This is a genomic window from Streptomyces sp. NPDC107500 (assembly GCF_055582785.1).
Genome location: NZ_JBVJPF010000006.1, coordinates 555695 through 610169 on the forward strand (window position 1 = coordinate 555695; position 54475 = coordinate 610169).

General features: G+C 72.6%; 58 protein-coding genes (2 of these 58 cut by a window edge). 30 read left to right on the forward strand and 28 right to left on the reverse strand.

Features of this window, described 5'->3' with window-relative positions; all coding sequences use genetic code 11:
• Positions 1-231, reverse strand: partial view of a helix-turn-helix domain-containing protein gene (locus ACZ67M_RS26185; protein ID WP_361355643.1) — the 5' end (the start) only. Its footprint begins 342 nt before the window's first position; the window shows 231 of its 573 coding nt (coding positions 1-231); its start codon is at positions 229-231; its stop codon lies off the left edge, out of view.
• 142 nt (positions 232-373) lie between these two features.
• On the opposite strand from ACZ67M_RS26185, the gene ACZ67M_RS26190 reads away from it, so the two are divergent.
• Positions 374-1231 carry an EamA family transporter gene (locus ACZ67M_RS26190; RefSeq protein ID WP_469852990.1) on the forward strand — a complete coding sequence of 286 codons (858 nt, stop codon included), beginning with the start codon at positions 374-376 and terminating at the stop codon, positions 1229-1231.
• A 29-nt stretch (positions 1232-1260) separates the two neighbouring features.
• Here ACZ67M_RS26190 and ACZ67M_RS26195 read toward each other — a convergent pair whose 3' ends face one another.
• A complete protein-coding gene (locus tag ACZ67M_RS26195; RefSeq protein WP_360889311.1) occupies positions 1261-2067 on the reverse strand; it encodes an acyltransferase in 807 nt (268 codons plus the stop codon).
• Positions 2068-2174: 107 nt separating this feature from the next.
• Between ACZ67M_RS26195 and ACZ67M_RS26200 the strand changes: the two genes are divergently transcribed.
• A complete protein-coding gene (locus ACZ67M_RS26200; protein WP_122620974.1) occupies positions 2175-2711 on the forward strand; it encodes a gamma carbonic anhydrase family protein in 537 nt (178 codons plus the stop codon).
• 62 nt (positions 2712-2773) lie between these two features.
• Here ACZ67M_RS26200 and ACZ67M_RS26205 read toward each other — a convergent pair whose 3' ends face one another.
• Both ACZ67M_RS26205 and ACZ67M_RS26210 read right to left on the reverse strand, forming a co-directional pair.
• On the reverse strand, positions 2774-3397 hold the full coding sequence (locus ACZ67M_RS26205; RefSeq protein ID WP_361355639.1) for a DedA family protein: 624 nt from the start codon (positions 3395-3397) through the stop codon (positions 2774-2776).
• Positions 3398-3479: 82 nt separating this feature from the next.
• Positions 3480-3917 carry a DUF4442 domain-containing protein gene (locus ACZ67M_RS26210; protein WP_361356396.1) on the reverse strand — a complete coding sequence of 146 codons (438 nt, stop codon included), beginning with the start codon at positions 3915-3917 and terminating at the stop codon, positions 3480-3482.
• A 166-nt stretch (positions 3918-4083) separates the two neighbouring features.
• Between ACZ67M_RS26210 and ACZ67M_RS26215 the strand changes: the two genes are divergently transcribed.
• Entirely contained in the window at positions 4084-5103 is a 1020-nt protein-coding gene (locus ACZ67M_RS26215) for a DUF8017 domain-containing protein (protein WP_122620977.1), read from the forward strand.
• A 7-nt stretch (positions 5104-5110) separates the two neighbouring features.
• Here ACZ67M_RS26215 and ACZ67M_RS26220 read toward each other — a convergent pair whose 3' ends face one another.
• Together ACZ67M_RS26220 and tuf are read right to left on the reverse strand one after the other, a co-directional pair.
• Positions 5111-5956 carry a spermidine synthase gene (locus ACZ67M_RS26220; protein WP_361355637.1) on the reverse strand — a complete coding sequence of 282 codons (846 nt, stop codon included), beginning with the start codon at positions 5954-5956 and terminating at the stop codon, positions 5111-5113.
• 19 nt (positions 5957-5975) lie between these two features.
• The gene (gene tuf, locus ACZ67M_RS26225) at positions 5976-7157 is read right to left on the reverse strand and encodes an elongation factor Tu (protein WP_469852992.1); all 1182 of its coding nucleotides are present in this window, start codon (positions 7155-7157) and stop codon (positions 5976-5978) included.
• A gap of 386 nt (positions 7158-7543) precedes the next feature.
• Here tuf and ACZ67M_RS26230 point away from each other — a divergent pair, with 386 nt between their 5' ends.
• Positions 7544-8332 carry a TVP38/TMEM64 family protein gene (locus tag ACZ67M_RS26230; RefSeq protein WP_352153468.1) on the forward strand — a complete coding sequence of 263 codons (789 nt, stop codon included), beginning with the start codon at positions 7544-7546 and terminating at the stop codon, positions 8330-8332.
• A 7-nt stretch (positions 8333-8339) separates the two neighbouring features.
• Here the strand turns inward: ACZ67M_RS26230 and ACZ67M_RS26235 are convergent, their stop codons facing one another.
• Positions 8340-9509, reverse strand: coding sequence for a thiolase family protein (locus ACZ67M_RS26235; RefSeq protein ID WP_392238066.1), 1170 nt, complete (start codon positions 9507-9509; stop codon positions 8340-8342).
• Positions 9510-9611: 102 nt separating this feature from the next.
• Between ACZ67M_RS26235 and ACZ67M_RS26240 the strand changes: the two genes are divergently transcribed.
• From ACZ67M_RS26240 to ACZ67M_RS26250, 3 genes are all read left to right on the forward strand, one after another.
• Positions 9612-10085, forward strand: a complete 474-nt coding sequence (locus tag ACZ67M_RS26240) for a winged helix-turn-helix transcriptional regulator (protein ID WP_361355632.1) — start codon at positions 9612-9614, stop codon at positions 10083-10085.
• A gap of 140 nt (positions 10086-10225) precedes the next feature.
• A complete protein-coding gene (locus ACZ67M_RS26245; RefSeq protein WP_125493726.1) occupies positions 10226-11101 on the forward strand; it encodes an undecaprenyl-diphosphate phosphatase in 876 nt (291 codons plus the stop codon).
• A 63-nt stretch (positions 11102-11164) separates the two neighbouring features.
• Positions 11165-11344, forward strand: coding sequence for a hypothetical protein (locus ACZ67M_RS26250; protein ID WP_079163440.1), 180 nt, complete (start codon positions 11165-11167; stop codon positions 11342-11344).
• A gap of 30 nt (positions 11345-11374) precedes the next feature.
• Here the strand turns inward: ACZ67M_RS26250 and ACZ67M_RS26255 are convergent, their stop codons facing one another.
• Positions 11375-12115, reverse strand: coding sequence for an SDR family oxidoreductase (locus tag ACZ67M_RS26255; protein ID WP_469852995.1), 741 nt, complete (start codon positions 12113-12115; stop codon positions 11375-11377).
• Positions 12116-12267: 152 nt separating this feature from the next.
• Here ACZ67M_RS26255 and lnt point away from each other — a divergent pair, with 152 nt between their 5' ends.
• Positions 12268-13842, forward strand: a complete 1575-nt coding sequence (gene lnt / locus ACZ67M_RS26260) for an apolipoprotein N-acyltransferase (protein WP_469852997.1) — start codon at positions 12268-12270, stop codon at positions 13840-13842.
• Here lnt and ACZ67M_RS26265 read toward each other — a convergent pair.
• Both ACZ67M_RS26265 and ACZ67M_RS26270 read right to left on the reverse strand, forming a co-directional pair.
• Complete coding sequence (locus ACZ67M_RS26265; protein WP_469852999.1) at positions 13766-14671, reverse strand: Gfo/Idh/MocA family protein; 906 nt, start codon at positions 14669-14671, stop codon at positions 13766-13768. The two genes, lnt and ACZ67M_RS26265, sit on opposite strands and share 77 nt — an antisense overlap.
• A 13-nt stretch (positions 14672-14684) precedes the next feature.
• Positions 14685-15866, reverse strand: a complete 1182-nt coding sequence (locus tag ACZ67M_RS26270; RefSeq protein WP_469853000.1) for an FAD-dependent monooxygenase — start codon at positions 15864-15866, stop codon at positions 14685-14687.
• 91 nt (positions 15867-15957) lie between these two features.
• Here ACZ67M_RS26270 and ACZ67M_RS26275 point away from each other — a divergent pair, with 91 nt between their 5' ends.
• From ACZ67M_RS26275 to ACZ67M_RS26285, 3 genes are all read left to right on the forward strand, one after another.
• Complete coding sequence (locus tag ACZ67M_RS26275; protein ID WP_392102782.1) at positions 15958-16584, forward strand: TetR/AcrR family transcriptional regulator; 627 nt, start codon at positions 15958-15960, stop codon at positions 16582-16584.
• Positions 16585-16627: 43 nt separating this feature from the next.
• Positions 16628-17140, forward strand: a complete 513-nt coding sequence (locus ACZ67M_RS26280; protein WP_365640615.1) for a DinB family protein — start codon at positions 16628-16630, stop codon at positions 17138-17140.
• Positions 17141-17243: 103 nt separating this feature from the next.
• A complete protein-coding gene (locus ACZ67M_RS26285; protein WP_469853002.1) occupies positions 17244-17753 on the forward strand; it encodes a hypothetical protein in 510 nt (169 codons plus the stop codon).
• Positions 17754-17782: 29 nt separating this feature from the next.
• On the opposite strand, the gene ACZ67M_RS26290 is transcribed toward ACZ67M_RS26285, so the two are convergent.
• From ACZ67M_RS26290 to fabG, 5 genes are all read right to left on the reverse strand, one after another.
• Entirely contained in the window at positions 17783-18325 is a 543-nt protein-coding gene (locus ACZ67M_RS26290) for a hypothetical protein (protein WP_469853058.1), read from the reverse strand.
• A 122-nt stretch (positions 18326-18447) separates the two neighbouring features.
• Complete coding sequence (gene ung, locus ACZ67M_RS26295) at positions 18448-19131, reverse strand: uracil-DNA glycosylase (RefSeq protein ID WP_361355619.1); 684 nt, start codon at positions 19129-19131, stop codon at positions 18448-18450.
• A gap of 74 nt (positions 19132-19205) precedes the next feature.
• Entirely contained in the window at positions 19206-20792 is a 1587-nt protein-coding gene (locus ACZ67M_RS26300) for an ABC transporter substrate-binding protein (protein ID WP_469853004.1), read from the reverse strand.
• 209 nt (positions 20793-21001) lie between these two features.
• Positions 21002-21763, reverse strand: coding sequence for an SDR family oxidoreductase (locus ACZ67M_RS26305; protein ID WP_392018497.1), 762 nt, complete (start codon positions 21761-21763; stop codon positions 21002-21004).
• 42 nt (positions 21764-21805) lie between these two features.
• Positions 21806-22567: a 3-oxoacyl-ACP reductase FabG gene (fabG, locus tag ACZ67M_RS26310; RefSeq protein ID WP_125494976.1), complete on the reverse strand. Its 762-nt coding sequence runs from the start codon at positions 22565-22567 to the stop codon at positions 21806-21808.
• A 264-nt stretch (positions 22568-22831) separates the two neighbouring features.
• Between fabG and ACZ67M_RS26315 the strand changes: the two genes are divergently transcribed.
• The gene (locus ACZ67M_RS26315; RefSeq protein ID WP_469853005.1) at positions 22832-23527 is read left to right on the forward strand and encodes a hypothetical protein; all 696 of its coding nucleotides are present in this window, start codon (positions 22832-22834) and stop codon (positions 23525-23527) included.
• A gap of 40 nt (positions 23528-23567) precedes the next feature.
• Here the strand turns inward: ACZ67M_RS26315 and ACZ67M_RS26320 are convergent, their stop codons facing one another.
• The 3 genes from ACZ67M_RS26320 to ACZ67M_RS26330 form a co-directional block, all read right to left on the reverse strand.
• Entirely contained in the window at positions 23568-23951 is a 384-nt protein-coding gene (locus tag ACZ67M_RS26320; protein WP_352153454.1) for a DUF3037 domain-containing protein, read from the reverse strand.
• Positions 23948-24703 (reverse strand): HipA family kinase, encoded by a 756-nt coding sequence (locus ACZ67M_RS26325; protein ID WP_392102774.1) that lies wholly within the window; start codon positions 24701-24703, stop codon positions 23948-23950. Before ACZ67M_RS26325 ends, ACZ67M_RS26320 begins: the two co-directional genes overlap by 4 nt.
• 67 nt (positions 24704-24770) lie before the next feature.
• A complete protein-coding gene (locus tag ACZ67M_RS26330) occupies positions 24771-25424 on the reverse strand; it encodes a GntR family transcriptional regulator (RefSeq protein ID WP_385795461.1) in 654 nt (217 codons plus the stop codon).
• Positions 25425-25711: 287 nt separating this feature from the next.
• Between ACZ67M_RS26330 and ACZ67M_RS26335 the strand changes: the two genes are divergently transcribed.
• From ACZ67M_RS26335 to ACZ67M_RS26375, 9 genes are all read left to right on the forward strand, one after another.
• Positions 25712-26800: a substrate-binding domain-containing protein gene (locus tag ACZ67M_RS26335; protein ID WP_392238078.1), complete on the forward strand. Its 1089-nt coding sequence runs from the start codon at positions 25712-25714 to the stop codon at positions 26798-26800.
• 36 nt (positions 26801-26836) lie between these two features.
• The gene (locus ACZ67M_RS26340) at positions 26837-27925 is read left to right on the forward strand and encodes a mandelate racemase/muconate lactonizing enzyme family protein (protein ID WP_469853007.1); all 1089 of its coding nucleotides are present in this window, start codon (positions 26837-26839) and stop codon (positions 27923-27925) included.
• Positions 27922-28998 carry an ABC transporter permease gene (locus ACZ67M_RS26345; protein WP_469853008.1) on the forward strand — a complete coding sequence of 359 codons (1077 nt, stop codon included), beginning with the start codon at positions 27922-27924 and terminating at the stop codon, positions 28996-28998. The genes ACZ67M_RS26340 and ACZ67M_RS26345 overlap by 4 nt, the downstream gene beginning before the upstream one ends.
• Positions 28995-30071: an ABC transporter permease gene (locus tag ACZ67M_RS26350; protein ID WP_469853010.1), complete on the forward strand. Its 1077-nt coding sequence runs from the start codon at positions 28995-28997 to the stop codon at positions 30069-30071. Before ACZ67M_RS26345 ends, ACZ67M_RS26350 begins: the two co-directional genes overlap by 4 nt.
• Positions 30068-31651 (forward strand): sugar ABC transporter ATP-binding protein, encoded by a 1584-nt coding sequence (locus ACZ67M_RS26355; protein ID WP_469853011.1) that lies wholly within the window; start codon positions 30068-30070, stop codon positions 31649-31651. The genes ACZ67M_RS26350 and ACZ67M_RS26355 overlap by 4 nt, the downstream gene beginning before the upstream one ends.
• A 322-nt stretch (positions 31652-31973) precedes the next feature.
• The gene (locus ACZ67M_RS26360) at positions 31974-33332 is read left to right on the forward strand and encodes an enolase C-terminal domain-like protein (protein WP_361355601.1); all 1359 of its coding nucleotides are present in this window, start codon (positions 31974-31976) and stop codon (positions 33330-33332) included.
• On the forward strand, positions 33329-34084 hold the full coding sequence (locus ACZ67M_RS26365) for an SDR family NAD(P)-dependent oxidoreductase (protein WP_392238086.1): 756 nt from the start codon (positions 33329-33331) through the stop codon (positions 34082-34084). Before ACZ67M_RS26360 ends, ACZ67M_RS26365 begins: the two co-directional genes overlap by 4 nt.
• Positions 34081-35085 (forward strand): aldo/keto reductase, encoded by a 1005-nt coding sequence (locus ACZ67M_RS26370; RefSeq protein ID WP_392018517.1) that lies wholly within the window; start codon positions 34081-34083, stop codon positions 35083-35085. The genes ACZ67M_RS26365 and ACZ67M_RS26370 overlap by 4 nt, the downstream gene beginning before the upstream one ends.
• Positions 35082-35942, forward strand: coding sequence for an amidohydrolase family protein (locus tag ACZ67M_RS26375; protein ID WP_469853014.1), 861 nt, complete (start codon positions 35082-35084; stop codon positions 35940-35942). The genes ACZ67M_RS26370 and ACZ67M_RS26375 overlap by 4 nt, the downstream gene beginning before the upstream one ends.
• A gap of 60 nt (positions 35943-36002) precedes the next feature.
• On the opposite strand, the gene ACZ67M_RS26380 is transcribed toward ACZ67M_RS26375, so the two are convergent.
• Positions 36003-36692: a GntR family transcriptional regulator gene (locus ACZ67M_RS26380; RefSeq protein WP_361355594.1), complete on the reverse strand. Its 690-nt coding sequence runs from the start codon at positions 36690-36692 to the stop codon at positions 36003-36005.
• A gap of 166 nt (positions 36693-36858) precedes the next feature.
• On the opposite strand from ACZ67M_RS26380, the gene ACZ67M_RS26385 reads away from it, so the two are divergent.
• The 3 genes from ACZ67M_RS26385 to ACZ67M_RS26395 all read left to right on the forward strand — a co-directional run bounded on the left by ACZ67M_RS26385 (position 36859) and on the right by ACZ67M_RS26395 (position 40285).
• On the forward strand, positions 36859-39177 hold the full coding sequence (locus tag ACZ67M_RS26385) for a glycoside hydrolase family 95 protein (RefSeq protein WP_469853016.1): 2319 nt from the start codon (positions 36859-36861) through the stop codon (positions 39175-39177).
• Between the two features lie 167 nt (positions 39178-39344).
• Positions 39345-39821: a Rieske (2Fe-2S) protein gene (locus tag ACZ67M_RS26390; RefSeq protein WP_469853018.1), complete on the forward strand. Its 477-nt coding sequence runs from the start codon at positions 39345-39347 to the stop codon at positions 39819-39821.
• A complete protein-coding gene (locus ACZ67M_RS26395) occupies positions 39818-40285 on the forward strand; it encodes a pyridoxamine 5'-phosphate oxidase family protein (RefSeq protein ID WP_122621005.1) in 468 nt (155 codons plus the stop codon). The genes ACZ67M_RS26390 and ACZ67M_RS26395 overlap by 4 nt, the downstream gene beginning before the upstream one ends.
• Before the next feature lie 5 nt (positions 40286-40290).
• Here the strand turns inward: ACZ67M_RS26395 and ACZ67M_RS26400 are convergent, their stop codons facing one another.
• Complete coding sequence (locus ACZ67M_RS26400) at positions 40291-41202, reverse strand: LysR family transcriptional regulator (protein ID WP_450729604.1); 912 nt, start codon at positions 41200-41202, stop codon at positions 40291-40293.
• A 75-nt stretch (positions 41203-41277) separates the two neighbouring features.
• Between ACZ67M_RS26400 and ACZ67M_RS26405 the strand changes: the two genes are divergently transcribed.
• Entirely contained in the window at positions 41278-42273 is a 996-nt protein-coding gene (locus ACZ67M_RS26405; RefSeq protein ID WP_469853020.1) for a DMT family transporter, read from the forward strand.
• On the opposite strand, the gene ACZ67M_RS26410 is transcribed toward ACZ67M_RS26405, so the two are convergent.
• Entirely contained in the window at positions 42264-43601 is a 1338-nt protein-coding gene (locus tag ACZ67M_RS26410) for an aminotransferase class I/II-fold pyridoxal phosphate-dependent enzyme (protein WP_469853021.1), read from the reverse strand. The two genes, ACZ67M_RS26405 and ACZ67M_RS26410, sit on opposite strands and share 10 nt — an antisense overlap.
• A 35-nt stretch (positions 43602-43636) precedes the next feature.
• Between ACZ67M_RS26410 and ACZ67M_RS26415 the strand changes: the two genes are divergently transcribed.
• Positions 43637-44323, forward strand: a complete 687-nt coding sequence (locus ACZ67M_RS26415) for a pyridoxamine 5'-phosphate oxidase family protein (RefSeq protein WP_392018529.1) — start codon at positions 43637-43639, stop codon at positions 44321-44323.
• 13 nt (positions 44324-44336) lie between these two features.
• Here the strand turns inward: ACZ67M_RS26415 and ACZ67M_RS26420 are convergent, their stop codons facing one another.
• From ACZ67M_RS26420 to ACZ67M_RS26435, 4 genes are all read right to left on the reverse strand, one after another.
• Positions 44337-45281 (reverse strand): DMT family transporter, encoded by a 945-nt coding sequence (locus ACZ67M_RS26420; RefSeq protein WP_467323639.1) that lies wholly within the window; start codon positions 45279-45281, stop codon positions 44337-44339.
• 188 nt (positions 45282-45469) lie between these two features.
• Positions 45470-46474 (reverse strand): EamA family transporter, encoded by a 1005-nt coding sequence (locus ACZ67M_RS26425; RefSeq protein WP_361355578.1) that lies wholly within the window; start codon positions 46472-46474, stop codon positions 45470-45472.
• A 140-nt stretch (positions 46475-46614) separates the two neighbouring features.
• Positions 46615-47154 carry a Clp protease N-terminal domain-containing protein gene (locus ACZ67M_RS26430; RefSeq protein WP_392018533.1) on the reverse strand — a complete coding sequence of 180 codons (540 nt, stop codon included), beginning with the start codon at positions 47152-47154 and terminating at the stop codon, positions 46615-46617.
• A 178-nt stretch (positions 47155-47332) separates the two neighbouring features.
• Entirely contained in the window at positions 47333-47980 is a 648-nt protein-coding gene (locus ACZ67M_RS26435; RefSeq protein WP_361355575.1) for a PadR family transcriptional regulator, read from the reverse strand.
• A gap of 214 nt (positions 47981-48194) precedes the next feature.
• On the opposite strand from ACZ67M_RS26435, the gene ACZ67M_RS26440 reads away from it, so the two are divergent.
• The gene (locus ACZ67M_RS26440) at positions 48195-49004 is read left to right on the forward strand and encodes a PhzF family phenazine biosynthesis protein (protein ID WP_385795503.1); all 810 of its coding nucleotides are present in this window, start codon (positions 48195-48197) and stop codon (positions 49002-49004) included.
• A 111-nt stretch (positions 49005-49115) separates the two neighbouring features.
• Here ACZ67M_RS26440 and ACZ67M_RS26445 read toward each other — a convergent pair whose 3' ends face one another.
• Positions 49116-49943: a CPBP family intramembrane glutamic endopeptidase gene (locus ACZ67M_RS26445; RefSeq protein ID WP_469853024.1), complete on the reverse strand. Its 828-nt coding sequence runs from the start codon at positions 49941-49943 to the stop codon at positions 49116-49118.
• A 98-nt stretch (positions 49944-50041) separates the two neighbouring features.
• Positions 50042-51559: a glutamate-cysteine ligase family protein gene (locus tag ACZ67M_RS26450; protein ID WP_385795506.1), complete on the reverse strand. Its 1518-nt coding sequence runs from the start codon at positions 51557-51559 to the stop codon at positions 50042-50044.
• A gap of 551 nt (positions 51560-52110) precedes the next feature.
• Between ACZ67M_RS26450 and ACZ67M_RS26455 the strand changes: the two genes are divergently transcribed.
• From ACZ67M_RS26455 to ACZ67M_RS26465, 3 genes are all read left to right on the forward strand, one after another.
• Complete coding sequence (locus tag ACZ67M_RS26455; protein ID WP_392102750.1) at positions 52111-52695, forward strand: hypothetical protein; 585 nt, start codon at positions 52111-52113, stop codon at positions 52693-52695.
• A gap of 272 nt (positions 52696-52967) precedes the next feature.
• On the forward strand, positions 52968-53171 hold the full coding sequence (locus tag ACZ67M_RS26460) for a DUF5999 family protein (protein ID WP_122621018.1): 204 nt from the start codon (positions 52968-52970) through the stop codon (positions 53169-53171).
• Between the two features lie 239 nt (positions 53172-53410).
• Positions 53411-53830, forward strand: coding sequence for a TOBE domain-containing protein (locus ACZ67M_RS26465; protein WP_361355566.1), 420 nt, complete (start codon positions 53411-53413; stop codon positions 53828-53830).
• Between the two features lie 80 nt (positions 53831-53910).
• Here ACZ67M_RS26465 and gcvP read toward each other — a convergent pair whose 3' ends face one another.
• A protein-coding gene (gene gcvP, locus ACZ67M_RS26470) for an aminomethyl-transferring glycine dehydrogenase (RefSeq protein ID WP_392238106.1) crosses the window boundary here: on the reverse strand, positions 53911-54475 show its 3' portion. The gene runs 2321 nt beyond the window's last position; 565 of the gene's 2886 nt are visible here — the last part of the coding sequence; its start codon lies off the right edge, out of view; it ends in the stop codon at positions 53911-53913.

The window sequence follows — 54475 nt, forward strand, 5'->3', positions numbered from 1 at the left end:
CTTGGGGCCCTGCTCCCAGTCCAGCAGTGTGGTGATGCTGATGCCGAGCGCGTCGCCGATCTTGACGACGGTGCCCAGGCTGGGGTTGGTGCGGGCCTGCTCGATCTGGATGAGCATGCCGCGGCTGACGCCCGCGCGGCCGGCCAGTGCCTCCAGGGTGAAGCCGCGCTCGGTGCGCCAGCGCTTGACGTTGCGCGCCAGGGACTGGGTCAGCAGGTCGAGGTCCGCCACGTTCCGTCCCTTGCCTTCATGAGTTCGTGCACCGTATCGCGCACCGTTTCGTGCATTATTTTGGATGACGCAGTGCAGTCCAGTGAACTATGGTCTGCTGCACCCGAAGGTTCACCGAACTGTACTGCGAGGCGACCGGATCATGACAGCGCTGTTCGCCCTGGCCACCAGCTTTCTGTGGGGCATGGCCGACTTCGGCGGCGGGGTACTGACCCGGCGCACGCCCGCGCTCACGGTGGTCGTCGTCTCCCAGTCGGTCGCGGTCGTCGTCCTCGGCACGATCGTGGCCGCGACCTGCGCCTGGAGCGAGGCGTCCGCGCACCTCTGGTTCGCGGTCGCCGCCGGTCTGGTCGGTCCGGTGGCGATGCTCGCCTTCTACAAGGCGCTCGCGCTCGGCCCGATGGGCGTCGTCTCGCCCCTGGGCTCGCTCGGTGTGGCCGTCCCGGTGGGCGTGGGCCTCGCCCTCGGCGAGCGCCCCGGGCTGCCCCAGTTCGCCGGGATCCTGGTCGCCGTCGCCGGCGTGGTGCTCGCCGGCGGTCCGCAGCTGCGCGGCGCGCCGGTCCAGCGGCGGACGGTCGCCCTCACCCTCGTCGCGGCCTTCGGGTTCGGCGCCGTGATGGCCCTGATCGCGGAGGCGTCGACCACGCTCACCGGCCTCTTCCTCGCCCTGTTCGTCCAGCGCGTCACCAACGTCGCCGCCGGCGGAGCGGCCCTGTGGTTGTCCGTCCGGCGCGGCGCTCCCGCACTGCCGCCGGAGGGCTTCCCGTGGGGTTCGCTGCCCGCGCTGGGCTTCGTGGGGCTCGCCGACGTCGCGGCCAACGGCACGTACTCGATCGCCGCCCAGCACGGCCCGGTGACGGTGGCGGCGGTACTGGCCTCCCTGTACCCGGTGGTGACCGCGCTGGCCGCGCGCGGGTTCCTCAGCGAACGGCTGCGCGCCGTGCAGGCGGCGGGCGCGGGCCTCGCCCTGGTGGGCACCCTGCTGCTGGCCACGGGCTGACCCGGCCGCCGCACGGTCGCGGCCGGCGCTCAGCTCTCGGCGGCCGGTTCCGCGAGCCTGCCCGTCGCCTCGGGCCGGTCGTCGTCCAACTCCGCCAGCCTGGCCAGCGCCTCGCCGTCCAGCCCCGACAACTCCCGCAGCTGTCCCGGCGTGACCCCGTCGGGGATCGGCACCGGGGCCGGGGTCCGCAGCGGCGGCTGCCAGCCCTCTGCGGGGGTCCAGCGCCGTACGACCTTGGCGGGCGCGCCCGCCACCACGGCGTGGTCGGGGACGGTGCCCCGCACCACGGCGCCGGCGGCCACGACCACGTTCCGCCCGATCCGCGCGCCGGGCAGGATCACCGCGCCGGTGCCGATCCAGCAGCCGGGGCCGATCTCGACCGGGTCCATCCGGGGCCACTGCTTGCCGATGGGCTGGTGCGGATCGTCGTAGGAGTGGTTGGTGGAGGTGACGTAGACGTACGGGCCGAAGTAGCAGTCGCTGCCGATGGTGACGGTGGTGTCGGCGATGACGTGACTGCCGCGCCCGAGGACGACCCCGTCGCCGATGCGCAGGATCGGCTCGGGACCGAGGTCGAGGTCGGGCATGAGCCCGGCGGTCAGCGTGACCTGCTCGCCGATGATGCAGTGGGCGCCGACGTGGATCCAGGGTTCGCCGAAGACCGTGCCGAGCGGGAAGGCGAGCCGGGTGCCCGTGCCCAGCGCGCCGAAGCGGAAGCGCCCGGGGTGTGCGGCGGTGACGGAGCCGGTGCGCTGCACCCAGGCCCAGCCCGCGTGGACGGCCCGCTGCGCCAGGCGGCTCCGCCAGGAAGAGAACGTGTTCTTGCGCTTGGGCACCCGCTCACGGTAGTCGGCGGGCGGTGCGGGCATGAGCGCGGAGTGCTGTGATCTTCACCCCACCGGGTGGCGTACGGTGCCGTACATCACCCGAACAGGAGGCGGAGATGACGCAGAAGGCGCTGATCACGGGCATCGCCGGCAAGGAGCCCAAGGTGGACGCGGGGGCCTTCGTGGCACCGACGTCCTCGGTCATCGGGGACGTGACCCTGCACGCCGGGGCGAGCGTCTGGTACGGCGCGGTGCTGCGCGGCGACGTCGAGCGGATCTCGGTCGGCGCGGACAGCAACGTCCAGGACAACTGCACGCTGCACGCCGACCCCGGTTTCCCCGTCACGGTCGGCGAGCGGGTCTCCATCGGGCACAACGCCGTGGTGCACGGCGCGACCGTCGAGGACGACTGCCTGATCGGCATGGGTGCCACGGTCCTCAACGGCGCGGTGATCGGCGCGGGTTCGCTGGTCGCGGCGCAGGCGCTGGTGCCGCAGGGGATGCGGGTGCCGCCGGGCTCGCTGGTCGCGGGGGTGCCGGCGAAGGTCAGGCGGGAGCTGACGGAGGAGGAGCGGGCCGGGGTGACGCTGAACGGCACGATGTACGCGGCGCTGGCCGGGGAGCATCGGGGGGCGTTGGGGGAAGTTCTGTAGGAGGCCGGGTGCGGGTGGTTCGTGGCTGGTCGCGCAGTTCCCCGCGCCCCTGCCGGGGCGCTTCACTCCCCGGCAGGAAGCGGCTGGGCCTTGGCTGCCTTGCGCTTGACGATCAGCATCGAGGCGACGCCGATGACGACCGCCAGCACCAGGCCCAGCCACGAGAAGCGCTTGAGCCAGGACTCCGCGACGATTCCGACGTAGTAGATGACGGCGGTGGTGCCGCCCGCCCAGACGATGCCGCCGAGGACGTTGGCGATCAGGAACTTCCAGTACGGCATCCGCAGCACACCGGCCAGCGGTCCCGCGAAGATGCGCAGCAGGGCGACGAAGCGGCCGAAGAACACGGCCCACATGCCCCACTTCTGGAAGGACCGCTCGGCGGTGGCGATGTGGCCCTCGCTGAAGTGCTTGGGGAACTTGCGGCCCAGCCAGGCCAGCAGGGGCCGGCCGCCCCTGCGGCCGATGGCGTATCCGATGGAGTCGCCGATCACCGCACCCGCGCTGGCACAGGCGCCGAGGACCAGCGGGTCGATACCCCCGTGCTGCGACGACAGCAGGGCCGCCGACACCAGGATGATCTCGCCGGGCAACGGGATGCCCAGGCTCTCCAGACCGATGACCAGTCCGACGACGGCGTAGACGGCCACCGCGGGCACCGTGTCGAGCCACTCCTGGACGTGCAACGCGCATCCTCCGCTTCGCGTACCTGTTCCCGGGTGCGCCTCGGCGAAGGCGCACCCGGGAAGCCTACCGGTTCGCGGGAGGTCAGCTGTTGGGACGCAGGGTCCATATGACGGTCATCTCACCGGTCACCGCGCCGTCCTCGCGCCGGATGGCGACGCTGACCGGGAACTCGGGGCGGCTCCCGGCGTCCAGCTCGGCGACGACGTCGGCGGCGGGGCGGCCGAGCGTCGCGGTGGCGGTGACCGGGCCGAGCGCGATCTTCTTGAAGGCGATCTCGGCGGTGACCGGCAGCGGCACGGCCCGGGAGAGCTGGTCGCCGAAGGCGGCCAGCACGATCGCGCCGCTGGCCGACTCGCCCAGGGTGAACATGGCCCCGGCGTGCGGTCCGCCCACGTGGTTGCGGTACTCGCTCTGGTCCGGGAGGGCCAGGACGGCCTTCTCCGGAGTGGTCTCCAGGTACTCGAGGTTCAGGGTCCTGACCATCGGCACCGTGGCGGCGAGCAACTCGCCGATCGACATCTGATCTGCGCTCATGGAGGCAGGTTACCCATGAGTAGCATCGAAGGGCCAGACCCGGCCCGGGCGGCCTGCGCGCGACCCGTCACGAGGGCTCCTCACTTCTGGTACGTCCCTGACAAGGCCCAGTGACCCAATCGTGTCCTGGGCGGCATTAGGGTGACTGCTCATGTGGCCAGGACAGCAGCCGCCCGGGGGCGAGCAGAACCCGCAGAACAATCCGTACCAGCAGCCGGGGTACCAACAGCCGAATCCCTACCAGCAGCCGGGATACCAGCAGCAGCCCGGCCAGTACGGGCAGCAGCAGTGGGGGGCGCCGCAGCCCGCAGGGGCACCGCAGCCCGCTCCGGGCGGTGGTGGTGGCGGGAACCGGACGAAGCTGGTCGCGATCGTCGCGGCCCTCGCCGTGGTGGTGGCCGCCGGTGTCACCGGGTTCCTGGTACTCGGCGGCGACAAGGACGACCAGGCGGACGACGGCAAGGACAAGAAGCCGTCAGCGAGCGCGTCCGCCGACAAGTCCGAGACCCCGTCCACGGATCCGAGCGCGTCCGGCTCCGACGACAACCCGCGCGGCGGCGAGGAGGCGCAGGCCACCGTCGACGGCTGGAAGGTCGTCGCCAACCCGCGCTTCGGCACCATGTTCGACGTGCCCGCGGACTGGGAGATCGACAGCAAGGACACCAGCGTCGGCTTCGAGTGGGAGGAGAAGGGCAAGACCGACCGCACGACGGTCACCGCCCCCGCCTACCTGAAGTCCGAGTGGTGCACCACGGACGAGAACAAGGACGGCCGCAAGGAGAGCACCGCCCTCGCGACCACCGGCACCCGTGGTGAGAGCGGCGCCAAGGACACCGACCAGGCGGCCGAGACGCGGGTGCCGTGGTGGATCTTCGGCGGTTACACCCAGCCGGACAAGAAGAGCGTGAAGTACGGCAAGCCGAAGGCGTACACCACCACGTCCGGCATCAAGGGCAGCGTCATCACCGCGTACTCGCAGGGCACGCCCCAGAAGGGCAAGTGCGACACCGAGGGCAAGGCGATCACCTTCGCGTTCCAGAACAGCGCGGGCGATTTCGTCACCTGGAACCTGTACGGCGCCAAGGGCGTCGACGAGGAGGTCCCGGAGGCGACCATCCAGAAGATCCTCAGCACCGTGCGGCTCACCGAGGAACCTCCGACCGAGTCGTAGGCGCCGCTCAGCCGATGCCGAACGCCCCGGCGGGAGGCTCGGGCGACGGTACGGCGTCCGCGTCCCGCACCGGCCGCGCGCCGCCGATGAAGTCCCGCAGGGCCGCCCCGTGTTCGACCCTGGCCGGGAAGGCGTCGGCGGCGGTGCGCCGGGCCAGCGCCGGGATGTCCAGGGGCCGGCCCGCGGCGACGAGGACCGCGTTGCCGAACCGGCGCCCGCGCAGCACCCCCGGTTCGGCGATCAGCGCCAGTTCCCCGAAGAGCGTGGCGAAGCCGGCCAACTGGCCGCGCAGGAAGCCGAACGGCGCACCGTCGGCGAGGTTGGCCACGTACACGCCGTCGGCGCGCAGGACCCGTGCCGCCTCGCGGGCGTACTCGACGGAGGTCAGCCGCGCCGGCACGCGTGAGCCCCCGAAGACGTCGGCGACCAGCACGTCGGCCGAGTCGGCGGGGGCGGCGGCGAGCCAGGCGCGGGCGTCGGCGCCGTGCGCGGTGATGTCCGCGCCGTCCGGCAGCGGCAGGTGCTCGGCGACCAGGTCCAGCAGCCCGCGGTCCACCTCCACGACGTCCTGCCGCGACCCGGGCCGGGTCGCGGCCAGGTACCGCGGCAGGGTGAACGCCCCGCCGCCGAGATGCAGCACGTCCAGCGCGCGGCCCGGCTCGGCGACGGTGTCCAGGACGTGGCCGAGCCGGCGCGTGTACTCGAACTCCAGGTGCGCCGGCTCGTCCAGGTCGACGTAGGACTGCGGTGCCCCGTCCACGGTGAGCAGCCATGCCCGCCGCCGGTCGACGTCGGGCATGAGCTTGGCGGTGCCGTGGCCGGTGACGCGGCTGACGGGTACGGCTTCGTTCACTCCCCCATTGTGCGGGAGTTCATTCCACCGCCGTCACCGTCCCCGCCCCGACGGTCCGCCCGCCCTCGCGGATGGCGAAGCCGAGCCCCGTCTCCAGCGGCACGTCCCGCCCCAGCTCCACCGTCATCGTGACGGTGTCACCGGGCCGGGCGACGGCAACGTCGCCGAGGTCCACGTCGCCGACCACGTCCGCGGTCCGGATGTAGAACTGCGGCCGGTATCCCGTGGCGACCGGCGTGGAACGCCCGCCCTCCCGCGCCGACAGCACGTACACCCGCGCGGAGAAGCGCCGCGCGGGCACGACGCTGCCGGGCGCGGCGACCACGTGCCCCCGGCGCACGGCGTCGCGGCCGACACCGCGCAGCAGCAGCGCGACGTTGTCCCCGGCCTGGGCCTCCTCCATCGGCTTGCCGAAGGTCTCCAGACCGGTGACCACCGTCTCGACGGACGCCCCGAGCACCTCGACCCGGTCGCCGACGCGGATCGTGCCGCGCTCGACCGCGCCGGTGACGACCGTGCCGCGGCCGGTGATGGTGAGCACGTTCTCCACCGACAGCAGGAACGGCGCGTCCAAGTACCGCTCCGGCATGGGCACGTAGGTGTCCACGGCGTCGAGCAGCGCCTCGACGGACGCCGTCCACCGGGGGTCGCCCTCCAGTGCCCTCAGCCCCGAGACCCGTACGACGGGCACTGAGTCACCGCCGTAGCCGTGCGCGGTGAGCAGCTCGCGGACCTCCAGTTCGACGAGGTCGGTCAGCACCGCGTCCTCGCCGTCTCCGACGGCGTCGGCCTTGTTGAGCGCGACCACGATGTGGTCGACGCCCACCTGCCGGGCGAGCAGGACGTGTTCGGCGGTCTGCGGCATGATCCCGTCCAGCGCGGACACGACGAGGATCGCCCCGTCGAGCTGGGCGGCGCCGGTGACCATGTTCTTGACGTAGTCGGCGTGGCCGGGCATGTCGACGTGCGCGTAGTGCCGGGTGTCGGTCTCGTACTCGACGTGCGCGATGTTGATGGTGATGCCGCGCGCCGCCTCCTCCGGGGCCCGGTCGATGCGGTCGAACGACACGAACGTGCCGGCGCCGCGCTCGGCGAGGACCTTGGTGATGGCGGCGGTCAGGGTGGTCTTGCCGTGGTCGACATGGCCCATCGTGCCGATGTTCAGATGCGGTTTGGTGCGGACGTACGCCGTCTTGGACATGGCGGTACCTCGAAGCCTCGTGGCGGTGGTGGGGACCCCGGTGTCCGGCCGACCCTCCCCCTGGGGGGTCCGCCGGAGTGTCCGGGGAGGGTCAGCTTCGGGCGCCGTCGGCGGCGGCCGGGAAGAAGTGGACGGCAGCCTTCGGCGCATCCGCGACGGCGGATGCTGCGAGGTGGAAGGCGTACCGGAACATGAGGCAGATCTTCGCCGACGCCCTGTTCCACGTCGAATGGTTTTCGCGAGTGGTGCGAGAGAGCGACGGTGCGTCCGGTGGCCCGGTGAACAGGGCGGAACCGGCAGGGCGCGGGGCGGGGGTTCACTCGGCTGTGACGCCCGTGAGACGCTCCATACGGCGATCACACACATTTGTCGGTTAGTGTCACCGGATGCTCGATGCCACCACCCGCTCTGGGGGCACCGCCACGGTCACTCCCCGGACCGCCGCAACGGAACTCGCCGTCGCCACCGCCGGCGGGCCGGTCCCACCGGCCGCACCGACCGGCTTCGCCGCCCGCGTGACCAGAGTCCTGCTCTCCCCGTGGTCCCGGCTCTCCCTGCTCGTCGCCCTGCTGGCCTCGGCCGCGACCACGGTTCTGCTCTTCCAGCCCCAGCAGTTGCTCACCGACGGCTGGCCGCCACAGCTCGGCGGAGCCGCGGCGGCCGTCGCCTACGCGGTGGCCTACGGGCTGTGCACCGTCGCCTTCGTGCCGCGTCCGCTGCTGAACCTGGCCGCGGGTGCGCTGTTCGGCTCGCAGCTCGGCCTCGCCTCCGCGCTGGCGGGGACGGTGCTCGGCGCCGGGATCGCCTTCTGCCTGGGCCGGGTGCTGGGCCAGGAGGCGCTGCGTCCACTGCTGCGGGGCAAGTGGCTGAAGGCCGCGGACGGGCAGCTCAGCCGGCACGGCTTCCGCTCGATGCTGGCCGCCCGGCTGTTCCCCGGGGTGCCGTTCGCCGCGGCCAACTACTGCGCGGCGGTGTCCCGCATGGGCCTGCTCCCCTTCCTCCTGGCGACGGGACTGGGGTCCATCCCCAACACCGCCGCCTACGTGGTCGCCGGGGCCCGCGCCTCGACGCCGACTTCTCCGGCCTTCCTGATCGCGCTGGCCTGCATCGCCCTGCCGGGGCTCGCGGGCGCGGCGGTGGCCTGGCGCAAGCGGCACCGGCTGCGCGGGCACTGACGGCGCGTTACACGGCCTCCAGGATCATGGCGTTGGCGAGGCCGCCCGCCTCGCACATGGTCTGGAGTCCGTAGCGCGCTCCGCGCTCCCTGAGGGCGTGGACGAGGGTGGTGGTCAGGCGGGTGCCGCTGGCACCGAGGGGGTGGCCCAGCGCGATGGCCCCGCCGTGCACGTTGACCTTGCCGAGGTCGGCTCCGGTCTCCTGCTGCCAGGCCAGCACCACGCTCGCGAACGCCTCGTTGACCTCGAACAGGTCGATGTCCCCCAGGGAGAGCGACGCCCGGCGCAGCACCTTCTCGGTGGCGGGGATCACGCCCGTCAGCATCAGCAGCGGGTCGGAGCCGGTGACGGCGAAGCTGTGCAGGCGGGCGAGCGGGCGCAGGCCGAGGCGGGCCGCGGTCTCGGCCGAGGTGATCAGCACGGCCGAGGCGCCGTCGTTGACCGGGCTGGCGTTGCCCGCGGTGATGTTCCACTCGATCTGCGGGAAGCGCTCGGCGAAGGCCGGGTCGCGGTAGGCGGGCCGGAGACCGGCGAGGACCTCCACGCTGGACGCGGGGCGTACGCACTCGTCGCGCGAGACCCCGTCCAGGGGCGCGATCTCGGCGTCGAAACGCCCTGACTCCCAGGCCGCGGCGGCCTTCCGGTGCGAGGAGACGGCGAAGGCGTCCATCCGCTCGCGGGAGAGCGACCATTTGGCGGCGATCAGTTCGGCGCTGATGCCCTGCGGGACGAGTCCGTCCGGGTAGCGGGCCGCGACGCCTGGGCCGAAGGGGTCGGCGCCGGCCGGCACGTTCGACCACATCGGGACGCGGCTCATCGACTCGACCCCGCAGGCGACGACCAGGTCGTACGCCCCGGCCATGACGCCCTGCGCGGCGAAGTGGACGGCCTGCTGGGAGGAGCCGCACTGCCGGTCCACGGTGGTCGCGGGCACGGACTCGGGGAAGCCCGCGGACAGCAGGGCGTAGCGGGTGGTGTTCATGGCCTGCTCGCCGACCTGGTCGACGGTGCCGCCGATGACGTCGTCGATCAGCGCCGGGTCGACGCCGGACCGCTCGACGAGGGTGCGCAGCGTGTGCGCGAGGAGTTCCACGGGGTGGACGTGGGCGAGGGCGCCGTTCGGCCTGCCCTTGCCCATCGGGGTGCGTACGGCTTCGACGACGACTGCTTCACGCATGCTGCGGGCCTCCGGCTGCCGGCGACTACCAGTGAGTAGGAATTCTGGACTCACCATAGCCCTGCGAGTTTGAAAAACAAACCCTCCCCTATGCTGGGCGCCATGGCCGCCGCCCCCAAGAACCCGCGCCCCTGCTCGATCGCCGACACCCTGGCGCTCGTCGGGGAGAAGTACTCCCTGCTCGTCCTGCGCGAGGTCTGCCTCGGCAACGGCCGCTTCGACCAGCTGGTCCGCAACACCGGCGCCCCGCGCGACATCCTCGCCACCCGGCTCCGGCGGCTCCTGGACGCGGGCATCCTGACCAAGCAGCCGTACAGCGAGCGCCCGCAGCGTTTCGAGTACCGGCCGACCCGGGCGGGACTGGAGCTGGAACCGGTACTGATGACCCTCATGGCCTGGGGCGACCGCCACCTGCGCGCCGACGACGACCGCCCCATGGTGATCGAGCACATCTGCGGCAGCGAGCTGGTCCCGCGGATCACCTGCCGCGCCTGCGGCGACACCGTCCGGCACGAGGACCTGACCGCCCATCCACAGGCCGACGGCTGGACCGTGACGGGCCCGACGGCCGCCTAGGAGACCTTTGACCCCTGTGGGCCGGACTTCACTTTGGGACGCTACGCTGCCCCTCGGCACAGCCGGTCCCGATCATCCGACTTCGGGGTCCGGCGCGCCCATCGCCCTTTTCTCGCTCAGCACTTGGACTCAGTAACTTCATGTCTTGGTTCGAATCACTCATCCTCGGACTCGTCCAGGGGCTGACCGAGTTCCTCCCCGTGTCCTCCAGCGCGCACCTGCGCCTGACGGCGGCGTTCTCCGGCTGGCACGACCCGGGCGCCGCCTTCACGGCGATCACGCAGATCGGCACCGAGGCCGCGGTCCTCATCTACTTCCGCAAGGACATCGGGCGCATCATCTCGGCGTGGACACGGTCGCTGACCGACAAGTCGATGCGCCGCGACCCCGACGCGCGCATGGGCTGGCTGGTGATCGTCGGCTCGATCCCGATCGGCGTACTCGGCCTGACCCTGAAGGACCAGATCGAGGGGCCCTTCCGCGACCTGCGGATCACCGCGACGATGCTGATCGTCGTCGGTGTGATCATCGGCATCGCGGACCGGATGGCCGCGCGGGACGAGAAGGGCGGCCGGCACCGCGCTCCCCGCGCGCGCAAGGAGCTGGAGAACCTGACCGTCCGGGACGGCCTGATCTACGGCGTCTGCCAGGCGGCGGCCCTCATCCCGGGCGTCTCCCGCTCCGGGGCCACGATCAGCGGCGGCCTCTTCATGGGCTACCGGCGCGAGGCGGCGGCCCGGTACTCGTTCCTGCTCGCGATCCCGGCGGTGCTCGCCTCCGGGCTCTTCGAGCTGACGGACGCGATGGAGAGCGACCACGTCTCCTGGGGACCGACGCTGTTCGCGACGGTCATCGCCTTCGGCACCGGATACGCGGTGATCGCCTGGTTCATGAAGTTCATCTCCACGAAGAGCTTCATGCCGTTCGTCTGGTACCGCATCGCGCTCGGCATCGTCATCATCGCCCTGGTCAGCACCGGTGCGCTCAGCCCCCACGCCGCGGAGTCCGCGGGCTGAGCGCGACCGCTCCTGTAGCCGTCCGGTAGCGCACCGTCAGCGCTTGGGCCTACGCTGGTCCGCATGTCCCCCGATTACGCGACCCCTGGTTCCGTGCGCTCGGCCGCGGAACTGAACGAGAAGATCCGTGCGCTGTGGCGCCGCGCGGGCGGGACCCTGTCGGCGCAGGAGCGCGTGGAGTACGAGTTGCTGGTGGTCGAGTGGGCGACCGCGATCCGCGGCGAGGTCATCGAGGCCGCCTGACCCGGAGCCCCCCCCGGCACCCGCCCGCTGTCAGCGCCCGCCGGCCACCCGGAGCACCGTCCCCGTCGTGTACGAGGCGTCGGGCGACATCAGCCAGGAGATCGCCGCCGCGATCTCCTCCGCCCGTCCGGCACGGCCCATCGGCACCGCCGCCCCCATCCGCCGCGCCCGGTCCGGCGCGCCCGCCGCCGCGTGCATCTCGGTGTCGATGACGCCGGGCGCGACCGCGTTGACCCGGACACCGTCCGGCCCCAGTTCCTTGGCCAGCCCCAGCGTCAGCGTGTCGACGCCCGCCTTGGCCGCCGCGTAGTGGACGTACTCCCCCGGGCTGCCGAGCGTCGCGGCGCCCGACGAGACGTTGACGATCACACCGGTCCCCCGCGCCGTCATGAGCCGCGCGGCGCGCCGGGCGCACAGCAGCACGCCGAGCAGGTTGACGTCCAGGACCCGGCGCAGGTCGGCGGTGTCGCTGTCGGCGAGGCACCCCAGCGGACCGGTCACGGCCGCGTTGTTCACCAGGCCCGTCACCGGCCCGAGCCGCTCCTCCGCCACGTCGAAGAGGCGCTCGACGTCGGCCTCGACCGAGGTGTCCGCGCGTACCGCCACCGCGCGTCCGCCCGCCTCGCGCACGCCCGCGACGACGGCCTCGGCGGCCGCCGAGTCCCGCGCGTAGCCGACGGCAAGGTCGTGTCCGTCCGCCGCGAGGCGCAGACAGGTCGCCGCGCCGATGCCACGGCTGCCGCCGGTGACCACGGTGATGGGTCGGTTCATGAGCACCTCCGATTTGATCGATCATCGATCACTCTAGGACGTGGAGAACGCGTTGCACATGCCTTGCGCACCATCGGCATCCGGTGTGATCAACTGAAATTCGCCCTCGTCGCGGGCGCACACTGTAGGCATCGGGGGGTAGGGAGCCGCCCATGAAGACGCTCGACCGCCGGCTCGCCTCCCCGTGGTGGCGCTCGGCCGCCGCCGTGCTCGCCGGAGCGCTGCCCGTACTCGCGTTCCCGGGCCCCGCCCTGTGGTGGTGGGCCTGGTTCGCGCTGGTCCCCTGGATCCTGCTGGCCCGCACCGCGCCGACCGGGAAGCGGGCGGCGTACGACGGGTGGTGCGCCGGCTTCGGCTTCATGCTCGCCATGCACCACTGGCTGCTGCCGAACCTGCACGTGTTCACCTTCGTGATCGCGGCGCTGCTCGGCGCGCTGTGGGCACCGTGGGGCTGGCTGGTGCGGCGGCTGCTGGGCGGCGCGCCCTCGGCCGGCCGGGTCGCGGCGGCGCTCCTGGTGCTGCCGTCGGGCTGGCTGGCCGCGGAACTGGTCCGCTCCTGGCAGGGGCTCGGCGGCCCCTGGGGGATGCTCGGGTCCAGCCAGTGGGAGGTGGCCCCGGCGCTGCGGCTGGCCTCGGTCGGCGGGGTCTGGCTGCTGAGCTTCCTGGTGGTGGCGGTGAACGTCGCCGTCGCCGTGCTCGTCGCCGTCCGCCGGGCGCGGATGCCCGCGCTGGCCGGGCTGGTCGCCACCGCGGCCGCCACCTCCGCGGCCTGGGTCTGGTCGCCGCGCCCCGACACCGACGAACGGGCCGCGATCGCCGTGGTGCAGCCCGGCATCGTGGACGGCGCGAACAGCGCCGACCGGCGCTTCGACCGCGAGGAGCGGCTCACCCGCGGGCTCGCCGGCCGGGACCTCGATCTGATCGTCTGGGGCGAGAGCAGCGTCGGCTTCGACCTGGACGACCGGCCCGACCTGGCCCGCCGGCTGGCGGCGCTGTCCCGGGAGACCGGCGCGGAGATCCTGGTCAACGTGGACGCGCGGCGCTCGGACAAGCCGGGCATCTACAAGAGTTCGGTGCTGGTCGGCCCCGACGGCCCGACCGGCGACCGGTACGACAAGATGCGGCTGGTGCCCTTCGGGGAGTACGTACCGGCCCGCTCCCTGCTCGGCTGGGCCACCTCCGTCGGCGAGGCGGCCGGCGAGGACCGCAGGCGGGGCACCGAGCAGGTGGTGATGAACGTCGGGGACGGGCTGCGGATCGGCCCGATGGTGTGCTTCGAGAGCGCCTTTCCCGACATGAGCCGCCAGCTGGCCGCCGACGGCGCGGAGGTGCTGGTCGCCCAGTCGTCGACGTCGACGTTCCAGCACACCTGGGCTCCCGCGCAGCACGCCTCGCTCGCCGCGCTGCGCGCCGCGGAGACCGGCCGGCCGATGGTTCACTCGACGCTGACCGGCGTCTCCGCCGTGTACGACGCGAACGGGAAGCGGATCGGCTCCCGGCTCGGTACCGACGCGAGCACCGCGCGGGTGTACGAGCTCCCCCTCACGCACGGCACCACGCCGTACGTGCGCCTCGGCGACTGGACCGTGTACGCGGCGCTGGTCATCCTCGCGTCGTGGGGCGCCGGCGAGGGCGTACGGGCGGTGCGGCTCAGGCGGAACGCTCGTGGACCGCGCGTACCACCCGCTCACACAGATCGTGGGTCTCCAGCGCGTCCCGGGCACTGAGCACCCGCCCCGCGCGCACCGTGTCGAGGAAGGCGAGCACCGCCTGCTCGATGCCGCGCTGCCGGGCGACCGGCACCCAGTCGCCGCGCCGCCGCACGGTGGGCTGACCCTTGTGGTCGATCACCTCGGCGAGGTTGACCACCTGGCGCTTGGTGTCCTGACCGGAGACCTCCAGGATCTCCTCCGCCGAACCGCTGAGCCGGTTCATGACGCCGAGCGCCGTGAAGCCCTCCCCGGCGAGCTGGAGCACGACGTGGTGCAGGAGCCCGTCCTGGACGCGGGCACGCACGGTCACGTCGTCGACGGGTCCCGGTACCAGGAAGCGGAGCGTGTCCACGACGTGGATGAAGTCGTCGAGGATCATCGTGCGCGGTTCCTCGGGCAGCCCGGTGCGGTTCTTCTGCATGAGGATCAGCTCGCGCGGGTGCTCGGCGCACTGCGCGTACCCGGGCGCGTAACGGCGGTTGAAGCCGACGGCGAGGCTGGTCCGCCGCTCCTCGGCGAGGGCCACCAGCCGTTCGGACTCGGCGAGTTCGTAGGCGAGCGGCTTGTCGACGTAGGTCGGGACGCCGGCTTCCAGGAGCCCGGTCACGATCTCGGGGTGGACGGCGGTCGGCGCGTGCACGAAGGCGGCGTCGAGGCCCTGGGCGAGCAGTGAGTCCAGGTCGGCGTGGCGCTGGGCCTCCGGCAGGCGCAGTCCGTCGGCGACCCGGGTGAGGGTGGCGGGGGTGCGGGTCTGCAGGTGCAGTTCGGCCCCCGGCAGGGCGGAGAGCACCGGCAGGTAGGCCTTCCGCGCGATGTCGCCGAGTCCGATGCAGCCGACCTTCACGGGGTGCGCTCCTCTATCGTTCGCCGGTCCTGGTCCGCGCTGAAGCATACGGGGGCTGCGGTGGCCGCCAGTCGGCGATGCCGTCGAAGCCCCGCAGGAAGAGAGCGGGTGCCGCCTTGGACAGCGCGAGCAGCGCGACGTCACGGGCCGCGATACCGGCGCGGCTGGTCATCAGGTTGAGACGGGCGACCCGGACGGCCCGGCGGGCGACGGCACTGGCACGGGGCTGCCGGGCGGCCGTGTAGGCGGCGAGGTCCCGGCTGTGGTGGGCGAGGACGACCGCGTCCTCGATGGCCTGATTGCCGCCCTGCCCGAGATTGGGCGGCATGGCGTGCGCGGCGTCGCCGAGCAGGGCGACCCGGCCGCGGTGGTAGGCGGGCAGCGGTGCGGAGATGTGGTGCACGTCGTGGCGCAGGACATCCTCGGGGCGGGCCGCGGCGAGCACCGCGGGGATCGGGTCGTGCCAGTCGCCGTAGCGGTGCAGCAGCTCCGCCCGCTCGTCTTCCGCGTGTCCGCCGGCCGGGGCGACGGCGGCGGCGTAGGCGTAGGCCCGGCCGTCCTTGAGCGGGTGTGTGCCCCAGATGCGGCCCCGCCCCCACGTCTCGTGGGAGGCGAACTCGACGCCGGGCAGCGGAATCACGACCCGCCAGGTGGTGAAGCCGGAGTACACGGTGCCGGGGTGGTCCGGGAACAACCTGCGGCGCACCCCGGAGCGGATGCCGTCGGCGGCGACGACCAGGTCGGCCTCCCACTCGCCGCCCGCGGTGCGCACCCTGGCCGGGCGATCGTGGTCGCCGGGGTCGGCGAGCATCGCGTCGGCGGCCGTGCGGACGGCGTCCGGGGGCAGCCGCTCGGACAGGCGGTCGATGAGGGTGGCCCGGTGCAGCAGCACCAGCGGACCGCCGAACCGGGCCGCGGCGGCCTCCGCGCTGGACCGGGAGAGCCAGCGTCCGCCCGGCGTGCGCACTCCCCCGTCGCCCTGCCAGGCGGCGAGGTCGCGGACCTCGTCGCCGAGCCCGATGACGTCCAGCGCGCGCAGGGCGTTGGGCGACAGGGAGATGGCCGCGCCGACCGGCCGCAGGGAGGCGGCCCGCTCCAGGACGGTGACCCGCAGTCCGTTCTGGTGCAGGGCCACCGCCGCGGTGAGGCCACCGATGCCGCCGCCGATCACGACGGCCCGCCTTGTCCGTGCCATGGCTCTCTCCACCGCTCTCGTCACTACAGGTGTAGTAGCTCCTGTCGCCGACTGTACTACAGCCGTAGTGCGGTCGGGTAGGTTGACCTCCATGCCCCCCTCCACCCCGGCCTCCGTGCCCTCCGCGGCCCCCGCCACCCCCACCGCCGCCTCCCGCTCCGACCTGGTCGCAGACGCGGCGCTCGCCCTGCTCGCGGAGCGCGGGATGCGCGGGCTGACGCACCGCGCGGTCGACGAGACGGCCGGACTCCCGCAGGGCTCCACCTCCAACCTCGCCCGTACCCGGCAGGCCCTGCTCGAACTGGCGGTGCGGCGCCTGGCCGACCGGGAGGAACGGGTGCTGGCGCTGCACGAGATGCCGGACCCGCGCGCCGGCCTCGACCCCCTGGTGGACGCGCTGGCACTGGCGACGCACCGCGCGCTGACCCTCAACCGGGACCTGACGCTGGCCCGCTACGAACTGGCCCTGGAGGCCACCCGCCGGCCCGAGCTGCGGGCCCACTTCGACGCGGCGGGCGCCCGATTCCGGGAGCGGCTGGGCGGACTCGTCACGGAGCTGGGCTCGCCGGACCCGGAGCGCCACGTGCTCTCGCTGGTCGCCTGGGCGGACGGACTGATGTTCAGCTGCGTGGCCGGCACCTTCCACGCCGAGGTGCCCGGCCTCCGGGACGTGCGGTCGGGACTGCGGGAGATCCTGGACGGCATGCTGGGCGGCTGAAACTCCCTGGCGCACGGGGACGGCGCCGGGCGAGGATGCCGGCATGACTACCGAACGCCGCGAGCCCGACCCCGATGCCGACGAACGCACCATGCTGGAGGGCTGGGTCGAGTACCACCGCCAGACGCTCGCGTGGAAGTGCGAGGGCCTCACCGACGAACAGCTGCGCACGGCCTCCGTGAGCCCGTCGGGGCTGACCCTGATGGGACTGGTGCGGCACATGGCGGAGGTGGAGCGCAGCTGGTACCGCAGGGTGCTGGCGGCCGAGGACGCGGGCCCGATCTACTACTCGGACGCGGATCCGGACGGTGAGTTCCGGGTGACCGCGTCGGACACCTGGCAGGAGGCGCGCGCGACCTGGCAGGCCGAGATCGAGGCGGCCCGGCGCAACGCGGCCGGATTCCCCCTGGACGACATGGGCCGGGGAAAGCACGCCCGCACCGGTGAGCGCTTCAGCCTGCGCTGGATCCACACTCACATGATCGAGGAGTACGCCCGTCACAACGGGCACGCCGACCTGATCCGGGAGTGCCTGGACGGTGCCACGGGCGACTGACGTCACCCCCGACGGCCACCGGGCCTCCGTACGGGGCCTGAGATCACCCGTGCGGGGCAACCTCCGCTCGTCCGGCGCCGAGGAACGGACCCGAACCAGCAGAGTGACGCGGGTGCATCGAACGAGGACCACAGCGACGCTCCTGGTGACCTTGGCCGTCACCTCCCTGACCGGCTGTACGACGGTCCACGGCCCGGCCGCCGCCGACCCGGCCCCGGCGGGCGCCCGCTCCCAGGCGCCGCGCCCGGACGGACCGGCCGGACCCCGGGTCGTCCAGGCGCCGGCCCGGGAGGCGCTGGAGATGATCGGCCCCTCGCCGACCCCGGACCGCGCGGCCCGGGAACCGCGCGGTACGGAGCCCCCGGCCGCCGGGCCGCCCCCGCAGGAGGCGCCGGCCGCCCGGGCCCGCCCCGAGCGGCGGCCACGGCCCGCCCGGCCCGAGACACCGGCTCGGACCCAACGGCCGAGGGTGCCCGACCCCGGGGTCACCGCACTCCCACACGCGCCCTCGACCGGCCGGAACACGGACGTGTGCTCACTCGGCAAGCGGTACGGCGGCTGGCGCCCCGGCAGCCCGGAATCCCGCATCTGCGAGCAGGCGTACGGCCCCTGAGTACGACGGCGCACGGGCGCCACTCATGCCTAGGGCCGCTGCCGCGGTGGTCTCGGCCATCCGCCGGGACGCTCGGGCCCGTCCGTACCACCGCCCGCGCCGTCCAGGCGGCGCTCCAGCCGGCCGATCGCCGCGCGCACACCCTCGCCGTACCGGTCGGGGGCCAGTGACTCGGCCGCGCCCCGGGCGCGCCGCAGGTGCAGGCGGGCGGCCTCGCGGTGGCCGAGGCGGTCGTAGTCGTCCGCGAGGTTCAGGTGGAGCGAGGGGTACAGGGCGCGCGCGGCGAGCGTGCCCTCGTGGGGACCGGCGGGCGGGTCCTGGGTGATCTCCTCGGCGGCCGCCAACGCGCGAAGGTCCCAGGCCAGTTCGTCGCCCGGGTCGTCCTGGGTGTCGGCCAGGTAGTGGGCCAGCGTGCACCGGTGCAGGGGGTCGCCGTGCTCGCCGATCTCCGCCCAGAGGCCGAGGAAGCGGTCCCGGGCCTCCTCGCGGTCGCCCGCGTGATGCAGCATGACGACCTGGCCGATGCGCGTCAGCACGGCATCCGGCGCCGCCTGCTCCCGTCCCTTGGCCACCACGTCCTCCGTGCCCTCGTCGGCTGTCACGACCGACGCTAACCGCAGGCGGCCACGATCCGGCTCAGGCCGCACCGGGAGGCGCGGGCCGGGCGACGGCGGACCCGGCCCGCACCTCCGGGTCACTTCAGGTTCGGAATGGTCCAGTCGACCGGCTCGTGGCCCTGGGCCGCGACCGCCTCGTTGATCTGCGTGAACGGACGCGAGCCGAAGAACTTCTTCGCCGACAGCGGGGAGGGGTGCGCCCCCTTCACCACCCGGTGCCGGGTCTCGTCGATCAGCGGCAGCTTCTTCTGCGCGTAGTTGCCCCACAGCACGAACACCGCCGGGTCCGGCCGGTCGGCCACCGCGCGGATCACCGCGTCGGTGAAACGCTCCCAGCCGCGGGCCTTGTGCGAGTTCGCCTCACCCGCCCGGACCGTGAGCACCGCGTTGAGCAGGAGGACGCCCTGCTCCGCCCAGGGCATCAGGTATCCGTTGTCCGGGACGGGCGTGCCCAGCTCCGCGTGCATCTCCTTGTAGATGTTCCGCAGGGACGGCGGGACCTTCACCCCGGGCCGGACGGAGAAGCACAGCCCGTGGCCCTGGCCCTCGCCGTGATACGGGTCCTGCCCGAGGACCAGCACCTTGACCCGGTCGTACGGCGTGGCGTCCAGCGCGGCGAAGACCTCCTCGCGCGGCGGGTAGACGGGGCCGTTCGCCCGCTCCTCCTCGACGAACTCCGTCAGCTCCTTGAAGTAGGGCTGCTGAAGCTCGTCGCCCAGCACCTCGCGCCAGGACTCGGGCAGCATGGCGGTGTCGGTCACGTCAACTTCCTTACGCTGTGCGGTCGCTTTCCACTCCTCACGAACCTACCGGCGACCACTGACAACCGGGCCGCCTACCAACTGGTCTTCCGGGAGAGCCGCCACATCATCATGATCGTCGACGGGTCCATGGCCTGCTCCGCGCCCGAGATGTCGGCATTCGCGGCCACGTACTGCTTGCCCTGCCACAACGGCAGCAGGCGCGCGTCGTCCAGCATGATCTGCTGCGCCCGCTCGAACTCCCGCTCCACGTTGGCCCGGTCGCTCTCCCGGCGGGAGCGCGGCAGCAGCTCACCGGTGATCTCCGGCGCGGGGTAGGGCGTACCGAGCGCGTTCTGCTCACCGACGAACGGGGCGATGAAGTTCTCCGCGTCCGGGAAGTCCGGGGACCAGCCGCGACCGAACACCGGGTACTCGCCCTTCTGGTAGCCGGTGACGTACGTCTTCCAGGGGCGGCTCTTCAGGGTGACCCGGAACAGGCCCGAGGCGTCGAGCTGCCGCTTGATCTCCTTGAACTCCTTCGCCGTCTCGGAGCCGTACCGGTCGGTGGTGTACCAGAGGGTGAGCGGGACGCGCTGGGTGATGCCCGCGCCGGTGAGGATCTCGCGGGCCTTGGGGACGCTGGGGTCGCCGTAGTCGTCGAAGAAGCCCGTGGTGTGTCCGGTCAGGCCCTTGGGGACCATCGAGTACAGCGGGTCGACCGTGTCCTGGTGGATCGTGTGCGCGATCGCCGCCCGGTCGATCACCTGGGCGACGGCCCGGCGGACCTCCTTGCGGCCCGCCCACGGGTCCTCGGGGTTGAACACCAGGTAGCTGATCTCCGTGCCGCTGCCCTCGACCAGCTGGAGTTCCTCGTCCCGGCCGGCCTTGCCCTGGAGCGTGACGACGTCGTCGGCCGCGAGTCCCCGGTAGGTCACCTGGATGTCGCCGTCGCGCAGCGCCTTCACCATGCCGGCGGAGTCCTTGAAGTAGCGGATCGTCACCGCCTTGTTCTCGCGGTCGGCGAAGCCCTCGTAGTGGTCGTTGCGCACCAGTTCGGCGCGCTCGCCGTCCTCGTACGACTCCAGCGTGTACGGTCCCGAGCCCACGACCTGGCCGTCCTCGCGCAGCTCCTTCGCGGGGTAGCTGCCGGGCTCGACGATCGACATGGCGGGCGTGGCGAGCACGAACGGGAAGGTGGCGTCGGGCTTGTTGAGGTGGAAGACCACCTCGCGCTCGCTCGGCGCCTGGACGCGTTCCAGGCTGCCCAGCAGTCCGGCGGGACCGCCGTTGACGTTGATGTCCTTGATCCGGTCGATCGAGTGCTTGACGGCCCGCGCGTCGAGCCGGTCCCCGTTGGAGAAGGTCAGGCCGTCGCGCAGCTCGCAGCGGTACACCTGGTTCGTGGAGTCGGTGAAGGCGCACTCCTCGGCGGCGTCGGGCTGGGGCGCGGTCGCACCGTTGGGGTAGCTGAGCAGCGTCTGGTAGATGTTCCGGAACAGCTCCCAGGAGCCGTCCCAGGAGGCCGCCGGGTCCAGAGTGCTGGGCGCGCTCGTCGTCCCCACGACGATCGGCCCCTCGTCCTCCGAGCTGTCGGACGACAGAATGCCGCAGCCGGTGACCAGCGACGATATGGACACGATGGCCGCCACCCGACGCAGGCCTCGGTTCCGGTTGAACACGCGCACGCTCCTCGATCCGCCGTGCCAAGGGTCGGCAGACCATACCGCAGCGCCGTGCCACCTGAACCCCCTTCTGAACAGGGGTTTTGATCATTTGGCGATGACTACGTTGTCATCCTCCCGGCGGTCTCGACACGCGGACACGGGCGCCGTTTCCGTCAACGGCGCCCGTGTCCCGGGCCGGTCCTCAGTGCTGTCGACAGGCGAGATCAGGCCACGCCGGCGTTCAGGAAGATGCCTCCGTCGACGACGAGGGTCTGACCGGTGACCCAGTCGGACTGCGTCGAGGTGAGGAAGGCGGCGGCACCGCCGATGTCGGAGGGCACGCCGAGCCGGCCCAGCGGGTATCCGGCGGCCGCCTCCTCTTCCCGGCCCTCGTAGAGGGCGGCGGCGAACTTGGTCTTCACGACGGCCGGGGCGATCGCGTTGACCCGCACCTTCGGCGCGAACTCGTGCGCGAGCTGCGCGGTGAGGTTGATCAGCGCGGCCTTGCTGACGCCGTACGCGGCGATGAAGGGCGAGGGCGAGAGGCCCGCGACGGACGCGATGTTGACGATCGCGCCGCCGTTCTCCTTCTGCCAGGCGTGCCAGGTGCGCTGGGCGAAGCCGAGCGCCGAGATCACGTTGGTCTCGAAGACCTTCCGCGCGACGTTCAGGTCGAGGTCGGCGATCGGCCCGAACACCGGGTTGGTGCCTGCGTTGTTGACCAGGAAGTCGACGCGGCCGAAGGCCTCCATCGTGCGCTCGACCGCGACGGCCTGGTGGGCCTCGTCGTGCGCCTTGCCGGCGACACCGATGACCCGGTCGGCGCCGAGCTTCTCGACGGCCTCCTTGAGGGCGTCCTCGTTGCGGCCGGTGATGCAGACCCGGTCGCCGCGCGCGACGAGCGCCTCGGCGACGCCGTAACCGATACCGCGGCTGGCGCCGGTGACGAGCGCGACCTTGCCGGAGAGTACGGGGAGTTCAGTCATGTCCGTGTTCCCTAGTGTCCGTGTTCCCTGGTCTCCGTGGCCCTAGTCGAGCGGTCCGCCGGCCACGTACAGCACCTGGCCGGAGACGAAGCCGGCCGCCTCGCCGGTGAAGAAGGCGATGGCGTTGGCGATGTCGTCGGGCTCACCGACGCGGGCGACCGGGATCTGGGTGGCGGCGGCGGCCTTGAAGTCGTCGAAGCCCATGCCCACGCGGTCGGCGGTGGCCTTGGTCATCTCGGTGGCGATGAAGCCCGGGGCGACGGAGTTCGCGGTGACGCCGAACTTGCCCAGCTCCTTGGCGAGGGTCTTGGTGAAGCCCTGGAGACCGGCCTTGGCGGCGGAGTAGTTGACCTGACCGCGGTTGCCGAGCGCGGAGGAGGAGGACAGGTTGACGATGCGGCCGAAGCCGGCGTCCACCATGTGCTTCTGGCACGCCTTGGACATCAGGAAGGCGCCGCGCAGGTGCACGTTCATGACGGTGTCCCAGTCGGAGGCGCTCATCTTGAAGAGCAGGTTGTCGCGGAGTACGCCCGCGTTGTTGACGAGGATCGTCGGCGCGCCCAGCTCCCCGGCGATCCGCGCGACGGCCGCCTCGACCTGCGCCTCGTCGGAGACGTCGCAACCGACCGCGATCGCCTTGCCGCCGGCCGCGGTGATCTGCTCCACGGTGTCCTTGCAGGCGGCCTCGTCGAGGTCGATGACGGCGACGGCGCGGCCCTCGGCGGCCAGTCGTACGGCGGTCGCGGCACCGATGCCGCGCGCGGCTCCGGTGACGACGGCGACTCGCTGCTCAGTGGTGGACATTGCTGCTCTCCTCGTCCTGGGGATGCGGCCCGTGCGGAGCGTGCGCCCTTGGGTGAGCGACCGCTTAGTACCTTCCGCAGACGTGACGCTAGAAGCCCTGGCACCCGGTGTCAACGGGACACCGGGCCGGTGTGATCCATTACCCGGGCTCCCCGGTGCGTCACCATCCCCGGCCTACCCGATCGGACCAGCGCTGCGCGCCCCCGGGCCCCCGGGCCCCTAGCGTCGAAGCGCGAGCCACTCGTGGCCGGAAAGGAGACGTCCATGCGCCGTCTAACCGGTGCCGCAGGCATAGCCGTCGCGATAGCCGCGATCGTGCCGATGGCCGACACCGCACACACCCAGGAACTGGACTCCCGGAGTCCCACCCAGCAGGCGGGCCAGGCCGCCTTCGAGAGCGATCCGAACGCCCCGGACGCGTTCACCGAGGACCTGTTCGCCCCGGACCCACTCGACCAGGGAGAACCCGACGGAAGCGACTTCGGCGCGGGCTCGTTCGACCCCGGCGGCAACGACCCGGCCGGAAACGACCAGGGCGGGTTCGGCGAGGGCGGAGCGGACCAAGGCGGGTTCAACGACGGTCGGCACGACGCGGGCGGGAACGATCAGGGCGGCTTCGACCAGGGCGGGAACGGCGGCCGGGACGAGGACCGGGACGACCAGGGCCGGCAGGTGGAGCAGATCCAGCGGGTGGAGCAGAACCAGCGCGTCGAGGTGCAGATCGCCTCGCTCCCGACCACCTCCTCGACCTCGGCGCCGCTCCCGGTCGCGCCCGCACCGACCGCCGCCACGAGTCCGTCGGCCTCCCCCGCCGTCACTCCGACGCGCGGCACCCAGGGCGGCCTGGGCGGCTCCTTCAGCGGCGGGCCGAGCCGCTCGGACATCGCCATCGGGCTGGGCTGCGTGGCCAGCGCCACGCTCGCCGCCGGCTACGCGCTCAGGCGCCGCCGGCGCGCCTGACACCCGCAGCGGCTCAGGGCCGGAGCGAACCCGCGCGGCGTCACCGCACCAGCAGGTCGAGCAGCCGCTGCGCCTCGGCCGCGGGATCGGCGGTCAGGCCGGTGTGCACGGGGCCCGGCTGGACGATGGTCGAGCGGGGCGCGATCAGCCAGCGGAAACGGCGGCCCGGATCGTCCTGGGCCGCCTGGCCCGCCGCGTCCCCGCCGGTGCACACCCCTTCCACGGCGCGCAGCGCCGCACGTACACCCGGCAGGTCCACCCGCGGGTCGAGGGCCAGCAGCCTGGCTTCGTCGAGGTGCGTGCGGGCGCCGACGTAGGACTTGGCCCGGCAGTACACGAGGACGCCGGCGTTGACGCACTCCCCGCGCTCGACGCGGGGTACGACGCGCACCAGCGCGTACTCGAAGACGTGGCGGTCGCTCACCGCTCCCCCTTGACGCGTTCGTGGATCGTGGCGGCCCGGGCGAGCAGCGGCCGGGCATAGGCCCGCCGCAGGTCGTCGGGGGTCGCGAAGCCGGGCTCGTCCCGCAGCCACACGTCCGGGATCTCGGCGGTGACCTCCGCGAGGAGTTCCCCGGTGACCAGCGGCGCGAGCGCGGCGGCGGCCGAGCGGACGTCCGGCGAGAAGCGCGCGAGGGCGTGGTCGGAGGCGTCGTAGGGGCGGGCCGCGGAGGCCTCGGCACCGGGCCAGTTGTGCTGCCAGATCATGGTCGCGCCGTGGTCGATGAGCCATGTCTCGCCCCGCAGGCGCAGCAGGTTGGGGTTGCGCCAGGACCGGTCGACGTTGTTCACCAGCGCGTCGAACCAGACGATCCGGCCGGCCTCCTCGGGGCTCACCTCGAAGGCGAGCGGGTCGAAGCCGAGCGCGCCGGAGAGGAAGTCCATGCCGAGGTTGGTGCCGCCGCTCGACTTGAGCAGCTCCTGCACCTGCTGGTCGGGCTCGCCGAGCCCCAGGACGGGATCGAGGTCGACCGTCACGATGCGCGGGACGCGGAAGCCCAGCCGCCGGGCCAGCTCACCGCAGACCACCTCCGCGACCAGCGTCTTGCGTCCCTGCCCCGCGCCGGTGAACTTCAGGACGTACGTCCCGAGATCGTCGGCCTCGACGAGCCCGGGCAGCGAACCGCCCTCGCGCAGGGGTGTGATGTAGCGGGTCGCGGTGACCTCTTTCAGCATGTTCCCGGGCCGTCCGTCGGTGGATCTGCGTCGCGCATGCAGTGAGCATAGTGATCGGCGCCGGTCGTCACGCCCCGCCCTCCGCGTACCGGTCGAGGTGGCGCCGCAGGCTGGACTCCAGATGCTCGCTCATGGCCCGCGACGCCCGTTCGGGACTGCGCCGCAGCACCGCCCGCAGGATGCGGCCGTGCTCCATGACGGTGGCCGGACTGCCGCCCGAGACGGGGCTGAGCCGGAAGAGGTGCAGGTGGGTGTGGAGCCGCTCCACCGCCGCGGCGAGCATCGTCCGGCCGGACGCGACGGCCAGCGCGTCGTGGAACCGCTGGTCCAGCACCGCGAAGCGCCCGTACTCGGCGTAGCTGTGCCCCTTGTCCGGCAGCCCCCGCATCTCCTCGACCACGGCCTCGATCCGGTCCAGCGCCGCCTCGCCCATGTGCTCGGCGGCCAGCGCGGCGGCCCGCGGCTCCAGCAGCAGACGCATCTCGAAGAGTTCCTCCACCCCCTGCCGGGTGAGCAGTTCGGTGGCCCGGTATCCGGAGAGCGACCGCTTCACCACCAGTCCGTCCGACTCCAGGCGGGCGAGCGCTTCGCGCACCGGCGTCGCCGAGACTCCGAGGGACCGCGCGACGGACTCGATGCCGACCCGTGCGCCGGGCTGGATCACATGGTCCATGACCATGGCCTTGACCGCCTCGTAGACGCTGACCGCCAGCACCGACATCGCTGCGTCCTCCCCTCGGGAAGGGCCTCGGCCGATCCACGGCCTCGCCCCCCCTCTTCTCTATATGATCTGACGCGATCGACGCCGCGAGCGGCGAGTCGGCCGCTTCACCCACGTGCCATCACCCAGCCCTCACTTTCACCCTCGATCTGCACACGATCGGCATGAAATCAGGGCTCTGGGCAGCCGGACAGCCACTCGACCCGGCACGACCCTTGACGTGACCGCCGTCACTGCCCCAGCATCGCGGGCAACGAAATCCTATTTGATTCTAGTGGGGCAGCATCATGAGCCGTCGTAGAACAGCCGTGTCAGCCGCCATCGGCCTGGTCCTCCTGGCCACCACCTCGTCGGCCTGCACCATCAGGAACTCGGACGAGCCCGGCGCCGCGGGCGCCGCCTCGGCGAAGGGCGGCGGCGGGACCGCCCAGCTCGCCGACGGCTCCGGAGTGAAGGTCGCGCTGGTCCCGGGCGGCGCCCACCCCTACTTCCAGCCCTGGAAGACGGCCGGCGCCAAGGCCGGGAAGTCGCTCGGGCTGGACGACGTCACCTTCGACGAGACCGCCGAGTGGGACCAGCAGAAGCAGAACAACCTGGTGTCCACACTGGCCGCCCGCGGCTACAACGCATTCGGCGTCTTCGGTGTCTCCCCGACCGACATCAACACCACCTTCACCGATCTCAAGTCGCAGGGGACGGCCGTCGCCTCGCTCGGCTCCTGCCCGGCCGGGGACACGAACGAGGCGGACTTCTGCCTCTCCACCGACGTCGAGCTGGCCGCCTACAAGGCCGCGAAGGCCGCCATCGAGGCCATGGGCGGCAAGGGCGCCCTCGTCCACCTGACCGGCAACAACGTCGACGCCAACACCCAGTTGCGCAAGCGGGGCGTCGAGAAGGCGGTGCGGGAGACCGGTGGCGAGGTCACCGTGGTGCAGACCGTCACCGACATCGACAAGGACCTCCAGACCGCCCAGAAGGCCGTGTCCGACCTGCTGGCCGCCAAGGGCGCCGAGATCGCGGGCATCGTCTCCACCGCCTACAACCCGGCCGTCGCCGCCGCCGAGGCCGTACAGGAGTCGGGCTCCCGGGCGAAGGTCGTCGCCATCGACGACGACGCCAAGATCCTCTCCTCGATCAGGAGCGGTGCCGCCACCGCCACGGTCGTGCAGAACCCGGTCGGTCAGGCGGAGATCGGGACCTGGGCGCTCGCCCTGCTGCAAACCGGGCAGTGCTCCATGAAGCAGCCCGGCAAGGTGGTCGACTCCGGCTCCTTCGTCGTCACCAAGGACAACGTCGACGGCTACGACAGCGCACGCCGGGCCAGGACCGCCGAGCTGAAGAAGCAGTTCGCGGACGAGTTCCTCACCTGCGGCTGACCGCCCCGGCCACGGACAGAAAGGTCGCCCTCGCGCATGACCCGCATCATCAACGCCACGGCCCTGCTGGCCGACATCGACGTGGAGACCGACCGCACGGACGCCGTGCAGTCGTTCGTCAAGCAGGAGACCGTACTCGTCACCCTCACCACCGACGACGGCCTGACGGGCACCGGATACGCCTACACCATCGGCACCGGCGGCAGCTCCGTCCTGGCCCTGCTGCGCGACCACTTGCTGCCGCTGCTGGCCGGCCGGGACGCCCGCAACGTGGAGGGGCTGTGGCAGTCCCTGTTCGCCCACACCCGCGCCACGACCACCGGCGCCCTCACCTCCCTCGCGCTCGCGACGGTGGACACGGCGCTGTGGGACCTGCGCTGCAAGCGGGCCGGGGAGCCGCTGTGGCGACTGGCCGGCGGCCACCGCCAGGAGATCCCCGTCTACGACACCGAGGGCGGCTGGCTCCACCTCGGCACCGAGGAACTGGTCAAGTCCGCGCTCGCGGCCCAGGAGGCGCGGTTCGCCGGCGTGAAGATCAAGGTGGGCAAGCCGCACGTGGCCGAGGACGCGGAGCGGCTGCGTGCCGTCCGCGAGGCGGTCGGTCCGGCGCTGCACGTCATGACGGACGCGAACCAGTCCCAGTCGCTGTCGTCCGCCGTGCGACTGACCGCCGCGCTCGAACCGTACGACCCCTACTGGCTCGAGGAGCCCATGCCCGCCGACGACGTCGGCGGGCATGGGCTCCTCGCCCGCTCGACCCGGATCCCCATCGCCGTGGGTGAGTCGATGTACTCGCCGATGCAGTTCCGCGACTATCTGGAGAGCGGCGCCGCCTCCGTCGTGCAGGTCGACGTGGCGCGGGTCGGTGGCATCACACCGTGGCTGAAGGTCGCCCACCTCGCGGAGACCTTCAACGTCGAGGTGTGCCCGCACTTCCTGATGGAACTGCACGTCAGCCTGGTCGCCGCGGTGAGCAACGGCGCGTACGTCGAGTACATCCCGCAACTGCGCGCCGTCACCCGCACCGAGATGGTCCTGCGCGACGGCCACGCCGTGGCCCCGGACGAGCCCGGCATCGGCATCGACTGGGACATGGACGCGATCGAGGACCGGAGGGTCTCGTGAAGACCGCCGTCACCGCCGCCGGACGCGACACCGACCGCCCGGCCGACGGGGCCCGGCCGGCTCACCGGCTGCCGTTCTGGGTCAACCAGCGGCTGGGGCTGCTGGTGCTCGTCGTCGCGCTCGCCGCGCTCTTCGGCGTCCTGCGCCCGGCCTTCTTCGACGAGCGACTGGTGCTCTTCCCGCTCCTGAGGGACATCTCGACACTCACCGTGGTGGCGCTCGCGCAGATGGTCGTGCTGTCCGTCGGGCACATGAACCTCGCCGTCGGACGCATGGCCGCCTTCGGCGCCTTCTTCGCCGGGTTCGGCTACGACCGGCTCGGACTGCCGCTGCCGCTGGGCCTGGTGCTGTGCCTCGTGGCGGGGTGCGCCATCGGCGCGCTGACCGGCGGGATCATCGCCCGCACCGGTGTGAACTCCTTCGTCGTGACGCTGGCCATGGACTTCGCCCTGCTGGGCCTGGTGTCCCTGCTCTACTCGGCCCTCACGGACAACGCCGCGTTCACCACGCGGCCGGACGGGCTCGCCGAGCTGCGGTCGTACTCGCTCGCGGACATCTGCGCCGGCCCCGTCTGCGGCTCGGCGGCCATTCCGCAGATCGCTCAGTTCACCGTGCTGGCCCTCGTCGGCCTCGGCTTCCTCTACGCCCGCACCCGCATGGGCCGGGAGCTGCTGCTCACCGGCGCCAACCCCGCCGCGGCCGAACTGTCCGGCATCCCCACCGGCCGCCGTGTCGTCCTGGCGCACGCGCTGTCCGGCCTGCTGGCCGCCCTCGCCGGTTTCATGGCCGCCGTGGGCACGGGCACCTTCCGCGCCTCCATCGGCGACGACTTCATGCTCCCGTCGTTCCTCGGCGCGGTCCTCGGCGGCACGCTGCTCACCGGCGGCGTCGTCTCCGTGCTCGGCGCGCTGCTCGGCACCGCCCTGGTCGGTGTCATCCGCAAGGGCCTGGACCTGCTCGGGGTCGGCCTCGAAAGCCTCAACATCTACCTCGGCTGCGTCCTGCTCCTCGCCCTGTCCGCGGACCGGGTGCGCACCGTGGTGTCCTATCGCAAGGTGGTGCGCTCCACATGACGACGCTCCGCGACAAGGGAGCCCTGGCCCTTCCGGCACTGCGACGCTTCTCGCGTTCCACGACGGCGACGCTGCTGGGCGTGGTGGCCGTCGGCTGGGTGGGGCTCGGCATCGCCTCGTCCGGCTCCTTCTTCGAGGGCTCCTCACTCCGCACGTTCCTGATGTACCTGGCCACGCCGGTCCTCATCGGGCTGGCCCAGATGGTCGCCCTGTGCGTCGGGCAGCTCAACCTCGCCGTCGGCGCGCTGGGCGGGTTCAGCGCCTGCCTGATGGGCGTGCTGATGGCCGACCACGGGGTGCCCGCGGGCCTCGCCGTGCCGGCCGGCGTGCTCACCGCGACGCTGACCGGCCTGCTGACCGGGGTGTTCATCGTCGCCACCCGGATCAACGGCTTCATCGTCACCCTCGGCACGATGACCATCCTGCTCGGGGCCCAGTACCGGCTCTCCGGCACGCGCACGATCGACGGGTACTCCGGGGCACTGCGCGACCTCGGGCGCTCGGCGCCGCTGAACATCCCGCTGGTCTTCGTCGCCGCGCTGGCCGCCGCGGTGCTGCTGGCCGCGTTCATGTACCGCACGATCGCCGGGCGGCGGCTGCTGGCGGCCGGCGGCAACCCGCTCGCGGCGAGGTTGTCGGGCATCTCGTCCGACCGTCAGATCGTGGTCGCCCACACCCTGTCCGGTCTGCTCGTCGGTATCGCCGCCGCCGTGGCCACGGCATCGCTGCCCGGCGTGAACCGGAGTGTCGGCGGGGACTGGCTGCTGCCCAGCTTCGCCGCCCCGATCATCGGCGGCGTCGCGCTCACCGGCGGGTCCGTCGCGGTGCTCGGCACGGTGCTGGCCGCCTTCGTGATGCGGCTGATCGACACCGCGCGGGCCCAGTTCTCCCTCGACCCGAGCTGGGTGAACTTCCTCATCGGCCTGGTCGTGCTCGGCACCGTCGTCGGCGGCCGCCTCCACCAGACCCACCTGGAGAAGAAGGGCAGGGCACCCGGCCGTACGCCCCCGGCGCCGCCCGGCGGTGGCGCACAGCCGGCCGCCGCCCTGCCGAGTACGGGAGGCGCCCGATGAGCGGGGTACGGCCGACGGACGAGAACGCCGTCCTGCTGGAATGCGAGAACATCGTCAAGGTCTTCCCCGGGGTACGTGCCCTCGACGGCGTGGGCCTGACGCTGACCGCGGGTTCGGTGCACGCCCTGCTGGGCGAGAACGGCGCCGGCAAGTCCACGCTGATCAAGGTGATCACCGGCGTCCACCCGCCCGACGGCGGCCGCCTGCTGCGGCGCGGCGCGGAGACCCGGCCGCGCTCCCCGCTGGAGGCCACCCGCGCCGGCATCGGCGTGGTCCACCAGGAGCGCAACCTGATCCCCGGCTTCTCGGTGGCGGAGAACATCACCCTCCAGAGCCCGCCCTCGCGCCGGGGGCTGATCGACCCGGAGGCGATGACCGCTCCCGCCGAGCGCTGTCTGGCCGAGCTGGGACTGGACCTCGACCCCCGCCGTCCGGTGCGCGAACTGTCCGTGGCACAGCAGCAGTTGGTGGAGATCGCCAAGGCGCTGTACACGGAGAGCGAGGTGCTGCTGCTCGACGAACCCACCGCCTCGCTCTCCCCGCGGGAGGCGGAGCGCCTCTTCGACGTGGTGCGCCGTCTCACGGCACGCGGCACCTGTGTGCTGTTCGTCAGCCACAAGCTGGAGGAGGTCTTCGCCGTCTGCGACACCGTCACGGTCCTGCGCGACGGCCGGTCGGTACTGGAGTCGGCGCCCCTCTCCGAGTACGCGCAGGACGACGTGGTCACCCTGATGGTCGGCCGCGCCCACTCGGTGACGGACATGGCCCCCCGCACGGTGGACGCCTCCGCCCCGCCGGCGCTCTCCCTCTCCGGCCTCTCGACGGCGGCCGGCCACCGCGACATCTCCCTCGACGTCGCACCCGGAGAGATCGTCGGCCTGTACGGCCTGGTCGGCGCCGGGCGCAGCGAGCTGGTCAGGGCCGTCCTCGGCCTGGACCGGATCACGGGCGGCGAGATCAAGGTGTACGGCAGGACGGCCCGGATCGGGTCGCCCCGCGAGGCCCTCCACACGTACGGCATCGGCTACCTGACCGAGAACCGCAAGGAGGAGGGCGTCTTCCTGGAGCAGCCCGTCCACCGGAACATCACCGTGACGGTGTGGAAGAAGCTGGGGCGCTTCCTCGGCGACATCTCCTCGCGGCGGGAACGGGAGATCTCCCAGGACCTCGTCGACCGCCTCGGCATCCGGGTCTCCGGTCTGGCGCAGAACGCGGGTGAACTGTCCGGCGGCAACCAGCAGAAGGTGAGCCTGGCCAAGTGGCTCGCCGCCGACACCCGGCTGCTGGTCGTCGACGAGCCCACCGTGGGCGTGGACGTACGCACCAAGCACGCCTTCCACGAGCTGATCTGGGAGCTGGCCCGCGGCGGCCTGCCCATCCTGCTGATCAGCAGCGACCTGACGGAGATGATCACGCTCGCCGACCGGGTCGTGGTCATGACCGACCACCGCATCCGCGGCGAGGTGGCCAACGACCACGACTACGACCGCATGAGCGGGCGGATCATCCGCGTCATCCACGACCGTGCGGGCTCGGCCGTCGCCGACACCGCCGTCGCCGCGAAGAGCGGAACGCCGTGAAGCGCGTCGCCCAGGTCGTCCACGTCCGGCCCGAGAAGGTGGACGAGTACCGGGAACTGCACGGCGACGACCTGGCCTCGGACCTCGGCGCCCTGTCAGCAGCCCGTCGAGGAGGCCGCGCCCGGCGAGTGGTGGGCGTCCATGACGCAGGTCTTCCTCATGGAGTAGCGCACCCGGCCTGCCGAGCCCGACCGTACCGACCCCCCGCGGCACCGCCCGTGCCGCGACCGCGAGGAGAACACGTGAAACTGCTGAACGGTGGAACTGGAGGTCGACGGTGCCGGCCGCCGGCGTCGAACCGTCGAGGATGCGTGGGGACGCGATGACGACCGACCCCACGGCCCGCATCACGGACGTCGAGGTCGTCGACGTCCGGTTCCCCACCTCGCGTGAGCTGGACGGCTCGGACGCGATGAACCCCGACCCCGACTACTCGGCCGCCTACGTCGTCCTGCGGACCGACGCGGACGACGGCCCGCGGGGGCGTCTGGAGGGACACGCCTTCACCTTCACCATCGGACGCGGCAACGAGGTGCAGGCGGCGGCGGTCAGCGCGCTGCGCCCCCATGTCGTCGGCCGGTCCGTGGAGGCGGTGTGCGCCGATCCGGGCACGGTGAGCCGGGCCCTCAACGGTGACAGCCAACTGCGCTGGCTCGGCCCGGAGAAGGGCGTGATGCACATGGCCGTCGGCGCCGTGGTCAACGCGGTCTGGGACCTCGCGGCCAGACGGGCCGGCAAGCCGGTGTGGCGGCTCCTCGCCGACGCGGAGCCCGAGTGGCTCGCCGCCCAGGTGGACTACCGCTACATCGAGGACGCGCTCACCCGCGAGGAGGCCGTGACCCTGCTCCGCGAGGGAAAGAAGGGCGCCGCCGAACGCGAGGCCCTGCTGCTGGCGCGCGGATACCCGGCGTACACCACCTCACCCGGCTGGCTGGGCTACTCCGACGAGAAGCTGGTGCGGCTCGCCGAGCAGGCCGTCGTCGACGGTTTCCGGCAGATCAAGCTCAAGGTCGGCGCCGACCTGGCCGACGACGTCCGCAGGCTGCGCGCGGCCCGTGCGGCGGTCGGCCCGGACATCCGCATCGCCGTCGACGCCAACCAGCGCTGGAACGTGGCCGAGGCCGTCGAGTGGACCAGGGCACTGGCCGACTGCGACCCGTACTGGATCGAGGAGCCCACCAGCCCCGACGACATCCTCGGTCACGCGGCCGTGCGCCGGGGCGTCGCGCCCGTCAAGGTCGCCACCGGCGAGCATGTACAGAACCGCATCGTCTTCAAGCAGTTGCTCCAGGCCGAGGCCATCGACGTCCTCCAGATCGACGCGGCACGGGTGGGCGGCGTCAACGAGAACCTGGCCATTCTGCTCCTCGCCGCCAAGTTCCGCGTCCCGGTCTGCCCGCACGCCGGCGGGGTCGGGCTGTGCGAACTGGTCCGCCACCTCTCGATGTTCGACTTCGTCGCCCTGTCCGGCACCACCGAGGACCGGGTCATCGAGTACGTCGACCACCTGCACGAGCACTTCGACGACCCCGTGGTCATCACCGACGGCCACTACACGGCGCCCACCGCGCCCGGCTTCTCGTCCCGGATGCACCCCGAGTCCATCGCGACCTACCGCTATCCCGACGGCGTCTTCTGGGCCGCCGACCTCGCCGCACAGGAGAAGGGGAACGCCTCATGAGCGAACTGTCCGGACTCAAGGCCCTGGTGACCGGCGGCGCCTCCGGCATCGGCCGGGCCACCGCCTTCCTGCTGGCCGCCCGCGGTGCCGACGTCGCCGTCCTCGACCTCGATCCGTCGGCCGTGGACAAGCCCCTGCGGGGCTACGCCGCCGACGTGTCCGACGACGCCTCGGTACGGTCCGCCGTCGCCGCCGCGGCCCACGAACTCGGCGGCCTCGACATCCTGGTCAACAACGCCGGGACCGGCGCGACGGGCACGGTCGAGGACAACGACGACGCCCAGTGGCACCGGGTCCTGGACGTGAACGTCCTCGGCGTCGTCCGCACCACCCGGGCGGCTCTTCCCCTCCTGCGTGCCTCCGCGCACGCCGCCGTCGTCAACACCTGCTCGATCGCGGCCACGGCCGGCCTGCCGCAGCGGGCCCTGTACAGCGCCAGCAAGGGCGCGGTCCAGTCCCTCACCCTCGCCATGGCGGCGGACCACGTCCGCGAGGGCATCCGCGTGAACTGCGTGAACCCCGGCACGGCGGACACTCCCTGGGTGGGCCGTCTCCTGGACCAGGCGCCCGACCCGGAGGCCGAGCGTGCTGCGCTCAACGCCCGCCAGCCCATGGGCCGTCTGGTCACCGCCGAAGAGGTCGCCGCGGCCATCGCCTACCTGGCGAGCCCGGCCGCCGCCTGCGTGACCGGCACGGTCCTGGCCGTGGACGGCGGCATGCAGGGCCTCCGGCTGCGCCCGGAGGGACGGTGAGGGCGGCGCTCCTGGGAGCCGGCGGCGTGCCGGTCACCGCCCTCGGCCTGGGTGCCGCCGCCATCGGCGGACTCTACGAGGCCGTCGGCGAGGACGAGGCGGCGGCCACCGTGGAGGCCGCCTGGGACGCGGGCATCCGCTACTTCGACACCGCCCCGCACTACGGTCTGGGCCTCTCGGAGCGCAGGCTGGGCGCGGCCCTGCGAACGAGGCCCCGGGAGGATTTCGTCCTGTCCACCAAGGTGGGCCGGGTACTCGAACCGCACGACGGCGGCGGCGACGACCTCGCCAACGGCTTCGCGGTACCGGCGACCCACCGGCGCCGCTGGGACTTCAGCGCCGACGGCGTACGCCGCTCACTGGAGGACAGCCTCACCCGCCTCGGGCTGGACCGCGTGGACCTGGTCCTGCTCCACGACCCGGACGACCACGGTGAACAGGCCTTCCGGGAGGCGTACCCGGCGCTGGAGGAGCTGCGGTCGCAGGGGGTCGTCCGGGCGATCGGCGCGGGGATGAACCAGAGCCGGATGCTGACCCGGTTCCTGACGGACACGGACGTCGACGCGGTGCTCTGCGCCGGGCGTTACACCCTGCTGGAACAGGGCGCCCTGGAGACGCTGCTGCCGGCCGCGTCCGCCGCCGGCAAGAGCGTGATCGCCGGCGGTGTGTTCAACTCCGGGCTGCTGGCCGACCCCGCGCCCGGCGCCACGTACGACTACGCGGCGGCGCCCTCGGACCTCCTGGACCGGGCGGTACGGATGCGCGAGGTGACCGAGGCGCACGGGCTGCCGCTGCGTGCCGCCGCGCTCCGCTTCCCGTTCGGACATCCGGCGGTCGCGTCGGTCCTCGTCGGTGCGCGCTCGGCGGCCGAGGTCGTGGACGCCGTCGCACAGGTCCGCGGGCCCGCCCCCGGGGCCGTATGGGACGATCTGCGGGCTCAGGGCCTGCTGCCCGGCGGAGTGCCGGTGCCGGAGCCGGTGCTGGAGGGGAGCCCGGGGTGACCGTCATCGACGCCCACCACCATCTGTGGGACCTCGCCGTGCGCGACCAGGTGTGGCTCGACAGCCCCGGCCTCGCCCCGTTGCGGCGCTCCTTCGCCCCCGCCGACCTCGCGGCCGCGACCGGCGCCGCGGGGGTCACGGCCACGGTGCTGGTGGAGACGGTCAACGTCGCCGAGGAGACACCTGAGTTGCTGTCCCTGGCCGCGCACAGCGACCTGATCGGGGCGGTCGTGGGGTGGACCGACCTGACGGCCCCGGACGTCGCCGACTCACTCGACGCGCTGCGGTCACTGCCCGGTGGTGACTTCCTGCGCGGGATCCGCCACCAGGTCCAGGGCGAACCCGACCCCGACTGGCTGACCCGCCCGGAGGTCCTGCGCGGCCTGCGTGCCGTCGCCGGAGCCGGACTCGTCTACGACCTGGTGGTACTGCCGCACCAACTGCCCGCCGCGGCGCGGGCGGCGGCCGCGGTGCCCGGCCTCACCTTCGTCCTGGACCACCTCGGCAAGCCGCCGATCGCGTCCGGGGCGCTGGAACCCTGGGCCGGGCGGGTACGGGAGCTGGCCTCGCTGCCCAACACGGTGTGCAAACTCTCGGGCATGGTGACCGAGGCCGACTGGTCGTCGTGGACGGTCGAGGACCTCAGGCCGTACGCCGGCACGGTGATCGACGCCTTCGGCCCCCGGCGGCTGATGTTCGGCTCCGACTGGCCGGTGAGCACGCTCGCCGGGGAGTACGGCGCGGTCGTCGACGCGGCCCGCACGCTCACCGCCCGACTGGACCCGGCCGAGCGGTCCGAGGTGTGGTCCGGCACCGCTCGGCGCGTCTACGGCGTGCCCGGCGCACAGCCGGGGTGACGGGGAGGGGGCGCACCGGCGCGCCGGCCTCTCCTCGCACTCCTCGTCTCACTCCTCGTCTCACTCCTCGTCGAACCGGCTCAGCTGGCGTTCGAGGCTGCGGTCGAGGTGCTCGGCCATCGCTTCCGCGGCGTGCTCGGCCCTGCGGCGCAGGATCGCCCGCACGATGCGTTCGTGTTCGCCCAGGGTCGGATCGTCTGCTTCCTGGATGTTCTGGACGTTGCTGAGGCGGAAGATGTGCAGGTGCGTGTGGAGCCGCTCCACCGCGTCCGCGAGCAGCGGCCGGTGGGCGGCTTCCGCGACGGTGTCGTGGAAGCGCTGGTCCAGCGCGGCGAAGTCCCGGTAGGAGGCGTACGGCCCGGTGGGCCCGGGGTGGGCCTGCATGCCCTCCAGCGTGGCCTCCAGGGCGTCGAGCTGGCTCTCCTCGGCGTTGTGCGCCGCCAGGGCGGCGGCGCGCGGCTCCAGGAGCAGCCGCATCTCGAACAGCTCCCGCACCCCCTGGCGGGTGAGCAACGCGGTCGCCCGGTACCCGGACAGCGAGCGCTTGACCACGAGACCGTCGGACTCCAGCCGGGCGAGTGCCTCGCGCACCGGGGTCGGTGAGACGTCCAGCTCACGGGCCAGGGCCTCGATGCCGACGCGGGCGCCCGGAGCGATCTCGTGGTCCATGACCTTGGCCTTGATGCCCTCGTAGACACTGTCGGACAGAACCTGACGGACCGGCGGGACGGACGGGTCGTGCGCCGGCATCCGGGTCTCCTACTGGTCGGTGCGGTGGGGGCTGGGGCCGTCAGCAGTTTAACGATGTGAGGGCATCCGCCCTCCCTCAGAGGTGTTGACACCACCCGCTCCGCCCGGCTGCACTGCTGCCGTCGCGGAGTGCCGCATCCTCCCCCTCGCAAGGAGCCGCATCCCCATGTCCGATCGCTCCCGCACCCCCTCTCCCGTCGTGGTGCACACCGGTGCGGCCTCGCTGGTGCCGGAGAGCGAGGCGATCACCCTCTGGTACACGAGGCCGGGCACCGAGGAGAAGGTGATCGAGGAGGGCCTGCCCATCGGCAACGGCAGGCTCGGCGCCCTGGTCACCGGCCACCCGCCCCGGGACGTCCTGGTCCTCGCCGACGCCACCCTGTGGACCGGTCACGCCAACGCCGCGCTGCACTCCGACGGCCAGTTCCCCTACGGCACCGAGGACTTCGGCACCTTCGGGATGCTGGCCAAGGCCTACGTCGACATCCCCGCCCACACCACCGCCGCCGTCCGCGACTACCGCCGCACGCTCGACATGAGCAACGGGCTGGTGACCGCCACCTACGAGTTCGGCGGCGTCACCTACCGGCGCGAGGTGTTCTCCAGCCACCCGGACGACGTCGTCGTGGTGCGCCTGTCCCAGAGCGGCGGCGGCTCCTACACCGGCTCCCTGACGCTGGCCGGGACACGCGACGAGAAGGTGTCCGCCGACGCGGGCGCGGCCGAGGCGTCCTTCGCGGCGACGTTCACCAACTCGCTGAGGTACGCGGCCGTCGTGAAGGCGGCGGGCGAGGGCGGCACCGTCTCCGCGACCGGCGCGAGGGTGACCTTCGACGACTGCGCCGAGGTCGTGCTGGTCGTCTCGGGCGGCACCAACTACAAGGCGGACGCGTCCGTCGAGTACAAGGACGCGGACCTCGTTCCGCTCACCGTCGCCCGCGGCAAGGCCGCCCGGGCCGCGGGAGCCGGCGGCTCGGCGCTGCTCGCGGGCCATGTCGCCGACTTCCAGCGGCTCCAGAAGCGGACGACGGTGAACCTGGGCAGCTCCAGCGCCGCCCAGCGCGCCATGGAGACGCCCGTCCGGCTCGCCGCCCGCGCCGAGGCGGGCGCCGCCCCCGACCCCGAACTTGAGGCTTCCTACCTGGAGTTCGGCCGCTACCTGACCATCTGCGGCTCCCGGGACAGCCTGCCCGCCGGCCTCCAGGGCCTGTGGCTCGACAGCAACACCCCCGCGTGGATGAGCGACTACCACACCGACATCAACGTCCAGATGAACTACTGGCTGCCCGACCGGGCCGGGCTGTCCGAGTGCTTCGACGCCTTCACGGACTACTGCGTGGCACAGTTGCCGGGCTGGCGGGCCACCACGCAGGCCCTCTTCCAGGACCCCCGCAACGGCTTCCGGAACACCTCCGGCAAGGTGGCCGGCTGGACGCTCGCCATCTCCACCAACGTCTGGGGCGGCAACGGCTGGTGGTGGCACCCGGCCGGCAACGCGTGGGTGTGCAACTCGCTCTACGAGCACTACGAGTACACCCGGGACCCCGCGGACCTGGCGAAGATCTACCCGCTGCTGAGGGGCGCCTGCGAGTTCTGGGAAGCGCGACTGATCACGACGACGGTGGCTGGGCGAGAGGTCCTCGTCGACGACCACGACTGGTCACCGGAGCACGGCCCGCAGAACGCCCGCGGCATCACCTACGCGCAGGAACTGGTCCGGCAGCTGTTCGAGAACTACCGGGAGGCCGCCGCCGAGCTGGGCAGGGACGCGGCGTACGCCGCCACGGTCGACGGTCTCCGGGACAGGCTCTACCTGCCCGGGGTCAGTGCCGGCAGCGGCCGGCTGGAGGAGTGGATGGGCGAGGACGGCCTCGGCGAGACCACGCACCGCCACCTGTCCGCGCACGTGGGCCTCTTCCCCGGCGACCGCGTCGACCTCCAGGACTCCCCCGCCTCGCTCATCGACGGTGCCACCAGGCTGCTGGAGGCACGCGGCATGGACAGCTTCGGCTGGGCCACCGCGTGGCGGTCCCTGTGCTGGGCACGGCTGAAGCACGCCGACAGGGCCTACCAGTGCGTACTCACCGTCATGAAGCCGTCCGTGGACTTCGGCAACGGCACGGCGGGCAACTTCTTCGACATGTACTCGTTCGGAGACAGCTCCGTCTTCCAGATCGACGCGAACCTCGGCACGCCGGTGGCGATGATCGAGATGCTGGTCCAGTCCCGCCCCGGCCGCGTCGAGCTGCTTCCCGCCCTTCCGGACGCCTGGGCCGCCACCGGATCGGTCACCGGGATCGGCGTACGCGGCGGCTTCACGGTCGACGTGGCATGGAAAGCGGGGCAGGTCACCGCCGCGACCCTGCACGGCGCCCCGGGCCGCACCACCACCGTCGTCCTCGGCGACGGGAGCCGCCGGGTCACCATCCCCTCGTCCGGTTCCGTGACCGTGTCACCTCCGGCGCGCACCACCGACCAGCGGTGATCCCCCCGGCGGCGTTCCGGGCCGGCCGTCGACAGCGAATCGACAGCCGTGTTTTACGCCCGCCCGACCGCCGAACCGACAGCATCACCGCACGGTCTGAACAGCACGTGCCACGGGGCCGTACCTCTCGGCAGATCATCACGCATCCCCCCGAAGGGAACCCCAGCATGACCAGCGCATCGTTTCATCCCGCCGGGCCGGCCCGTCGTACCGTCGTGGCGGCGGCCGGAGCGGCGGGGCTCACCGCCGTGCTGGCGGCGTGTGGAGGCTCGGACGAGGACGCGTCGACCGACCCCACGAACGCTCCCCCGGACTCGGCGTCCGCGGATGCGGGCGGCGAGGACGCCGGTGCGGGAGCGGCTCTCGCGGCGACCGCCGACATCCCCGAGGGCGGCGGGATGGTCTTCGCCGACCAGAAGGTCGTGGTCACCCAGCCTTCCAAGGGCGAGTTCAAGGCGTTCTCCGCCACCTGCACCCACCAGGGCTGCGCCGTGAAGAGCGTGTCCGACGGGGTCATCAACTGTCCCTGTCACAACAGCAACTTCTCCATCACCGACGGCAGCGTGCAGAGCGGTCCGGCGCCCAAGCCGCTGCCCGCCGTGCAGATCACGGTCAGCGGGGACTCGATCCAGCTGGCCGGATGACCGCGACCCAGCGCCGGGGCCGGAAGATCATGATGACCCCCGGCGAACTGGAGGCGTTCCTCACCACCCAGCGCACCTGCCGGGTCGCCACGGTCTCCGCCGACGGCGCCCCGCACGTGAGCACGCTGTGGTTCGCCTGGGACGGTGCCTCGATGTGGCTGTACTCGGTCGTGCGCAGCAGGCGCTGGACGGATCTGCGGCGCGACCCGCGGGTGGCGATCGTGGTGGACACCGGTGAGGAGTACGACCAGTTGCGGGGCGCGGAGCTGTCCGGCCGGGTGGAGGTCGTGGGCGAGGTACCGCGCACCGGTGAACTCTGCGCCGAACTCGACTTCCCGGAGACGCTGTTCGCCCGCAAGAACTTCGGCCTGGAGGAGCTGCCCCACGACGGCCGGCACGCCTGGCTGCGGCTGACGCCGGAGAAGGTCGTCAGCTGGGACTTCCGCAAGCTGGCGTCGCCGTAGCGGACTCAGCCCGCCTGTCCCACCTTCGCCGCGGTCGCCCGCAGCGCGTCCACCGCCGCCCGGATCGACGGGCGGCGGTCCGCGTCCGCGCGCCACACGACGTACACGTGCCGGCGCACCCGCTGCTTCAAGGGGACGGTGACGACCTCCGCGGGCATCGGCTGGCGCCCGAGCAGGGGCGCGATGCACACGCCGAGCCCCGCGGCGACCAGACCGAGCTGGGTGTGGGTCTCGGCGGCGCGGTGTCCGACGATCGGCTCGATGCCCTTCGAGCGCAGCGTGAACATCAGCCACTCGTGGCAGAACTCACCCTCGCCCCAGGTGATCCACTCGTCCTCGGCGAACTCGGCGAGGTCAACCTCGTCCCGGCCCGCGAGCCGGTGGCCGGCCGGCATGGCCACGTCGGCGGGGTCGTCGAGGAGCGGCGCCTTGACCAGACCGTCGGGCAGCGGCATCGGCTTGTTGTACCAGTCGAGGACGACGGCCAGGTCGAGGTCGCCGCGGACCACGCCGTTGATGCCGCGTTCCGGTTCCAGCTCGCAGGAGCGCAGGCGCAGCGCGGGGTGCTCGGTGCGCAGGGCGGCGAGAGCCGTGGGGAAGAGCCCGCGGGCGGCGGTCGGGAACGCGGACAGCCGCAGCTCGCCCGCCACCTGCCCGCGCTGCGCCTCCAGGTCGGCCTGGGCCAGCTCGACCTGGGAGAGGATGCGGGCCGCGTGCTCGGCGAGCAGTCGGCCCGCGTCGGTGAGCCGCACCCCGCGCCCGTTCTTCGCCAGCAGTCGCTGTCCGGCCTCGCGCTCCAGCTTGGCCATCTGCTGGGAGACGGCGGAGGTGGTGATGTGCAGACCGGCGGCGGCGCCGCTCACCGAACCGTGCCGGGCGAGGGCGTCGAGGGTGCGCAGGCGCTCCAGGTTCAACATGTAAGCAACACTACGAGATATTGGGTGCGAAATCTCGATTGTGCTACGAGGAGGACCTGCTCCATCGTTGCTCGCATGAGCAGCAGTGGTACGTCCTCCCCCGTGGCCCGTCGCGTCCTCGACTGGCGGCTGCGCTTCGGGTTCCTCTCCCTGGTCTGGGGTTTCAGCTTCCTCTTCATGAAGGTGGGGACGGAGAGTTTCGCCCCGTTCCAGGTCACGCTGGGGCGGCTGGCCTTCGGCACGGCGGTGGTCGCGGCCGCGATGGCGGTGAAGCGGGAGCGGCTGCCGCGCGGTGCCTGGACCTGGGTGCATCTGACGGTCGCCGGGTTCCTGCTGAACGCGCTGCCGTTCTCGCTGTTCGCCTTCTCGGAACTGACGATCCCGTCGTCGCTCGCCGGCATCTGCAACGCGACCTCGCCGCTGTGGGGCATGGCCCTGTCGCTGGTCGCCCTCTCCGAGGACCGGCCGACGCGACGCCGGGTGGCAGGGCTCGGCATCGGGTTCCTGGGCGTCCTGACGGTGCTGGGCGTCTGGCAGGGCTTCGACGGACTGGACGCCACGGGCACCGCCCTGGCGCTGCTGGCCTCGCTCAGCTATCCGGTCGGCTGGATCTACGTGCGCCGCACCCTGGCCGGCTCCAGCCACTCCCACCTCTCACTGACGGGCGCCCAGCTGGGCCTCGCCACGCTGCAACTCGCCTTCGTGACACCGCTGTTCACCTCGGTCCCGACCAGTTTTCCGATCCTGCCGCTGCTGTCGGTGGCGGCCCTGGGCGTCCTCGGCACCGGGCTCGCCTTCCTGATCCAGTACGAACTGGTCGCGGAGGTCGGGCCGACGACGGCCCAGATGGTCACGTACTTCACCCCGGTCATCGCCACCGCGGCGGGCGTGGCGCTCCTCGGTGAGTCGCTGTCCTGGTCGACCCCGGTCGGCGCGGTCGTCGTCCTCGCCGGGGCGGCGCTGACCCAGTCCCGGCCCAGGGCCGCCGGATCGCCCACGGTCGCCCCGGTCCCGGACCGCGGGGACACGGGGCTCCGGGAGCGCCCTCGGACCACCGCGTCTCAGACGTAGCTCCGCGAGGCTTCCGCCCCCGGCCCCACCGCTGCCGCGACCGCCGCCGCCAGCGGGCCGATGTCCTCCTCGGACAGCGTCGACACCGTGATCCGGATGCCCGGCGGGGCGCTGACGCGGAAGCGCGCGCCGGGGGCCACGGCCCAGCCGGCGTGCAGCAGCCGGGCGACGGCACCGGTCTCGTCCGGCACCGGGATCCACACGTTCATACCGCTGCGGCCGTGCGCGGCGACCCCGTGGTCCGCGAGGGCGGCGAGCAGCGCGTCCCGGCGCCGCCCGTACACCGGTGCGACCGCGTGCGCGTCGACCGCGTCGCCCGCCCACAGCAGGGCCACGGCCCGCTGGGTGACGTGGCTGACCCAGCCGGGCCCCAGCCGCTGGCGGCCGCGGACCCGGTCGAGCGTGACGGCGTCCCCCGTGAACACGGCGAGCCGCAGGTCGGGCCCGCAGGCCTTGGCCGCCGAGCGCACGAAGGCCCAGCTGTGGGTCGTACCGGCGAGGGGCTGCGGGGGCAGGTCGACGATGCGGTGGCCGTGGTCGTCCTCGATCAGCAGGGTCTCGGGATGGTCGCTCAGCACGGACCGCAGGTCGGCCGCGCGCGCCGCGCCGACGGCCGCGCCCGTCGGGTTCTGCGCGCGGACGGTGACGACCAGCGCGCGGGCGCCGGCCGCCAGCACCCGGCGCACGTCCTCGGGCAGCGGTCCCTCGTCGTCGACGCGGACCGGGACCGTGCGCAGTCCGAGCGCGGGGACCAGGTCGAGGAGGCTGCCCCAGCCCGGGTCCTCCACGGCGACGGCGTCACCGGGTCTGAGGTGGGTCGCGAGCACCCGTTCCATGGCGTCCAGCGAGCCGGAGGTGACCACCACGGGTCCGTCGGGCACTCCGTCGGCGTCCAGTTCGGCGCGGGCGACGCGCGCGAGTTCGGCGGTGACGGCGGCGTGCCCGTACATCACCGGATCCCGGTCGCCCTGCTCGGCCGCCGCGGCGAACACCGGGCCCAGCGCGGGCAGCAGCGCCGGGTCCGGATTGCCGTCGGAGAGGTCGCGCACCCCCTCGGGCACCTCCACCCGGATGAACTCGCGGCCCGTGGTGGCGGGCTTGGCGCGCACCCGGCTGCCCCGGCGCCCGGCCGTCTCGATCACCCCGCGCTCGCGCAGGGTGCGGTAGGCGGCGGCGACGGTGTTCGGGTTCACCCCGAGCTGCTCCGCCAACTCCCGCATCGGCGGCAGCGGTTGCCCCGGCTCCAGCTCTCCCGAGCCCACCGCACGCTCGACGCTCGCGGAAATCTCCGCTGCGCCCCGTCCCGCGATCAGATACTCTCCTAGCACAAACAGCAGTATGCACTAGTGCAATGGAGATCGCCATGCAGGGGACCGCGCAGCCGCCGTCGCAGCCGACGACCACGTACCCGTCCACCGACCGCACCGTCCCCACCCGCTCCCCCGACCGGGCCTCGTACGACAGGGAACTGGTGCACGCGATACTCGACGAGGGGTACGTCTGCCATCTCGGCTTCGTCCGGGACGGCGCCCCGGTGGTCCTGCCGACCCTCTACGGGCGGGTGGGCGAGCGGCTCTACGTGCACGGCTCGACGGGCTCGCGCCCGCTGCGGATGACCGGCGCCGCGGACCCGGGCCTGCCGGTGTGCCTGACGGTGACCCACGTGGACGCGCTGGTGCTGGCCCGCTCCGCCTTCCACCACTCGATCAACTACCGGTCGGTGGTGGTGCACGGCACGGCGTACGAGGTGACGGACCCCCAGGAGCGGCGCACCGCCCTGGACGCCCTGGTCGACCACGTCGTCCCCGGCCGCTCCCGGGACTCCCGGCCCGCCAACAAGAAGGAGCTGGCCGCCACCGCCGTGATCCGCCTCGACCTGAACGAGGTCTCCGCCAAGCTCCGCACCGGCGGCGTGAACGACGAACCGGAGGACCTCGCCCTCCCCCACTGGGCGGGCCTGGTCCCGGTGCGCAAGGGGTACGACGCCCCGGTCGCCGACCCGGACCTCGACGCCGGCACCACCCTGCCCGGCTACCTGTCGGCCCTGTGATGCCGGTCCACCCCTAGGCGGGCGCGGGCCGCGTGCGTGCCGCCCTGGTCTCCGCCACCGCGAGCCCCGCCACCGAGCCGAGCATCAGCAGCGTGCCGGCCAGGGTCGCCGCCGTGAGGTGCTCCCCGAGCAGCAGGACGGCGAGCGCCGCCGCGCTGACCGGCTCCAGGAGCATGATCACGGAGACGGTGGCGGACCGGACCACGGCCGCTCCGGCGAAGTAGAGCCCGTAGGCGAGGGCGGTCGGCACGGCGGCGACGTACGCGAGCAGCAACCCGAGCCGGACCGGTTCGGCGGTGTGCGGCAGCAGCCCCTCGGCGAGGGCGAGCGGCAGCAGGCACAGGCTGGTGACGGCGAAGGCCCCCACCGACGTGCTCCCGGCGTCCGCCCCGCCGTCGCGGCCCCACCAGCGGGTGAGCAGGGTCATCACCGAGTACCCGGCGGCGGACAGCAGCGCGAGGAGTACGCCCGAGAGGCGGACGGTGGTGCCCCCTCCGCCGAGGACGAGCACCACGAGCCCGGCGAGCGCGCCGACGACGGCGGTGGCACCGCCCGGTCCGAGGTGCTCACCGAGGGCGAGGCGCGCGCCGAGCGCGATCAGCACCGGCCCGGCGCCCAGGGTGATGACGGTGGCCACGGCCAGCCCGGTGGACTGCACCGCGGCGAAGTAGGCGGTCTGGAACACCGCGAGACCGAGGCCGGTGACGAGCGCCCGCCGCGCCTTGCGGGCGAACGGCTCGGCCACGGCCGTCCTCCGTCCGCGCGGACGCAGCGGACGGACGGCGAGCAGCAGGACGAGTCCCACGGCGCAGCGCCAGAAGGACAGGGCGACGGGGCCCATGTCACTGGACCGGTAGACCAGCGAGGCGGCGGCACCGGCGGTGCCCCAGGCGACACCGGCGACGATCAGATAGAGGAGGCCACGCCCGACGGGCAGGCCGGAGACGGCATTCGACACGAGTTCTCTCCGCAGACGCGCACGAGGCGCGGACGTTCGGAGCGGCCCCGGAGCTACCGGGGGCGCGAGGACTGCGTCTGCGGGCAGCACCGTCCGGCCCGGCGACCACGCGCCGGGCTCGTCACAGGGGCCCGCCTCAGGCGGCCGGAGGCGGGAGGACGAGTGCGTCGGAGTGCATGATCCGCACCCTAGGCCGCCGTTCCCCGCCGGGACAACTCCCTTTCCTCCCCGCCGGCGGCCACCGGTTCCGCGGAGCCCTTGGCGGGCGTCGAGGACTGGGCGATGAAGGCACCGGCCAGCACCACGACACCGCCGACGATCTGCGGGGCGGAGAGGTGCTCGCCGAGCAGCACCCAGGCCAGCACGGTCGCGACGACCGCTTCGAGGCAGGCCACGACGCCGGCGACCTGCGGAGACAGCCGGCGCACGGCCACCACGCCGGTGACGTAGGCGAGGACCGTGGCGACGAACACGATCCAGGCGAGCAGCAGGGCCGCGGCGACCGGGGTGCCGTCCATGGGGGCGGTGTGGCCGAGGACGGACCAGTCCATCGACCAGGGGCGGGCCACGACGGTGAGCACAGCGGCCCCGACGAGCAGGCCGTAGGCGATCACACCGAGTGGGTCGGGGGCCTCGTCACCGGCTTCGCTGCCCTGGTCGGACAGGACGAAGTAACCGACCTGGCAGCAGGCGGCGCCGAGCGCGAGCAGCAGTCCGACGGCGTCGAAGCGCAGCCCCGACCAGACCTCCACCACACAGGCGAGACCGCCGACCGCGAGGACCACGCCGAGTGCCGCGGCCCGGGTCACCGGCCGCCGCTGCACGAACCGGACCCAGCCCAGGACCAGGGCGGGCGCGAGGTACTCGACGAGCAGGGCGACGCCCACGGGGATGCGGGAGATGGCCGCGAAGTAGCAGGCCTGCACACCGGCCACGGCCAGCAGGCCGAACCCGGCGAGCAGGCCCGGGCGGCGGCGCAGCAGGTCGCGGTGGCGCACGGCGAGCGGCAGCATCACCAGGGCGGCGCCGGCCACCCGCAGCCAGACCACGTGGAGCGGGTCGAGACCCGCCTCGATGAGCGGCTTGGCCGCGACTCCGGAACCGCCGAAGGCGACCGCGGACGCGAGCGCCAGGCCGAGCCCGGTCCCCTTGCCGCGGCTGCCGCGAGCGCTGTCAGACGTATGCACCGGCACATGATGACAGGGGTCGACATGACCGTCACCCCCAATGACACCTGTCTCACCGACTGGACGTCCGGGACGGGACGGGGGTTCGCCGGCCGGCGCCGGGCGGGCGTGGCGGCACCTGGGCCCGGGCAGCCGAACCCCGGGGCTCAGGGCGCCGGTTCGAAGTACCGGTCCACGTCGGCGACGACCGTGCGCGGCTCGACCGCCACACGGGCCAGGATCTCGACGGCGCGCGCCTGCGGGTCCGCGACCAGGGCGGCGAGCAGGTCGACACCACAGGCCCGGACGTGCCCGCGCCGTGCGGCACGCGCGCCGGCCTCCTCCATGGCCGCCGCGGCCAGCGGCGAGAATCCGGCGACACCGGTCACCAGGGGGACCGCTCCGGAGTCCTCGACGGCGCTCTGCCAGCGCAGGCCGTAGCCGATGCTGCGCTGCACGAGGTAGCCGAGCAGCCGGGCGATCCGGGGGCCGTCCCCGAGCACCGCCCGGACCTCGCCGTCGGATTCCAGGAGGGAGTGCAGCAGATGGGCCGTGTCGACCTGCCGGTCCCCGTCCCGCACCGCCCTGCGGCGGGCACCGGAGACCGCCGACGCCAGTTCCGCGGTGAACCGGTGATCGAGATCGGTGCCGTCCGGGCGCCGGGCGTCCTGCTCGCCGGCCGACTGCCGGGGGATACGGGGTTGCACATCTCCCAGCTCACCAGTCCCGGACGTGCGCGTCATCCCCGAGGGGGAGCATTTCGGCGTCCCACACAGAGTGGACCCGCACGGCCGGAATCTCCTCCTTGCGGATGAGATCAAGCCGTTTCGCCCCGCGCACGCGAAGGTGCCCCGCGGATCACTCCGCGGGGCACCCGGCACTCCGTCAGTCCTCGTCGGCGAGGATCAGGTACAGCTTCTTGCGGGCGTCACCGATGACGGTGAGCGCCTTCTCGCGCTGCTCCTTGCTGCCGGTCTTCCAGACCTGGCCGAACGCCTCCATCAGCCCGAACCCGGCCTGCCGGATGTCGTTCAGGGCCTCCCAGTCGACGCCCTTCGAAGCGTCTTCCCAGGGTGCGTCGGGGCCTTCCTCGGCCGCGGCACGGCCCTCCTCGGTGAGCGCGAACAGCTTCTTGCCGCCCTCGCTCTCGCTGGCGATCAGGCCCTCGTCCTCCAGCAGCTGGAGGGTGGGGTACACCGAACCGGGACTGGGCTTCCACGCCCCGCCGCTGCGCTCGGCGATCTCCTGGATCATCTCGTAACCGTGCATCGGCCGGTCCTTCAGGAGGGCCAGGATCGACGCCTTCACGTCGCCCCGCCGTGCCCTCCCCCTGGGCCCGCCGCGCCCTCGACCGCCCCAGGGGCCGCCGTGACCGAAGCCCGGCCCGAACGGACCACCGGAGCCGCCGCCGGGGCCACCCGGCCCGAAGGGACCGAAGGCCGCACGCCGCCCGTCGAAGCCGCCACGGCCGTAGGGGCCGCCTTCGCCGCGGCCCTGTCCACCATGTCCACGCTCGTATCCGTGGGTACGCATCGCAATCACTCCATTCAGTCGTTGATCTGTCGCGATGCCTCAACGATATATCGGAACCTATCGCAGAGCAACCCCCCGCTTCGATCCCCAGCTCTCACGGCCGAATGGGCGGATGGGCGGATGTCCCGCACCGCCCGCGAACCACGTGAAACCCGGTCCAGCGACCGGCGATTGGCCTTGGTCCGCGGACCCGCGCGACGTCTAGCGTCGGGGCATGCGTATCCGAATCGTCGACGCCTTCACCGACCGGCCCTTCGCCGGCAACCCCGCCGGGGTCCTGCTCCTCGACGCCTTCCCGGACGACGACCGACTGCAGCGGGTCGCCCTGGAGGTCAATCACGCCGAGACGGCGTTCGCCCACCCCCTGCCCGCGGGCGGCGAGGCCGACTGGGCGCTGCGCTGGTTCACGCCGGCCACCGAGGTCGCGATGTGCGGCCACGCGACCCTCGCCACGGCCCACGTGCTGCGCACCACCGGCGCCCACGAGGGCCCGGTGCGGTTCGCCACCCGAAGCGGCGTCCTCGTCGCGACGCCCCACGAGGACGGCTCCGTCACCCTGGACTTCCCGACCGCGCCGCTGACTCCGGTCGAGACCCCGGCGGGCGTCGCCGAGGCCCTCGGCGCCGACCCCCTCACCGTCCTCGACACCGGGCCGAACATCGGTGACCTGCTGGTCGAGGTCGCCGACGAGGGGACCGTGCGCGCCCTGACGCCGGACCACAAGGCGCTGGGCGCCCACTCCGAGCGGGGCGTCATCGCCACCGCCCGCGCGGACGACCCCGCCCGGGGGTACGACTTCGTCTCCCGCTGCTTCTTCCCGAACGTCGGCATCGACGAGGACCCCGTCACGGGCAGTGCCCACACGGCCCTCGCGCCCTTCTGGTCCGGGCGACTGGGCCGGCCCGCCCTCACCGGGCTCCAGGCATCCCCTCGCTCCGGCCTGGTCCGCACGGAACTACGGGGCGAGCGCACGCTGCTCAGCGGCAGCGCGGTGACGGTGATCGAGGGCGAGCTGCTGGCCTGACCGGCCGTCGGGACGGGGCGGGGAGTCCCACGCGCAGCGCCACCCGGGACGGACGGCGCCGCTCCCGCGCCGGGTCATCCGGCACGCGCACGCCGTTCCCCGCCCGCGCGCTCACGCCGTCGGCAGCCAGCCCACCTTGCCGGCCAGCAGCGCGTACCCGACGAAGGCCCCGATGTCGAGCAGCGAGTGCGCCACCACCAGCGGACCCACGCGCCCCCAACGGCGGTACAGGTACACGAAGACGACGCCCATCACCATGTTGCCGATGAAGCCGCCGATGCCCTGGTAGAGGTGGTACGACCCGCGCAGCACCGAGCTGGCCGCCAGCGAGGCGCCCGCGCTCCAGCCGAGCTGGTCGAGGCGGCGCAGCAGATAGCCGACCACGATGACCTCCTCCAGGACGGAGTTCTGCACCGCCGAGAGGATCAGTACGGGGTACTTCCACCACACGTCGGGCAGGGCCTCGGGCACCACCGTGAGGTTGAAGCCGAGGCCACGGGCGGCCAGGTAGAAGGCGATGCCGGTGCTGCCGATGACAGCGGCGACGGCGGCCCCGCGGCCCAGGTCGGGCCACGGCCGGGTGCGGTCGAAGCCCAGGGCGCGCAGGCCGCTGCCCTCCCGGAGCAGGAGGTGCGCGACGAGGGCGACGGGGACGAGGGCCGTGGTGATGCCGAAGAGCTGCCAGGCCAGGTCCAGCCAGGGACGGCCGGGCGCGGCGGAGGCGTTGAGGGTGGCCGCCTGGTCCTTGAGCCCGCCGGGCCGGGTGACCGAGCCGATGAAGCTGATGAGGGCGGACACCCCGCTCGCGCCCAGCGACAGCGCCAGGACGAGCAGCGTCTCGTCACGCAGGGTCCGCTGTGAGAGCCGCTCCGGGGGACCCTGCTCCCCGACGACCGGCTTGTGAGGGAACGAATCGTCCACCGGGCCCGCCTCCGCCATGCACACCTGCCTCCAGCTGGGACGTCACAGCTTGCCCGATCAGTATGGGACGGTGCGCGGCGGGGCCCGGTGCCGACCCGGCGTCGGCCCGGTGCGGGTCAGCCCAGCGCCGCGGGCTCCGGCAGGCTCACCGGCCACAGGTGCACGGGATCACCCTCGCGCATCAGCTCGACGTACCGGCGGGTCGTGGCGGCCAGCGCGTCCTCCCGGGACAGCCCCGCCTCCAGCCCCCGGTGGAACGTGGCCGCCTGCCACGACGCGCCGTTGACCCGGCGCCGGCACCGCTCCTCGATCACACCGAGGTACAGGTCCCGGTCGGCGGGCTCCACGCCCCACGCGTCCAGCCCCGCCTCGGCGAGCGGCAGCAGTTCGTCGCGTACGAGGACTGCGGCGTCGACCTCGGTGGTGCCGCCCAGCCGGCCGCGGCGCGGCCACTCGAAGCGGGCGTCGATGCCGTGCCGGCACGCGGCCTCGAAGTTGGCGGCGGCGGCCTCGAACGGCAGCCGGGTCCAGACCGGCCGGGGCTCCTCGGCGAGCGCGCGCACCACACCGTAGTAGAAGGCCGCGTTGGCGATGACGTCGGTGACGGTGGGTCCGGCGGGCAGGACGCGGTTCTCCACCCGCAGGTGGGGGACGCCGTCGGCGATGTCGTAGACGGGGCGGTTCCAGCGGTAGACGGTGCCGTTGTGCAGGACGAGTTCGGCGAGCGAGGGCACTCCCCCGGCGTCCAGGACCTCCAGCGGGTCCTCGTCGTCGCAGATCGGCAGCAGCGCCGGGAAGTACCGCCGGTTCTCCTCGAACAGGTCGTAGGCCGAGGTCACCCAGCGCTCCCCGAACCAGGTGCGCGGCCGGACACCCTGGGCCTGGAGCTCGGGCGGGCGGGTGTCGGTGGACTGCTGGAACAGCGGGGGGCGCGACTCGCGCCACAGCTCGCGGCCGAAGAGGAACGGCGCGTTGGCCCCGACGGCGATCTGCGCGGCGGTGACCGCCTGGGCCGCGTTCCACACGTCGGCGAAGCGGTCCGGGGTGACCTGAAGGTGCAGTTGCACCGAGGTGCAGGCGGCCTCCGGCGCGATGGACTTGGAGGTGCAGGTCAGACGCTCGACCCCCTCGATGTCGAGGGTGAAGTCCTCGCCGCGGGCGGCCACGATCTGGTCGTTGAGCAGGGCGTAGCGGTCGACGGCGGAGAGATTGGAGGAAACGAGATCGTCCCGGTCCAGCGTCGGCAGAATACCGATCATCGCGATTCCCGCGTCGACCTCGCCGGCCTTGCGGTCCGCATATGCCAGAGACGTACGGATCTCCTCGGCGAGCCGGTCGAATACCCGGCCGCCCAACCGGTGGGGAGCGATGTTGACTTCCAGGTTGAACATGGCGAGTTCTGTTTGGAAGTCCCGGCTCGCGATGCGTTCGAGGACTTGCGCATTCAACATTTTCGGCATCCCGTCCGCACCGACGAGATTCAATTCGATCTCCAGCCCCATCAGGTTCTTCGGTTCGTCGAACCGCTTCTCCGCCAGAAGCCGCTCCAGACCCGTCAGGCACCGCTTCAGCTTCTCGCGGTAGCGCTGGCGATCGGACAGGTCGAACTGACCTGCCACGACCTTCTCCCCCATGGAAGCTTCCCTTCTGCGAGCGGCAGTCCAAGATCCGGCCGCCGGTGGCCGGTCAGGTTGGATGATGCCCAGCCGAAGCGATCGATAACGTCCCGCGGCCGCCCGGCACCCGCTACGCTGTGCCGATGTGACCGGTGGCACATTCACCAGGCATGGCGCGTGGAGCAGTTTCCGGGTCCGGTAACTCGTGAAAAACGCCGACGACAATTGGCCGACCGCTCGGTGAACATTCCCCGAGGTCACCGTCGCGCATCGGCCCGGAAATCCGGAGAAATCCCGCATCTCGGCGACCGAATGCAACCTTGTACTGGTTGCCGGAATCGGCTAGCCGAAACACAGTCTGAACACATGTCGTATAAACTCCGCGAACAAGGCAGAAGACCGGCGCCCACGGTCGAAGGATGCCGTCGTCGAGCTGACACGCGGCAGACCTCACCCCCTTCTCGGTTCCCGGACCCCGGCCCCTGCCTCCCCAGCCCCGTGAGCTGACAGCGTCGTCCGCCCCGCTCCGCCCTCGCGCCACCGTGCCTTCGAATGAGAGGCGACCCACCATGCCCCTGCGTGTCCCGCCGGCCCCCGCGCCCGCCCTGCGCTCCGTCCTCACCGCCCTCTCCTCGCCCACCGCGGTCCGGGAGGCCCGGACTCCCTCGCTGCTCGGCGCCCAGGGCCCCGTCGCACCCGAACTGCCGCTGCCCGTGCACGTCCTGGACCGAGTCACGGCGGACGGCGCGACGGCGACGCGGCTGGCCGGGTGGCGGTTCCTGATCCGCTGCGGCGAACGGGCGGTGGCGGCCGCGGAGACCATGCTCACCCCGGACGGCTGGGCGTTCTCGCACTTCTTCGAGGGCCCCTACGTCGCCTCGACCGAACGCGCGCTGCGGCAGGCCGAGTCCGTCCCCCAGTCCTACCAGCCGCGTCTGCTCTCGGTCCCCGAGCTGTACATGCTCACGCTGTGGCTGCACGGCGACTGCGCCGCGGACGCCGCCGTCGGGCACCCCGCCGCCGCCGACCTGCTGATTCCGCTGGCGCCCGCGCCTCCGGGCATCGCGGCCCACCGTCCGCACCGGGTCGCCGAGCTGCTGCCGGTTCTCACGCACCGGGTGACACCGACGGGGCTGCTCAGCTCGCCCGCCTGACCCGCAACGCTCCACCCGCGCGGACTAGCCCCATTCGGCCATGCCGAACCACCCGAAGTGACAGTGCAGTTGGGCTGAACCGTCCGCGCGGGTGATGCGTCATCAACCTGTGAGAAGCGGTGCTGCGAAATACCTGCGGATCGGCGCCCGTGGGGCAACACTGGGTTCGGACCGACTTAAACATACGGGGGGCGGCCATGAACAACGCTTCACGCCGCGGGACAGACAAGACAGCAGACTCACCCATCACCACAGACCGAGAGACCCCACTCATGTGTCAGCACCAGCCACCGTGCCCGTCAGCCGACTCCGCCGACCGGGAATCCGCCCGCCTCGCGGCGCACCACCCGGAGCAGGGCTGGAGCCTGCTGTGCAACGGCGTCGTCCTCTTCGAGGACACCGGTGAGCTTCTGCCGGACGGCCAGATCATCGCCCCGCACCGCCCCGTCGGCGCGGGTCTGATCACCGCCGCCTGAGCACCCGCCGGCCGGGGTGACAGCACTCCCGCCCGGTGCATCATGGGGCCGGCCCGCAGCCATGGTTGCGAACCGGCCCCGACGCGTGTCCAAAGCCGATCACTCCCCGTAATCCGCCGTGCTGACGAGGTCATGGCCGCCTCCCCCAAGCCCCTCCGGCACGTACTGGCGCCATATCGCGTTACGCCCAACGCCCCGGGTGCCCTGCGCTGCTCCCATCCCATGGCTACCGTCCCCCCATGAGCCTGAGCATCCGCAACCAGCTCCCCGGCACCGTCACCACCGTCACCCCGGGCGAGGCCATGGCGACGGTCAAGGTCCGCCTCTCCGGCGGCCAAGACCTGACCTCGGCGATCACCCGGGACTCCGCCGACGACCTGGCGCTCGCCGCCGGGACCGCCGTCCGGGCCCTGGTGAAGTCCACCGAGGTCGCGCTGGCCACCGGGCGTGTCGAGGGCCTGTCGATCCGCAACCGGCTCCCCGGCACCGTCACCGCGCTCACCGCGGGGGGTGCGATGGCGTCCGTCGGGATCGCCGTCGAGGGCGGCGCGCTGACCGCCGTCGTCACCAAGGAGGCCGCCGAGGACCTGGGCCTGTCCGTCGGCGCACCCGTCGTCGCACTGATCAAGTCGACGGAGGTGTCGCTCGCGACCGCCTGACACGACGAGAGGCTCCGCACCGACCCGATGGGCGGTACGGAGCCTCTCCTGGTAACGGCCGTACTGGGCGTACTGGGGGATCAGTCCTCGTAGGCGTCCAGCGGCGGGCAGGAGCAGACCAGGTTCCGGTCACCGAAGGCCTGGTCGATGCGGCGCACCGGCGGCCAGTACTTGTCGGCGGCGGACACCCCGGCCGGGAAGACGGCCTCCTCGCGCGTGTACGCGTGCTCCCACGCACCGCCCAGGGCCGCGGCGGTGTGCGGGGCGCTGCCCAGCGGGTTGTCGTCGGCGGGCCAGGCACCGGAGCCGACCTTCTCGATCTCCGCGCGGATGGCGATCATCGCCTCGCAGAACCGGTCCAGCTCGGCCAGGTCCTCGGACTCGGTCGGCTCGATCATCAGCGTGCCGGCCACCGGGAAGGACATCGTCGGCGCGTGGAAGCCGTAGTCGATCAGCCGCTTGGCGACGTCGTCGACGCTCACGCCGGTCGCCTTGGTCAGCGGGCGCAGGTCGATGATGCACTCGTGCGCGACCAGCCCGCCGGGACCGGTGTACAGCACCGGGAAGTGCGGCTCCAGCCGCTTGGCGATGTAGTTGGCGGACAGCACGGCCACCTGCGTGGCGCGCTTGAGGCCCTCGCCGCCC

Excerpts from the sequence above, each read along its gene's own strand:
- ACZ67M_RS26270 (WP_469853000.1), bottom strand. The coding sequence starts at position 15,866 with ATGGCACGGACAAGGCGGGCCGTCGTGATCGGCGGCGGCATCGGTGGC.
- ACZ67M_RS26325 (WP_392102774.1), bottom strand. The coding sequence starts at position 24,703 with ATGCTGAAAGAGGTCACCGCGACCCGCTACATCACACCCCTGCGCGAG.
- ACZ67M_RS26390 (WP_469853018.1), top strand. The coding sequence starts at position 39,345 with ATGACCAGCGCATCGTTTCATCCCGCCGGGCCGGCCCGTCGTACCGTC.
- ACZ67M_RS26200 (WP_122620974.1), top strand. The coding sequence starts at position 2,175 with ATGACGCAGAAGGCGCTGATCACGGGCATCGCCGGCAAGGAGCCCAAG.
- ACZ67M_RS26440 (WP_385795503.1), top strand. The coding sequence starts at position 48,195 with ATGCGTATCCGAATCGTCGACGCCTTCACCGACCGGCCCTTCGCCGGC.
- ACZ67M_RS26235 (WP_392238066.1), bottom strand. The coding sequence starts at position 9,509 with ATGCGTGAAGCAGTCGTCGTCGAAGCCGTACGCACCCCGATGGGCAAG.
- ACZ67M_RS26230 (WP_352153468.1), top strand. The coding sequence starts at position 7,544 with ATGCTCGATGCCACCACCCGCTCTGGGGGCACCGCCACGGTCACTCCC.
- ACZ67M_RS26450 (WP_385795506.1), bottom strand. The coding sequence starts at position 51,559 with ATGGGGGAGAAGGTCGTGGCAGGTCAGTTCGACCTGTCCGATCGCCAG.
- lnt (WP_469852997.1), top strand. The coding sequence starts at position 12,268 with ATGAAGACGCTCGACCGCCGGCTCGCCTCCCCGTGGTGGCGCTCGGCC.
- ACZ67M_RS26340 (WP_469853007.1), top strand. The coding sequence starts at position 26,837 with ATGACCCGCATCATCAACGCCACGGCCCTGCTGGCCGACATCGACGTG.
- ACZ67M_RS26275 (WP_392102782.1), top strand. The coding sequence starts at position 15,958 with ATGCCCCCCTCCACCCCGGCCTCCGTGCCCTCCGCGGCCCCCGCCACC.
- ACZ67M_RS26465 (WP_361355566.1), top strand. The coding sequence starts at position 53,411 with ATGAGCCTGAGCATCCGCAACCAGCTCCCCGGCACCGTCACCACCGTC.
- ACZ67M_RS26365 (WP_392238086.1), top strand. The coding sequence starts at position 33,329 with ATGAGCGAACTGTCCGGACTCAAGGCCCTGGTGACCGGCGGCGCCTCC.
- ACZ67M_RS26380 (WP_361355594.1), bottom strand. The coding sequence starts at position 36,692 with ATGCCGGCGCACGACCCGTCCGTCCCGCCGGTCCGTCAGGTTCTGTCC.
- ACZ67M_RS26455 (WP_392102750.1), top strand. The coding sequence starts at position 52,111 with ATGCCCCTGCGTGTCCCGCCGGCCCCCGCGCCCGCCCTGCGCTCCGTC.
- ACZ67M_RS26305 (WP_392018497.1), bottom strand. The coding sequence starts at position 21,763 with ATGACTGAACTCCCCGTACTCTCCGGCAAGGTCGCGCTCGTCACCGGC.
- ACZ67M_RS26280 (WP_365640615.1), top strand. The coding sequence starts at position 16,628 with ATGACTACCGAACGCCGCGAGCCCGACCCCGATGCCGACGAACGCACC.
- ACZ67M_RS26190 (WP_469852990.1), top strand. The coding sequence starts at position 374 with ATGACAGCGCTGTTCGCCCTGGCCACCAGCTTTCTGTGGGGCATGGCC.
- ACZ67M_RS26315 (WP_469853005.1), top strand. The coding sequence starts at position 22,832 with ATGCGCCGTCTAACCGGTGCCGCAGGCATAGCCGTCGCGATAGCCGCG.
- ACZ67M_RS26245 (WP_125493726.1), top strand. The coding sequence starts at position 10,226 with ATGTCTTGGTTCGAATCACTCATCCTCGGACTCGTCCAGGGGCTGACC.
- ACZ67M_RS26460 (WP_122621018.1), top strand. The coding sequence starts at position 52,968 with ATGTGTCAGCACCAGCCACCGTGCCCGTCAGCCGACTCCGCCGACCGG.
- ACZ67M_RS26445 (WP_469853024.1), bottom strand. The coding sequence starts at position 49,943 with ATGGCGGAGGCGGGCCCGGTGGACGATTCGTTCCCTCACAAGCCGGTC.
- ACZ67M_RS26385 (WP_469853016.1), top strand. The coding sequence starts at position 36,859 with ATGTCCGATCGCTCCCGCACCCCCTCTCCCGTCGTGGTGCACACCGGT.
- ACZ67M_RS26400 (WP_450729604.1), bottom strand. The coding sequence starts at position 41,202 with ATGTTGAACCTGGAGCGCCTGCGCACCCTCGACGCCCTCGCCCGGCAC.
- ACZ67M_RS26240 (WP_361355632.1), top strand. The coding sequence starts at position 9,612 with ATGGCCGCCGCCCCCAAGAACCCGCGCCCCTGCTCGATCGCCGACACC.
- ACZ67M_RS26395 (WP_122621005.1), top strand. The coding sequence starts at position 39,818 with ATGACCGCGACCCAGCGCCGGGGCCGGAAGATCATGATGACCCCCGGC.
- ACZ67M_RS26210 (WP_361356396.1), bottom strand. The coding sequence starts at position 3,917 with ATGTCGATCGGCGAGTTGCTCGCCGCCACGGTGCCGATGGTCAGGACC.
- ACZ67M_RS26250 (WP_079163440.1), top strand. The coding sequence starts at position 11,165 with ATGTCCCCCGATTACGCGACCCCTGGTTCCGTGCGCTCGGCCGCGGAA.
- ACZ67M_RS26360 (WP_361355601.1), top strand. The coding sequence starts at position 31,974 with ATGACGACCGACCCCACGGCCCGCATCACGGACGTCGAGGTCGTCGAC.
- tuf (WP_469852992.1), bottom strand. The coding sequence starts at position 7,157 with ATGTCCAAGACGGCGTACGTCCGCACCAAACCGCATCTGAACATCGGC.
- ACZ67M_RS26215 (WP_122620977.1), top strand. The coding sequence starts at position 4,084 with ATGTGGCCAGGACAGCAGCCGCCCGGGGGCGAGCAGAACCCGCAGAAC.
- ACZ67M_RS26255 (WP_469852995.1), bottom strand. The coding sequence starts at position 12,115 with ATGAACCGACCCATCACCGTGGTCACCGGCGGCAGCCGTGGCATCGGC.
- ACZ67M_RS26350 (WP_469853010.1), top strand. The coding sequence starts at position 28,995 with ATGACGACGCTCCGCGACAAGGGAGCCCTGGCCCTTCCGGCACTGCGA.
- ACZ67M_RS26435 (WP_361355575.1), bottom strand. The coding sequence starts at position 47,980 with ATGCGTACCCACGGATACGAGCGTGGACATGGTGGACAGGGCCGCGGC.
- ACZ67M_RS26405 (WP_469853020.1), top strand. The coding sequence starts at position 41,278 with ATGAGCAGCAGTGGTACGTCCTCCCCCGTGGCCCGTCGCGTCCTCGAC.
- ACZ67M_RS26335 (WP_392238078.1), top strand. The coding sequence starts at position 25,712 with ATGAGCCGTCGTAGAACAGCCGTGTCAGCCGCCATCGGCCTGGTCCTC.
- fabG (WP_125494976.1), bottom strand. The coding sequence starts at position 22,567 with ATGTCCACCACTGAGCAGCGAGTCGCCGTCGTCACCGGAGCCGCGCGC.
- ACZ67M_RS26355 (WP_469853011.1), top strand. The coding sequence starts at position 30,068 with ATGAGCGGGGTACGGCCGACGGACGAGAACGCCGTCCTGCTGGAATGC.
- ACZ67M_RS26330 (WP_385795461.1), bottom strand. The coding sequence starts at position 25,424 with ATGTCGGTGCTGGCGGTCAGCGTCTACGAGGCGGTCAAGGCCATGGTC.
- ACZ67M_RS26415 (WP_392018529.1), top strand. The coding sequence starts at position 43,637 with ATGCAGGGGACCGCGCAGCCGCCGTCGCAGCCGACGACCACGTACCCG.